Here is a 56,094-nt window from a genome sequence, read left to right as displayed (position 1 = left end):
CACGAGGTAGAACCCGGCCTGGCTGGCGGCGAGGTAGGCGGTGAAGAACTCCACCCCGTTGGGCAGGACGACGGCGAACGCGTCGCCGCGGCGCAGTCCGGCGGCGCGCAGGCCGTGCACGAGACGGTTGCAGGCGGCATGCAGGCGGCCCGCCGTCCACTCCTCGCCGTCCGGTGCGACGAGCACGGTGCGGTCCGGCGCCGCGGTGGCCTGGGCCCAGAAGCCGCTGGGGGCCGGTGTCCCGGGTTGCGGCTCTCGTGTCGTGGTGTCGCCCTTCATGTGCAGCCCTCCTCAACGGCCGGCGATGCGGTTGATGCGGTCGATGGCGCGTTCGAACCCGCGGGTGAGGTCGTCGAAGACGGCCTGCACGCTGCGGGTGCTGTTCATCTGTCCGACGATCTGGCCGACCGGGGTGCCGAGCAGCGCCTCCGTCTCGTACTTCTGGATGCGCGTGAGCGCGTCGGCGACCAGCAGGCCCTGCAGCGGCATGGGCAGCGGGCCGGGGCCCGTCGGATCGTCCCAGGCATCGGTCCACTCCGTACGCAGCTGCCGTGCGGGCTTCCCCGTGAGGGCGCGCGAGCGGACGGTGTCTCCGGGGCCGGCGGCGAGCAGCTTCCGAGTGAGCAGCGGCGAGTGCAGTTCGGCCTCCTCGGTGGTCAGCCAGACCGAGCCGAGCCAGACACCCTGCGCCCCGAGGGCGAGGCCCGCCGCGACCTGTTCGCCGGTGCCGATGCCGCCGGCGGCCAGCACGGGGAGCGGGTCGACGGCGCGTACGACTTCGGGGGTCAGCACCATCGTGGCGATCTCGCCGGTGTGCCCGCCCGCCTCGTAGCCCTGCGCGACGATGACGTCGATGCCGGCTTCCTGGTGGTGCCGGGCGTGCCGGGGGCTGCCCGCCAGTGCGGCCACGAGGACGCCGTGGTCGTGGGCGCGGCGGACGACATCGGGCGGCGGCGAGCCGAGCGCGTTGGCGAGCAGCTTGATCGGGTAGTCGAAGGCGACGTCCAGCTGGGAGCGGGCCACCTGCTCCAGCCATCCGGTGATCCGCCACCCGGACGCCTCGCCCTCGGGAAGCGGCGGCACGCCGTGTGCGGCGAGCGTCTCCTCGACGTACGCGCGGTGGGCCTCGGGGATCATCGCTTCGATGTCGGCCTCGGTGACGCCCTCGACCTTCTTCGCGGGCATCACCACGTCCAGGCCGTACGGCAGGCCTTCGGTGTGCTCCTGCATCCAGTCCAGGTCGCGCGCGAGGTCGTCGGCGGCGCCGTACCGTACCGCGCCGAGCACCCCGAATCCGCCCGCGCGGCTGATCGCCGCGGCCACGGCGGGAAACGGCGTGAACCCGAAGACGGCGTGCTCGGCCCCCAGTGTGCTGCTCAACTCCGTCTGCATGGGCGCAGGATGCCGCAGCACGCCACACGAGGGAAGAGTTTTTCTGACGCAACGTCAGTTTGCGGCTGTCGGTTGTGCCTGACGGCCCCAGGACCGCCGACAGGCTCCGCCCCGGCCGGGGAAGGCCGGGGCGGGCCGGCGGAGGCCGAGGGGGCGGTGGAGGCCGGGGTGGGGTGGTGGAGGCCGGGGTGGGGCGGTCAGGTCGTCAGGACGGCCATTGCCGCGTTGTGGCCGGGGATGCCGCTGACGCCGCCGCCGCGCGGTGCGCCCGCGCCGCAGAGCAGGACGTTGGGGTGGCCGGTGGCGACGCCCCAGCGGGCGGCGGGGGTGTCGTCCACGTGGTCCTCCGCGTACGGGAAGGACAGGTCGCCGTGGAAGATGTTGCCGCCGGGAAGGCGGAGGTCGCGTTCCAGGTCCAGCGGGCTCTTCGCCTCGATGCAGGGGCGGCCGTCGGCGTCGTGGGCCAGGCAGTCGGCCAGCGGCTCCGCGAGGTGCGCGTCCAGTTGCTCGACGGTGGCCCGCAGCAGGCTCTCCCGTTGTGCGTCGTTGTCGCCGGCGAAGAGGCGCGCCGGGGTGTGCAGCCCGAAGAGCGTGAGGGTCTGGTAGCCCTGGCGTACGAGGTCGGGGGCGAGGATGGACGGGTCGGTCAGGGAGTGGCAGTAGATCTCGCTGGGCGGTGCCGTGGGGAGCGCACCGGCCGCGGCCTGTTGGTAGGCCGTCTCCAGCTGTTCGTACCCCTCCGCGATGTGGAAGGTGCCGGAGAACGCCTCTCGGGGGTCGACGCCGCCGTCCCGTAGGCGCGGCAGTCGCGTCAGCAACATGTTGACCTTGAGCTGGGCACCTTCGGCCGGCTCCGGCGGCTGCTCCCCGAGGAGCCCGGCCAGCGCCTCGGGGGAGGCGTTCACCAGCACGTGGCGGGCGCCGAACGTGCCTTGCTCACAGGTGACTTCGGCTGCCGTGCCGTCCGTGGCGAGCCGGGTCACCTCATGGCCGGTGGCGATCTCGGCGCCGGCCTGCCGTGCGGCCCGGGCCAGCGCGTCCGTGAGCGCCCCCATGCCGCCGAGCGGCACGTCCCAGTCGCCGGTGCCGCCGCCGATGACGTGGTACAGGAAGCAGCGGTTCTGCCGCAGCGTCTCGTCGTGCGCGGCGGCGAAGGTGCCGATCAGGCCGTCGGTGAGGACGACGCCGCGTACGAGGTCGTCGGCGAAGGTCTTCTCGATGGTCTCGCCGATCGGCCGCTCGAAGAGGGCCTGCCAGGCGTCCTCGTCGTCGATGCGGGCGCGGAGCTCCGCACGAGTGGGCAGCGGTTCGGTGAGGGTCGGGAAGACGCGCGCGGCGACCCGCGCCGTCGTCCCGTAGAAGCGTTCCCAGGCCTCGTACTCGCGGTCCGAGCCGGTCAGCGCTTCGAACGCGGCACGAGTGCGGGCCGGACCGCCGCCCACGAGGAGCCCGGTGGGCCGGCCGTCGCGGTCGGTGGGGGTGTACGAGGAGACGGTGCGCTTCCGAACGGCGAAGCGCAGCCCGAGATCCTGGACGATCTTCGGCGGCAGCAGGCTGACAAGGTAGGAGTAGCGCGAGAGCCGGGCGTCGATCCCGGCGAAGGCCCTGGTGGAGACGGCCGCGCCACCGGTGTGGTCGAGCCGTTCCAGTACGAGCACGCTGCGCCCGGCGCGGGCGAGGTACGCGGCGGCGACGAGACCGTTGTGCCCGCCGCCGACAATGATCACGTCATAGGACGTCCGTTCCGGCATGTCTCTTGGTAGCACGGGGCGATCACAACCGGCCAGAGGTCGGCCTCCCTCCGGTAGGGCAGCGCTCCGAAACGTTCCCACCCGACCACGACCGGACACCTGGGCGGCGCCCGCACGTCACTCGGCCGACGCCCGCAGCGGCCGCACGGCCCCGGTACGCCTCAGCCTCCCTGCGTCCCCCGGTGCTGCCGGAGGGCCGCCACCCGGCGGTACAGGCCGACCGCCTCGGCCTCGCGGCCGAGCTGCTCCAGGCAGTGCGCCTCGTCGGTGCGGCTGGCGAGCGCGTCCGAATGATCGGGCCCGAGCACCCGCTCGCGGGCCTCGGCGACCTGCCGGTAGACCGACAGGGCCTCGTCCCAACGTTTCAGCCAGCCCAGCCCGACGGCGACCTCCCGGCGGCTGACGAGCGTGTCCGGATGGTCCGGACCGAGCGCCTTCTCGCGCAGCGCACACACCTCGCGGGCCTCGGCCAGCGCCTCCTCCCAGCGCCCGAGCCGCCCGAGGTTGACACCCAGACCGTGCCGCGCGCGCAGCGTCTCCGGGTCCTCCGGGCCCTGCGCCTCGGTGCGGGCCGCCACCAGGCCCCGGTAGAGCTCCAGCGCCTCCGCGCTGCGGCCCAGCCGCCCGAGGCTTATCCCGACCTCGTACGTCGCGGCGAGCGTATCGGGATGGTCCGGGCCGAGCGCCTGGGAGCGCGCCGCGGCCACCTCCCGGTACGTGCGCAGCGCTTCGGGCCAGCGTCCCAACCGGCCCAGGGTGTACGCGACCTCGTGGCGCGTGACCAGGGTCTCGGGGTGGCGCTCGCCGAGCACCCGGGCGCGCGCGGCGGCGACCTCGCGCGCCATCTCGTAGGAGTCCTCCAGGCGTCCGAGGCGGCTGAGGTTGTAGGCGAGGTTGTGGCGGCAGCGCAAGGTGTCGGGGTGGTCGGCGCCCATCGTGCGGTCACGGGCCGCGAGCACCGAGGTGTAGACCTGGTGCGCTTCGAAGTGGCGGCCGAGGCGGCCGAGTACGTATGCGGTCTCCTGGCGGGCGGCGAGCGTGTCGGCGTGCTCGGCGCCGAGCGTCCGCTCGCGGCCGGCCGCGACCGTCTCGTACTCGCGCAGCGCGTCGGCGAACCGGCCCGAGCGCGCCAGGGTGAAGGCCACCTCGAAGCGGCTGGCGAGGGTGTCGGCGTGGTCGGGCCCCAGCACGTGCTCCCGCTCGGCGGCGACCGCGCGGTGCGCCTCGCCCGCCTCCTCCCAGCGGCCCAGCCGGCCCAGGCTCAACCCGGCGTTGTGCCGCCCGGCGAGCGCGGCGAGCACCGCCGGTGAGGGCGTGGGACGCCCGCGGGCGGGCGGGACGCTGTCGGGGCCGCGCAGGTCGAAGCCGACGGTCCAGGAGCCCGTCAGTTCGCCGACGGCGCCGCGGGGCGGCGTGCGGAGCGTATGGACCGGCCGGGCCCCCGCGCCGATCCGCATGCCGGCCGTCCAGGCGGGCAGCCCCGCGGCGGTCTGCTGCGGGGCGCGCGCCGTGGCGATGCGCTTGCCCAGTTCGGCGGCGTCGCGCGGGCGGTCGTCGGGGTCCTTGGCGAGCAGGTCGAGGACGATGCGCTCGTAGGCCTCGGGCAGGTCGGGACGGCGCTTGCGGAGCGGTTCGGGCGCCGTGTCGCGGTGGCCCACGAGCACCGCCCAGGCGTCGTCGAATTCGAACGGCGGTGCCCCCGTTGCCAGTTCGTACAGTACGCAGCCCAGGGAGTACAGGTCGCTGCGGTGGTCGATGGTGCCGCCCGCGATCTGCTCCGGCGACATGTAATGCGGCGTGCCCATCGCGACGCCGGTACCGGTGAGGCGGGCGGTGAAGCCGATGTCGTGGCCGAGCCGGGCGATGCCGAAGTCGCAGATCTTCACCGTCCCGTCCGCTATCCGGACGATGTTGGCGGGCTTCAGGTCCCGGTGCACGACCGCCTGCTCGTGCGTGTACGCGAGCGCTGCCGACACCTGGTCGGCGATGTCGGCGAAGTCCGGCACGGGCAGCGGATTCCGGCGGTTGTCCTCCAGAAGCTGGCTGAGATTGCGCCCGTCCAGCAGCTCCATGACGATGTACAGAATGCCGTCGTCCTCGCCGAAGTCGTGCACGACGGTGATGCCGCGGTGCTGCAGCCCGGCGGCCACTCGCGCCTCGCGGCGGAACCGCTCCCGCAGCACCCGCATGAACGACGCGTCCTGCTGCTGCCCCAGCGGCTTGAGACACTTGACCGCGACCCGGCGGCCCAGGGACTCGTCCCGGGCCCGCCACACCTCGCCCATCCCCCCGCGCCCGATCAGATCGATCAACCGGTAACGGCCGTGGATCAGCCTGCTCTCCCCCATCGCCTGCCGCCGCCCCCGTCCCCGTAATCAGCCTCGTGGCTCCCCCTGAGCACCGTGAGACCTCAGTATGGCGGCCGGGCGGCACAGCTTGTAGGCCGACGGGCGCGTGCCGGGTCCGAGTCTGGCCACCGCGCGGAGGATGTGTTTCGGGGGCAGTTGCCAGCGCACGGTCGCGGGGACCGACCGCAGCACCCGTCCTGCGACGCGCAGCTTCCGGTCCACCGTGTCCGGAGGCGGTGCCGGTCTGCCGTACAGCTCGTGCGCATACGGGGGGAGCGCTTCGTACGCCAAGGAAGCCACCTGGCGCCAGAGCAGCGCGCGGACGGGGAGCAGCGGAAGGGGGGCGGGCGGCCGCCGCAAGAAGTCGTCGACGGCCGCCGCTTCGGGGGTCGCGGCCAGTTCGGACCTCACCTCTTCGAAGTACGCGGCGAGCTGCGCCCGGTCCCCTGGAACGGTGGCGGGGTCGAGCCCTACGAGTCGGGCGGCGGTGCGGTTCTCCCGTATGTACGCGTCGCCGGCGGCCCCGTGAAGGGCGGCGCTCGCGGCGTATCCGGAGCGGCGGACGACCTCCAGGTAGGAGTCGATCTCGGCGCAGTGCACCCACAGGAGCAGCCCCGGCTCGTCGATGGGGTAACGCTCGCCGGTGGCGGGGTCGGCGGCGGTCAGCCCGCGGTGGATCCGGCGGACCGCGGCCCCGGCCCGCTCGGCGGCCTCCGTGGTGCCGAAGGTGGTGGTGCCGACGAACCCGGCGGTGCGCATCAGCCGCCCCCAGGCGTCCCGCCGGAAGTCGGAGTTCTGCATGACGCCCCGAACGGCGCGCGGATGCAGCGCCTGGAGGTAGAGCGCGCGGACGCCCGCTATCCACATCATCGGGTCGCCGTGCAGCTGCCAGGTCACGGAGTCCGGCCCGTAGAGCCCGGGGTCCGCCTTCGAGGGCCGGCCCCCGCTCGCCTTCGGGGCCCGCCGTCCGGCCCTCCCGAGGTCTTCGTCCGCCACCGCCGTACCCCCTTCGCCCGTACGGGATCACCTGCGTACGCGGGGCATCCCGAGGCCGATCCAGGAGATGATCTCCCGTTGGATCTCGTTGTTGCCGCCGCCGAACGTGAAGATGACGGCGGACCGGTAGCCACGCTCCAGCTCGCCATGGAGCACCGCGCCCGCCGAGCCCTCCTTCAAGGGTCCCGCGGCGCCGACGACCTCCATCAGCCAGGCGTAGGCGTCGCGCCGCGCCTCCGAGCCGTAGACCTTGACGGCGGAGGCGTCCTGGGGGGTGAGGGTGGCGCGCTGGAGCGCGTCGACCATGCGCCAGTTCAGCAGCCGCAGCGCCTCCAGCTCGGTGTGCGTGCGGGCCAGCCGGGCGCGTACCCAGCCCAGGTCGATGACGCGCCGGCCGTCCGCGAGCTTGGTCTCCATAGCCCAGCGTTGGACGTCGTGCAGGGCGCGGATCGCCATCGTGCCGTGTGCGGCGAGCGTGACGCGCTCGTGGTTGAGCTGGTTGGTGATGATCCGCCAGCCCTCGTTCTCCGCGCCGACCCGGTGGCTCACGGGGACGCGAACGTCCTCGTAGTAGCTGGCGGTGGTGTCGTGGGAGGCGAGGGTGTTGATGAGGGTGCAGCTGTAGCCGGGGTCGTCGGTGGGCACGAGGAGCATGGTGATGCCCTTGTGGGGCGGCGCCTCGGGGTCGGTGCGGACGGCCAGCCACACCCAGTCGGCGGTGTCCCCGTTGGTGGTCCAGATCTTCTGCCCGTTGACGACGTAATGGTCGCCGTCCCGTACGGCGCGGGTCTTCAGGGCCGCGAGGTCGGTGCCAGCGTCCGGTTCGCTGTACCCGATGGCGAAGTCCAGCTCGCCTGAGAGGATCTTCGGCAGGAAGTACGCCTTCTGCTCCTCGGTGCCGTACTTCATGATCGTCGGACCGACGGTGTTCAGCGCCATCAGGGGCAGCGGAACGCCCGCCTGGGCCGCCTCGTCGAAGAAGACGAACTGCTCGACGGGGGTGAGGCCGCGGCCGCCGTACTCCTGCGGCCAGCCGACGCCGAGCCAGCGGTCGGCGCCCAGCCGGCGGATCGTCTCCCGGTAGAAGCGTTTCTGATCGGCCGGCGCCGCGTAGCGCGCGTACGCGTTGTCCGGCACCAACTCGGCGAAGTAGGTCCTCAGCTCGGCGCGTAGCCGCTGTTGTTCGGGCGTGTATTCGAGGTGCACGGCCCCTCCCTGTCCCGGTCCCGCGGTCCGTAGGGTCGCCCGCACGGTAGAACGCGTTCCAGTAATACGGAAGGGGCAGGGACCGTCGGAAGCCCCGCAGGGCGTGTGTCCGCCCCGGCCGCCCTACGGACGGGCCAGGCCGGACTTCCTCCGCGCGCAGGCCGCCGGGTGTTCTGAGAGGGTCGAGCCATGCTGCGTACCGTCCGGGCGGTCGCCGGCCACTGGACCACCGCCCTTCCCGTCCTCTCCGTCGTCCTCCTCGCGCTCTCCTGGGGCCGTTCGCTGCCCGGCCCGGTCGTGGCCCTCGTGGCGTGCTTCCTGGCCGGCGCCGTCCTGGCGGCGGTGCACCACGCGGAGGTGGTCGCCCACCGGGTGGGCGAGCCTTTCGGGTCCCTCGTGCTCGCGGTGGCGGTGACCATCATCGAGGTGGCGCTGATCGTCACCCTGATGACCGACGGCGGGGACAAGGCCGCCTCCCTCGCCCGGGACACCGTCTTCGCCGCCGTGATGATCACCTGCAACGGCATCGTCGGACTGTCCCTGCTGATCAGCGCGGTGCGGCGACGGGTCGCCGTCTTCAACGCCGAGGGCACCTCGGCGGCGTTCGGGACGGTGGCCACGCTCGCCGGGCTGAGCCTTGTGCTGCCCACGTTCACCACGAGCAAGCCGGGACCGGAGTTCGCCCCGGCCCAGTTGGGGTTCGCGGCGCTCGCCGCCATCGTGCTCTACGGGCTCTTCGTGACCACCCAGACCAGGCGCCACCGCGACTACTTCCTGCCCGTCACCTCGTCCGGCCAGGTCGTCGACGAGGACGACCACGCCGACCCGCCCAGCCGCCGGGTGGCCCTGGCCAGCCTGGGGCTGCTGGCCCTGGCGCTGGTCGGGGTGGTGGGGCTCGCCAAAGGGGTCTCCCCCACCATCGAGGCCGGCGTGGCGGCCGCCGGTCTGCCGGCCGCGGTGGTCGGCATCGTGATCGCACTGCTGGTGCTGCTGCCGGAAACCATCGCCGCGGTGCGCGCGGCCACCCGCGACCGGGTGCAGACCAGCCTCAACCTCGGCCTCGGCTCCGCCATGGCCAGCATCGGCCTCACCATCCCCGCGGTGGCCGCGGCGTCCATCTGGCTGGCCGGCCCGCTCGTCCTCGGCCTCGGCGCGACCCACATGGTGCTGCTCGCCCTCACGATGATCGTCGGCACCCTGACGGTCATTCCCGGCCGCGCCACGCTCCTCCAGGGCGCCCTCCACCTCGCCCTGCTCGCGGCGTACCTGGAGCTGGCCGTGACGCCCTGAGAGCCCCGGTGGAGCGCCGCCGTGGCGCACCCGGTGCCCGGCCCCGGGCAGGTCAGCTGCGGGCGCGCTGGGTCGCCGCGATGCAACCGAGGACGATCAGGGCCGCGACGGGCGCCGGCGGAGAGGGCTCTTCGCCCATCAGCAGGACCGACCACACGAGGGTGAGCAGAGGCTGCGCGAGCTGGATCCGACTCGCCCTGGGCACCCCGATGGCGGCCGTCCCGCGGTACCACATGACGAAGCCGCCGAACTGGGAGACGGCGGCGATGTAGGCCATGCCGAGGACCGCCTGGTCCGTGAGGTGCACCGGCTCCGTGGGCAGGGCGAAGGCGGTGACCAGGGCGGACACCGGCAGCGCCGCGACGACGCCCCAGGCGATGACCTGCCAGCCGGGCATGTGGGACGCGAGCCGGCCGCCCTGCGCGTACCCCCGCGGCGCACACCAACAGGGCGGCGAAGAGGTACGCGTCCCCGAGGGTCGGCAGGCCGTGACTCTGCTGGAGGGTGAACCCGGCCACGGTGAGCGCACCGAATCCGGCGGCCGCCCAGAAGAGGCGCGAGGGGCGCCGGCCGGTCAGGACGGTCGAGACGACCGCGGTGGCCAGCGGCAGCATGCCGATGACGACGGCCGAGTGCGCCGTGATGGAGGTCTGCAGGGCCAACGTGGTCAGCAGGGGGAAGCCGATGACGCAGCCGGCGGCCACCGTGAGCAGACCGGGCCAGTGCCGTCGTGCCGGTACCGGCACCCGCGCCGCACACAGGCAGACCGCGGTGAGCAGGCCCGCCAGCAGGCCGCGGCCGCCGAAGCGCCCGCCCCGCACCTGCGGCTGAGCTACGTCAGCGCACCGGGCACCGCGCAACTGGAGGACGGCGTGCACCGCCTCCACCGGGCCCTCGTCGAGACCTCCGCGCTCCCGGCGGACCAGCCGCCCCCGGGGGCCGAGTCCTCGCCGGGTCCCCGTTGCCACTGATACGGAGGCCGACGGACACCGCCGTGCACCCGTCACAGCGACGGGGGTTCGTCCTTCGTGTCCGTACGGTCCTGCACGCGCGCGGGTTCCTGTGCGTTCGTGCGGCCCGAACGGCGCCGCAGGTGCAGGTGGGGTCCGTGCGGCAAGTGCGGCGTGTGCTCGCCGCGTTCGGGGCGGGACCGCGCCACGGTCTCCGCCTTCAGGGCCCGTTCGGCAAGCCCCGTCGGCACCGCGTGCACCCGCCCGCTGTCGCAGTGCGGGCAGACGGGTGAGGTGAGCGGGGAGCGCACCTTGCGCCCCTCGATGCGGTACGCCTGGGAGCGACGGCCCTCGGCATCGGTGACGATCACGATGTCGTAGGTCTGCTTCCAGGCATGCCCGCATCCGGTGCAGCTGAATGCGTACGTCTGCCGCAGGTCACCGGGTTCGGTCATCGCTCGCTCCCTTGTGACCGACGCGCCGCGTCCGGCGCCGTCGCTCCAGGCAGCCATCATCACGCGCCCGGAGGCGTCCCGCAACGCTCGCGGTGACCGGGCGGGGCCGCCCGGAGGCACGCCCGGAGCGGCGCCGTCCGCCGTCGGGCCGCTTCGGCGCCCGGCGGACGGCTCCGCTGCGCCCGGCTCAGCACATCTTGTAGTCGGACCGCGTGGAGTTGTACGAGCAGGTGTCCTGGACGCGACCGGCGGACGTGCGCAGCGTCGCGGTGTCCCTGTCGTTGTTCCAGACGTAGGCGGCCCGGCCCTGATAGCGGGTGGCCTGGGTGTTGCTGCCCTTGCCGGTGCGCACGGTCACGGTCTTGCCGGAGCCGAGGGAGTACGTACCGAAGGTGTACTTGTGGCGCGAGGCGTCCACCAGCGTCCAGCCCTTCAAGCTCACGCTCCGGCCGGTGGTGTTGCGTATCTGCACGTACTCGGCGTTCAGGCTGGAGTTGGAGCGGGTGTCCTTGCCCGGGCTGTCGTAGTAGATCTTGTACAGATGGACCGAGCCGGCCGCCTCGGCCTGGGCGGGCAGGGCAAGGATCCCGGCGCACGCGGCGGCGGTCACCGCGGTGGCGAGCGTACGTGTACGAAGCAACGCGCATCCTCAGATGTCGGGCCGAGCCCCGGAAGGACTCAGCAGGACACCAGAATATCGAACTAGTCGAACATTCAGCGGTTTTTCTGTGAAATGTGTGAAGGTGATGAACTCGGCTCCTTTGGCCAATACTTTCTGCACGACCGAAGGAGACGAGGACACACGATGCGTTATGCCGACGGCCCGAAGGCCGAGTGCGAGATACGGATCGCGGCCGCGGCGCCGCGGGTCTGGGGGCTGGTCAGCGACATCGGCCTGCCCGCCCGGTTGAGCCCCGAACTGCAGCGGGTGGAGTGGCTGGACGGCGCCACCGCGCCCGCTGTCGGCGCACGCTTCGCCGGACACAACCGGCACCCGAAGATCGGCGAGTGGCGGACCGTCTCGCAACTGGTCACCGTTGCCGCCGGGCACGAGTTCGGTTGGGCGGTCCTGGACACCGCCGGCCGGTTCGGCGCACCCGTCACGGACCCTGCGCAGGCGCTCGCCACCTGGCGCTTCACCCTGACGCCCGCCTTTGGGGGCGTCCTGCTGCGGCACTCCGTACGCATCGGGCCCGGCGCCTCCGGGCTCAGCACGGTCATCGCCCGGATGCCCGACCGCGAGGAGCACCTCATAGAGGCTCGCCTCGCGGAGCTCCGTACGGGCATGACGGCCACTTTGGAGGGCGTCAAGGCGCTCGCGGAGGCATAGGCCGTACGCGCCCCGCCCCGCCCCCGCTCGCCACGCCTTCCCGCACTTCCGCGCGTTGCCGGTGCGACATCCGTGCGCCATCCAGGTATTTGCAGCGGTTTGCAGCGAATGCCACCGGGTACTCGATGATCGCTCCGGCACCCGTGCCGGACGAGACGACCGGCAAGACCGGGAGGCGCACATGCGCGACGCAGACCCGAGGTACGAACCGACGCCCTCGCAGGCCGAGGGCGAGCGCCAGGAGCCGGAGCGCGGACGACCGGAAGGCTCCGGGCGCAGCCGCGACATGCCCCGCACCACGCCGTCACAGGCGGAGGGCGACGACACGGACCGGGACACGGAGCGGCACCGCGACCGGTGATCCGGCCGGGACCGGCACGGAACCGTACCGGTCGCCCCAGAGGCCCGCTGCCTACCGAAGGCCGGACACCTTGAAGACCAGGCGCGCCGTCTCACTGTCGACCTGCCGCGTCAGTTGCCGCAGCACGGTCGCACCGCAGAGCAGGAGCCCGCGCTCGGCCGCCCTCCGGGTGCCCGCCTCGACGAGCCGCCAGAGCGCGGGGTCCCCCGTCAGCACCGCCGGATCGATCTCGACCCGGCCCCCGCACACGTCACGCAGCACCAGCCGCTGCGCGACCCCGTCCGTCCTGCGGACCGAGACCAGCAGGTCGGTACGGACCCGCCGCTCCCGCAGCAGCCCCCGTACGGCCAGCCGGCCGGGGCCCGCGGTGACGCGGGGCGGCAGCAGCACGGCGAACAGCAGCACCGCAAGCACCCCCCACAGTGCGGCCCGCAGGGGCGTCAGCCGCCCCGACGCGCTGTCGAGCAGGAGCAGAAGCCCCAGGAACGCCGCGGCGTACCGGCAGGCGTCCCGTAGTCCGGCGGCCCACCGGCGGTCCCGGACGGACGCTTCAGGCGGCTGCGGACACTCGTGGCGGCTGCACTCCATGCGTCGACGGTAAGGACGCCGCCGGCCGCCGCACTCCCCCTTGATGCCGTACTGACACCGCAACGGGCCTGCTTTGACGGCCCCTTGACGCCCCACCACTGAGGTGGTGATACCCCGCGCACACGGTGACGCCCCGACCGGTCGCCGACGGTCCGGCATTCGTCAGAACGCGTCAGCATTCCGTCAGGAGCGTCCCGCTCACCGTCAGCGTCCCGTCATGGACCACCGGGCCGGCCGTCGTCCCGGACATACCGTCTGCAGCGGCCCCGGCTCGCCCTCACCGCGTCGGGGCCGCTGCCACCCACCTCGTACCACCTGGAGAACGCCATGGCGGAGAGCCTGTTCACCGAAGACCCGGAGCCCCTCGAACACGTCCCGGCCGGGCCGCTGTACGTGCCCGTCCGGCCGGGACCCATGGGCTACGCGGCCCGCCTGTGCCGTACGCCGCTCGGCTGCCGCACGGCCGTCGGCTTCACCTCGGAGCACCGGCTCGTGGGGGCGCTCGGCCCCGGCGTGGCGTGGATCCGGCTGGCCGAGCCGGCGCTGCGCGCCCTCGTCGCCCCGCTGGGCGTCACCCGCATCACCGTCGACCCCCGCTTCGCCGCACCGAACCCGCACGCCGCCAGGCCCCACCGCACCGACGTCCCCGACCGCACCGCCGCGCCGGCCGCCCCCTTCCTCCTTCGGGGGCGCGCCGCATGACCACCGTAGGACTGCCGCCCGCCGCACCCGTGGCGGGCGATCCCGCCGGGCCGGCCGAACTGTCCGTCTGGCCCTCCTCCACCGTTCCGCTGTCCACCGGGGACCTGGCCGTGGGCGGCGTGCCGCTCGCCGAGGCCGCCGAGCGCTTCGGTACGCCGCTCTACCTGCTCGACGAGGACGAGGTACGGACCCGCTGTCGTACGTACGTGCACGCCTTCCCCGATGCCGACATCCGGTACGCGGCCAAGGCCTTCCTGTGCCGGGCCATGGCGCGCTGGGTGGCCGAGGAAGGGCTCGGGCTGGATGTCTGCTCGGCGGGCGAGCTGGAGCTGGCGGTCGCGGCGGGCGTGCCGCCCGAGCGCATCCTGCTGCACGGCAACGCCAAGAGCCCGTACGACCTGGAGACCGCGCTCCGGCTCGGCGTGGGTCGCATCGTCATCGACAGCCCCTCGGAGATCGCCCGCCTCGCGGCCGCGGCCGGCGCCGCGCGGACCCGCGTGAAGGTCATGGTCCGAGTGGTGCCCGGGATCACCGCCGGGGCGCACGAGAAGATCCGTACCGGCACGGGCGACCAGAAGTTCGGCCTGTCGGTCGCGGACGGCAGTGCGCAGCACGCCGTCGCCCGGGTCCTCACCCAACCCGGCCTCGAACTGGCCGGACTCCACTGCCACTTGGGGTCACAGATCACGAGCACCAAGCCCTATCTCGCCGCGGTGCGCCGGATGGTGGGGCTGATGGCCCGCGTCCGCGACACCCATGGCGTGGTGCCGCCCGAGCTGGATCTCGGTGGCGGGCACGGCATCGCCTACCGGCCGGGCGAGCCCGCGCTGGACGTCCCGGCGCTCGCCAGGAAGGTACGCGCCGAGCTCATCGAGAGCTGCGCGACGGCCGGCCTCACCGTGCCCCGGCTCGTCATCGAACCGGGACGGGCCATCGCGGGCCCCTCGGGCGTCGCGCTGTACCGGGTGCTCGCCGTCAAGCGCACCGAGGCGCACACCTTCGTGGCCGTGGACGGCGGGATGAGCGACAACCCGAGGCCTGCGCTCTACGGGGTGCGCTACGCGCCGCGCCTCGTAGGACGGCACTCGTACGCCGAGCCCGCCCCGGTGACCGTGGTCGGCCGGCACTGCGAGGCCGGTGACGTGCTCGCGGCCGGTGTGCCGCTGCCCGGCGACGTCCGGCCCGGCGACCTGCTCGCCGTGCCGGCTGCCGGCGCGTACCACCTGTCCATGGCCTCCGCCTACAACCTCGTCGGCCGCCCGCCGGTGGCCGCCGTGCGGGACGGTGCGGTGCGCCTCCTCGTACGCCGCGAGACGCTGGAGGATCTGCGCAGCCGCGACATCGGCAGCTAGCCCTCCTCTCCGGCGAAGAGCTGACGAGGCAAGCGAGGCCGGGTGGCGCCATCATGGCACCACCCGGCCTCACGCCGTCACCCGACGACCGTCGCAACATGACGAAAGGACAGCCAAGGACAGCCAACCGCCGTACGTCGGCACACCGAACGGCGGCGGCGCCTTCACACCTTGCCATGGCGCCATCATGGTGCCATATTGGCGCCATGGACCTCACGCCCTACGTCGACACCCTCCGGCGGGAGCTCGCAGTGGCCGCCGACGCAGGCGGAGAGGCCGCACGCAAGCTGGCCGAGCGGCTCACCGCTCCCCTGGAGCGGGCCGTCCGGCTCACCCTGCTGAACGCGCTGTCCGACGCCATGGACGAGGTCACTCGCGACCTGGCCCCGGGCTCGGTGGACGTGCGGCTCCGCGGGCTCGACCCCGAGTTCGTGGTGAGCTCGCCGCGGACACTCCTGCCACCCGGCCCGGCGGACGGCAAAGACGGCGGCACGGCCCGCATCAACTTCCGTCTGCCGGCCCACCTCAAGACCCGGGTCGAGGAGGCCGCCACGGCCGAAGGGCTGTCGGTCAACGTCTGGCTGGTACGGGCCGTCACCACGGCCCTGGAGCCGCCGGCGCGCGACCGGTGACCCGCTCGACTTCTCTGCTTCTCCACTCCTGATGGAGGCCATACACCATGACCGACGCCACCTCTGACGCCCTGCCCGACGCCAGGCCCGCAGCGCTTTCGCCGCTGTCCGGGCTGCCGGCCTCGCGTCCGGCGGGCTGCCCTTTCGACCCGCCCGATGCGCTGGGGCGGCTGCGCGCGGAACGGCCGTTGCGCCGGATGCGTTACCCGGACGGGCACCTGGGCTGGCTGGCCACCGGCCACTCGGTGATCCGCGCGATAGCCGGCGACCCGCGCTTCAGCTCCCGGTACGAGTTGCTGCACCACCCGATGCCGTACGAGGGCACGCCGGAGATCGGGCCGGCCCCGGTCGGCGACATGACCGGGATCGACCCGCCTCACCACACCCGCTACCGGCGGCTGCTGATGGGCAAGTTCACGGTCCGCCGGATGCGGGCGCTCACCGAGCGCGTGGCACAGGTAGTCGCCGAGCACCTGGATGCGATGGAGCGTCAGGGGCCGGCGGTGGAGCTGGTGACGGCGTACGCGTATCCCGTACCCGCCCTCATGATCTGCGAGCTGCTGGGAGTGCCCGTCGCCGACCGCGACCGCTTCCAGCGCCAGGCCGCCGCCGTGTTCCGTACCGATGCCCCGGTGGCGGAGCAGTTCGCGGCCCTGTCCGCGCTGCAGGAGCTGATCGGTGAGCTGGTGGTGGCCAAGCGTGCCCGGCCGACCGACGACCTGCTCAGCGACCTGACCACCACGAACCTGACCGACGAGGAGCTGGCCGGCCTGGGCGGGTTCCTGCTGGCCGCCGGGCTCGACACCACCGCCAACATGCTGGCGCTCGGCACCTTCGCACTGCTGGAACATCCCGAGCAGGCGGCCGCCCTGCGCGCCGACCCCGGCCTCGCCGACCAGGCCGTCGAGGAGCTGATGCGGTACCTGACCATCGCCCACACCGGGGCACGGGCAGCGCTGGAGGACGTCGAGCTGGACGGTCAGTTGATCAGGGCCGGGGAGACGGTCACGCTGTCGTTGCAGGCCGCCAACCGGGACCCGCAGCGGTTCCCCGACCCCGACACCCTCGACCTGCAGCGCAAGGCCATCGGGCACCTCGCGTTCGGCCACGGCATCCACCAGTGCCTGGGGCAGCAACTGGCCCGTGTCGAGATGCGGGTCGCCTTCCCCGCCCTCTTCACCCGCTTCCCCACGCTCCGCCTCGCCGTTCCGCGGGAGGAGGTACCCCTGCGCACCGACTCCGACATCCACGGAATCGAGAGCCTGCCCGTCACCTGGGACACGGAGTAACCCTGACCAGCCGAGCGCATCGGGATTCAGCCGAGGGCGTCGAGCGCGGCCAGGATGTCGGCCGGCTCGGCGCGGGTGGTGTAGTCGGTGTCCGCGAAGGCCCATCGGATGGTGCCGGACCGGTCGATGACGTAGGTGGCGGGCAGCGGCAGGGTGCGGGCGTGACCGCCGTTGACGTGCTGCAGGTCGAAGCCGAGCCGGTCGTAGACGGCCGCGAGGTCGTCGGGCAGGTCGAAGGCGAGGCCGTAGGTCTTGGCGACGGCGGAGCCGATGTCGCTCAGCACGTCGAAGGCGAGTGCGTGCTTCTCGGCGAGCGAGAGCGACTCGTCGGGGATCTGCGGGGAGACGGCGAGGAGGCGGGCGCCGCGTTCGGTGAGGGCGTCGTGGTGCTGCTGGAGGGAGCGCAGCGCGATGTTGCAGTACGGGCACCAGGCGCCGCGGTAGAAGGTGAGGACGACGGGCCCCTGGGCGAGCAGCTCGCCGAGCGTCCTGGTGTCGCCGGTGGCGGTGGGCAGGGTGAAGTCGGGGGCCTGGGCGCCGGCGGCGAGGGCGCGGTCGGCCTGGCCGGAGGCGGCGAGTTCGGCGCCGGCCCGCTGCATGATCTCTCGCACCTCGGCGGGGATCTGCTGCTGGCGGGCTTCGTAGAAGGTGCGCAGTTCTGCGTTGAGGGACATGGGTGTGACCTTCCGTGGGCGCTGGGTGCGTGGCCCCGGCCGGGAGGAGCCGGGGCCACCCAAAACTTGGAATGACTGTTTCAAGATAAGGGCAAGCGGCGCCTCCTGCCAACACAACGTTCTTCAGCGGGATTTACGGAGTGACGGCTTTACAGCGTGGTGAACGGACGGTGGTCGGCCAGGGCAAGCGCGCGCAGGAAGGCCGCGGTCTTGACTGCCCGGCGAGCCAGGAAGCGACGCGCCGACGAGCCGTGCGAGCCGTATGCCGCCGTCCACAGTGGGGGTATGCGGTTCATGCGCTCAGGGTGGAAGCGACGGCGGGCCGTGCGCCGGGATCCTGGACGAACCTGGACGGGCGCCTTCCCGCGGCCCTGTACCTGCAGGCCGCACGGAGTTATCTTGGAACCCCTGTTTCAAGTTGGTGAGGTGGGCCATGCCGGACGTCAAACACTTCGACCCGGACGCGGCGCTGGAGACCGCGCTGCTGTTGTTCTGGCAGCAGGGCGTCGCCTCGACCGGGATCCAGGACGTCGTGGCGGCGACCGGACTGAATCGCTCCAGCCTGTACGCCACCTTCGGCGGCAAGCAGGAGCTGTACCTGGCCGCGCTGCGCCGCTACCTCGAACACCGCTCGCAGCCGATGTTCCGCCGGCTCGCCGAGGACGAGCGGGGCCTGCCCGCCATCGAGGAGTTCTTCGGCGGCCTGATCAGGGCGCGCTGCTCGGGCGCCTACGCACGGTGGGGCTGCATGGTCTCCAACGCGCACGCGGGCACGGAGAACGGGGACGCGGAGGTCGCCCGCATCCTGGACCGGCACCATCGCGGGCTGCGCGACGCTCTGCACGCCGCCCTGGTGACAGCTCAGGCGCGCGGACAGCTGACGGACGGTGCCGATCCGGCAGCGGCGGCCGACGTGCTGGCTCTGGTCGCCTACGGGGTGAACCTGCGCTCCCGTGCCGGGGCGAGCGCCCGCTCCCTCAAGCGCAGCGTGACCACCGCGCTGCAATCGATCGGGGCGCCCGCACCGGCGGCGGCGTAACTCCCACGCACGACGTGAGCGGGGCGGACGGGAGACCGTCATCCCGTCCGCCCCGCTCACGCGCGCCTCATCAAGGGGCGGATCCCGCCACGGGCTGCGGCAGTTCGGCCCGGACGCCCTCGTCACCGGCGTCGGCCGTGTAGTCCGACGGCGACGTCTCATCGACGCCCTCGGGAGCCTTCAGCGCCTTGAGGACGCAGGTGAGGGCCACGGTCACGACCGCGTTCAGCACGAACGCCGTCAAGCCGATGTAGCCGATCTCGCCGATGCCCGGGATCTCCTCTGCGGAGCCGCCGAAGTGTTTCTGGGCCGGGGAGGCGACGCCGTACGCGGCGAGGGTGCCGTACGCCATGCCGGCCGCCCAGCCGGCGAGCAGCGCCCACCGGTGGAACCAGCGCGTGAACAGGCCGCCGACCAGGGCCGGGAAGGTCTGCAGGATCCAGATGCCGCCGAGCAGCTGGAAGTTGATGGCGACGGTCTTGTCCATGGTGAGGACGAAGGCGAGCGCACCGACCTTCACCAGGAGCGAGACCAGCTTGGAGACCTTGGTCTCCTGCTCGGCCGTCGCGTGCGGCTTGAGGAGGTCCTTGTAGACGTTGCGCGTGAACAGGTTCGCCGCGGCGATGGACATGATGGCCGCGGGGACCAGCGCGCCGATGCCGATCGCCGCGAACGCGACGCCCGTGAACCAGTCCGGGAACATGTCCTCGAACAGCTGGGGGATCGCCAGCTGACCGTTGTCGACCTCGACCCCGGCCGCGATCGCCATGAACCCGAGCAGCGCCAGCAGTCCCAGCATCAGCGTGTACAGGGGCATCACGGTGGTGCTGCGGCGGATCACATTGCGGTTCTTCGACGACAGGGTCGCCGTGATCGAATGCGGGTACATGAACATCGCCATCGCGGAGCCGAGCGCGAGCGTCGCGTACGTCCACTGGGCCTCGGACCCGCTGACGAGCGCGCCGCGCGGGGCGCCGGTGGCCGGGTTGGTCTGCGCGAAGGCGCGGTGGGCGGCGGCGAAGATGTCGTCGAAACCGCCGAGTTTGATCGGGATGTAGACGATGGCGACGGTGATGACGAGGTAGATCAGCGTGTCCTTGACGAACGCGATCATGGCGGGGGCGCGCAGCCCGGCCGAGTAGGTGTAGGCGGCGAGCACGGCGAAGGCGATGAGCAGCGGCAGGTCCTTCATGAACCAGTTGGTGTGTTCACCGCCGCCGACGCCCAGCACGTCCAACACGGCCTGGATGCCGACCAGTTGGAGGGCGATGTAGGGCATCAGGGCGAGGATGCCGGTGAAGGCGACCGCGAGCGAGAGACTCTTGGAGCCGAAGCGGCCCCGCACGAAGTCCGCGGTGGTGACGTAGCCGTGGCGGTGCGAGACCGACCACAGGCGCGGCAGGAACGTGAAGATCAGCGGGTAGACCAGGATCGTGTAGGGCACCGCGAAGAAGCCGGCGGCGCCCGCGGCGTAGATCGCGGCCGGTACGGCGACGAAGGTGTAGGCGGTGTAGACGTCGCCGCCGAGCAGGAACCAGGTGATCCAGGTACCGAAGGAGCGGCCGCCCAGCCCCCATTCGTCCAGCGACGCCGCGTCATCGGGCTTGCGCCAGCGCGTGGCCAGGAAACCCATGACCGTGACGACCAGGAAGAAGAAGAGGAACACGGCGAGCGCGACGCCGTTGACGCCGTCCTTCATGTGACCTCACTTCCGTTGTGGGACGAGGCAGTTGCGGACACGGGAGCTCCGATCGTGTGGTGCGGCGGGGTCGCGGGGGGGGCGGGCCTGACTACGGGCGGGCGGGGACCGGCGCGTCGTGCAGCAGGCTGTCGAGTTCGGCGTCGAGCGGGGTCTTGTCGGTGGCTTCCCGCGCGGCCTGGGGGTTGCTGCCGCGGGCCAGTACGGCTACGCCTGCGGCAGCCATCGGAAGGGCGACGAAGACCGCGGCGGTGCGCATGCCGCCGGGGGCGGAGAGCACGAGAGCGATCAGAGGCGGGCCGAAGGCGCCGCCGGACTTGCCCACGGCCGCCACCCAGCCGCCGGCGGTGCCGCGGATCGCGGTGGGGAAGATCTCGGCCGTGTACGGGCCCAGCAGGGCGATGACACCGGCGGTGCCGGCGAACAGCAGCATGACAGCCGCCAGGGTGAGGGGGCCGCTGTCGTCGAGGCCGAGGACGGCCAGGGCGACGAGGGACGCGACGGTCAGGCCGGCGTAGAGGACCATGGTGTTCCTGGCCGACCAGCGGGTGTAGAGCCAGGCGGCCAGGGCGCAGGTGGGGATGGCCAGCAGGGAGGAGAGGAACAGCAAGGTGGCAGCGGACATGCCGTGGCTGTGCGAGGCCTCCAGCTGGCTGGGCAGGAAGGTGATGAAGCCCCAGTAGACCAGTCCCCAGGCCAGGCCGTAGGCGGTGACGATCAGGGTTTTGGTGGTCTGCGGGCGGCGGAAGAGGGTGGCGGCCGGTACGCGGGTGGCGCGCTCCTTGCCCGCGCTGAAGGCTGCGGACTCCGGGATCCACCGATTCAGGGCGATCAGCAGCAGAACCGGGGGGAGTTGGGCGAACCACAGCATGCGCCAGCCGCTGAGCGGCAGCAGCAGCGCGGCGAGCCCGGAGGCGGCCATGTAGCCGCCGGTGGTGGTCAGTCCGGCCTGCAGCACCATGATCGCGGCGCGGCGCCCGGGAGGAAGGCTCTCGGTCATCAGCGCGTAGACGACGGGCAGCATGCCGCCGGCGGCCATGCCCATCATGGCGCACATGATGAGGTTGCCGCTGAAGCTGGGCATCGCGCCGCACACCGTCGTCCCCAGGAAGAGCAGGGAAGCGATGAGGATGGTGGCGCGTCGGCCGATCCGGTCGGCGGCCCGCCCCCAGATGAGCGAGCCGAGTACGGTGCCGGTCAAGGCGACGGTGGGCAGCCAGGCCACGTCGGCGGCGCTGAGGTGGTACTCCTGGCGCATGCCGGGGGACACGAAGGCGAGGGTGGCGGGCTTCATCTGGTCCACGATGAGCGCGAAGCTCAGGATGGCGATGAGCCGACGACGGCCGGCCGTGGTCGTTTCGGCGCCCGGTGCCGGGGCGGAGCGGGCGCCGGCGGGCTGCCGCAGCGCCAGGGCGGACAGCACGACGCCGACCACGATGGCCACCATCGCCGCCCACATGGCGGGGGTCATGGTCATCATCGACATGTCGAAGTCCATGGGGGCGCACTCCAGGAACATCCACAGGTGCTCGATGACGCCGGCGGACGTCAGGGCGACGCCGCTCCAGAACAGGACGGGGCGGGGTATCAGGGAGGCGGGCGGCGGGGCGGTGGTCATCGTCAACTCCTGTACCGGTCAGACGTGTTGAGGCGACTGAGGAAGGGTGGCGCCCGGGGTGGGCGGCTGCTCGGCGCGCGGCGCCGGCGGGTCGGTCCGTTCCTTGAGGCCCAGCACCACCGGCCAGCGGGCGTCGTCGGGAGCGACCACGAGGAAGCGGGCGTAGTAGCTGTCGAAGAACGACAGGACGAACATCGGCAGCAGCGTCCAGATCGCCACCTGTTCGAGATGGGTGTTGCCGGTCAGCGCCGCGATGATGACGACGACGAAGACGTTCGGGTACGTCATGGCGGTGTAGTCGTCCAGGCTCTGGACGTGGCCGCGCCGCTTGCACACCGCGGCGACCAGCCGCAGCCCCACCGCGACTCCCACCGCTGTGGGCGCGTACGCGGTGCAGCCGCCCAGGTCGAGCTTCAGGGTGACCAGCACGATGAACGCGGTGAGGATCAGCACGGCGACATAGCCGTAGCGTTCGCCGAACTTGGCGGTGCGGATCGGTGCGCGGCGCCGCAACCGGCCGACCAGGACGAAGGCGGCGGCGACCACCCCGGTGGAGGCGGCCGCGCTGATGGCGACGGCCTCCCCCACCCCCTCGCGCAAGGTCAGCGCGAGCACGGCGGAGAAGGAGCCGGCGGCGGCCAGCGAGGAGAGCAGCACCTGGGCGAACGTCGGCATGATCATCCCGCCGAGGCAGCGGCTGACCGTCATCGCGACCACCGAACCGGGCGTCGCCAGGAAGATCGCCGCGGTGACCGCCGTACTGGTCGGACCCGCGTCCCACCAGCGCAGCGCGAGCGCGAGCGCGACGGGCAGGGCGAGGTAGCGCACCGCGACCGAGCGCACGATGCCCCGGTCGGTGACGAACTCGCGGGCCCGCTCCAGTTCGACCCGGCACATGGTGATCACACTCGCCACCACCAGCAGCGCAAGCAGTACGAGGGGCGAGGTGGTCACGTGCAGCCCGGCCCAGTTGCCCAGCAGGCCGGCGGCCAGACCGGCGCAGAAGACCTTGGGGTGGTTGACGACGATCCAGTCGTAGACCATGTTCATGGTCTCGTTCTCGTTCTTGACGTAGGACGGGATCCGGTCGCCCTGGAGCATCTGCGAGTTGGGCAGCCGCAGGTCGTAGGACTCCTCGGCGGGGCGGTCGAGGATGAACCGGCAGATCAGCTCGACGACGTACTTGTGCGACACCACGCACACCGTCTCGCCGCGCCGCAGCGCGGGCAGCAGTTCCTGCTCGTAGAAGGCGCGCACCCGCCCCGTGAACTGCGCGAAGCTCTCCCCGCCCTGCTGGGTGGGGCTGTCGGCGTTCATGGCGCGCTCGTACTCGGCGATGCCGTGGCGGCGCTGGAGGATCGACTTGCTCTCCAGGGTGTAGCTGCCGAAGTCGCGCTCCATCAGCCGGGCGTCCACCGTGTGCGCGGGGCCGGCGCCGTCCTCCTCGCCGAAGATGATCCCGGCGGTCTCGTAGGCGCGGGTGAGCGGGGAGACGAAGACGCGGTCGAAGTGCCGGCCCCGGTGGCGGCGGGCGACCTGCTCGGCCTGGATACGGCCCAGGAACGTCAGCGGGGCGTCGCGCTGGCCGGCGATGCGGTGCACGGAATTGCAGGTCGACTCGCCGTGCCGGACCATGCACAGCCGGCTGAGCATCTCCTGGTCGGGCGGGGTCTGCGGCGTGGTGGCGGACACGGTCAGGACTCCCTCTTCGGCGCGTGCTTGACCTGCTCGGCGTACGGGGAGTCCCAGCGCGCCAGCTGCGTGATGTCGCACAGGTTGTGCACCGCGTGCTTCTCCACCAGCGTCGTCAGCAGCGACACGAGACGGCGGGCCTGCTCGTCGGTGAGGGAGAACTCGCGGGCGACGGCGACGGTGAAGTCGGCCAGTTCGTCCGCGCGGACGCTGCGGTACTTGTCCCGGCTGGTGCGGTCCACGGCGTGCAGGTAGTCGAGGGTGGCCGGGTAGGCGCGTTCGCGGGCGTGGGCGAGCAGGCGCTCGCGGAGCCGGGCGGCGTCGCGGTCCGGCAGCGGCGGGACGAGGTCGGCGACGATCCAGTCGGTGGAGCGCACCAGGCAGTGGTGGACGTCCTCGGGGATGCGCACCTCGTGCGGGGTGTTCTCGTCCATCCGCCGCAACACCTCCATGGCCGTGTCGAAGCACTGGTTGCGCAGCGTGCCGATGCTGAAGACGAACGCGCCGAGCCGGCCGCGTCGGGTGGTCTCGTCGCCCTGGCGCATCGGCCCGACGCAGAACAGGCCGTCGGTCACCGCGCCGTCGGCGCCGATGAGCTGCCCGTGCGCGCCGACCTCGATGCCGCGGTGCGTCGTGGTCTGGGGCCGGGCGTACCGGTGCTGCCGGACCAGGCCGGTCCACAGGGGGTTCCCGGTGTGCTCGTAGTCGGTGTTGTTGCCCAGGCAGTTGACGACCCGGTCGACGACCGCGTCCGGCCGGTCGGCGAAGACCACGCGGATCTTCGTGCCGTCCTCGGCGGGGCGCATGTCCTGGATGGCGGCCGAGATGGTGTGCACGGTCTGCGGGGCGCCGTTGAAGCCGCGCATCCGGTCGCGCACCACGCCGCCGATCTCGCGCACCGTGCTGGTGCGGTGGGTGACGATCAGGCTCTTGTACCTGTCCAGCAGCGCCCGCACGTCGCCGGCGTCCATCCGGGAGATCAGCTCGATGACGTAGGGCTCCCAGGCCTTCATCACCCGCTCCGCGAAGATCGCGTCCGGCACGCCCTCGCCGTGCTCGGCCCGCAGATGTGCGAACTCGGCCGTCACCCCCTCGACCACGACGTCCGGGGTGAGCTCGGCCGCGTCGAGGAACGGGGGCCGGCGGGCCTGCCAGATGTCGTGCTCGTGGTCGACCGGGTAGGTGTCGTGCATGTGGCCGCCACGGGAGCAGATGAGGATCTGCCCCCGGTGGCCGGAGTGCACGAGCGAGACGACGGTGTCGAACGCGGACAGCGCCGAACCGGTGACCAGCACGGTCTCCTCGGCGCCCACCTCCTTGAACCGCTGCTGCGCGTCGGGCGCGTACGGGTCGGCGATGAACCGCTGGTGGCCGCGGATGCGGTGGTAGAAGGGCGCCTGTACGGGGGCGAGGTGTCCGGTGGCCAGGATCAACTGGTCCGCTGCCAGCTCGTGCACGCCGGCGGATTCGCACGTCGTGTCGGCGTACTTGACGACGTAGCCGCCGTGCCCGGTGGCCCGCACGTCGATCGTCTCGCCGCTCAGCTCGCGCAGGGTGACGTCGGCGCGTGCGTCGGCGACGGCGCCGCGCAGCCGCTCGGCCAGGTACTGGGAGAAGATGCGCCGCGGCACCACGCAGGCGACCCCGAAGGTGTGGTACTGCCACTTCAGCGGCCACGCGGAGCGGTCCGCTTCGGCGTTCGCCCACTCCAGGAAGTCTTCGGGGCGCTCGCGCCGCAGGGTGATCCGCCCGGCCTGGATGTTGAGCATGTGCTCCCAGTTGGTGGCCGCGCGGCCGAAGGCCAGGCCTCCGTAGCGGTAGCCCTCTTCGCGTTCCAGCAGGCAGATCTCCAGCGGTCCGGTGGCGAACTGGAGCAGCCGGATCGCGGTGAGGGTGCCGGAGAATCCGGCACCGACGAGGACGACGCGCCGCATCCGGGCCGCCGTCGCGGTCGGGTCGGACTCCGTGCCCATGGTCGTCGTGTGCATGGTCCTGTCTCCTCGGGTGTGGGGGTCGGTCAGAGCCATTGCTGCGTGAAGCGGACGGTGATCGCCTCGCGCACGGACTGGTGGACGATGCAGCCGCGCTCGGCCTTCAGCAGCGGCTTGTCGAACAGATCCCGGCGAGCGGCGGGCGCGCCGACCGCCACGGTGATCTCGGTGAACCGGGTCGGGGCCGGGGTGAGGGTGCCGGTGACCGTCACCGCGAGATCCGTGGCCTCGGCCTCGGCGTCCTCGGCCCGCAGGGCGGCGAGGAAGGTGCTCAAGTAGCAGCCGCCGAGGGCGAGCAGCAGGTACTCGCCGCCCATGGGGCCGCTGTCGCTGCCGCCCTTGTCGGCGGGGCGGTCGACGGTGACGGAGTGGGTACGGGCGTGCCCGGCGACGGCGCTGCCACCGGTGGGACGCAGGGATACGGCGATATCAGGCATGGCGGGGCCACGGCTCCTGTCTCGGTGCGGGGCGTGCGCTGTGCGGCGGTCGCGCCGCGGTGCGCTGGTCGGGGACGGACCACAGCATCAGCAGCCGCGGGCCGGGGGCACTCGGATCGTGGACGATCCTGGACGCGAACGGATTACCGCCCCGGCGGCCAACCCTTGATATGTACTTGACAGTTGAACGCGCACTCGGCCTAACTTGGAACAGTCGTTCCGAGATGTTGAGGCGAGTTTCCCTGGGGGAGGGTGTTCGTGTCGCAGGTACTACAGCCCGGCAAGGCCCACACGATGGACGAGTTCATCGCGGAGCTGAGACTGCTCAAGGCGTGGGCGGGAAACCCGTCGATCACCGAGATCACGCGCCGCGTCCACGCCGCCTGGCAGCGCGCCGGGCGCCCGCGCAGCGAATGGCCCGCCCGGTCCACCGTCGGGAACTGCTTCCAGCTCGGGCGCCGCCGCCCCAACTCCGACCTCCTGCTCGCGGTGGTACACGCCCTCGTCGGCGGCGACGCGGCCTCCTTCGCCGCCTGGCGACTGGCCCTGCACACCGTCCTCGGGGAGGCCGAGGCATCCTCCCGCGCGACCGCCGCCGACCGCCTCCCCGACCTCCCGGCCCACCACGTCACCCGCCGCCCGCTGCTCAAGGAGGCCGCACGGCTGCTCGACGGTAGCGCCCACCCGACACTGGTCCTGCACGGCATGGCCGGCACCGGGAAGACCGTGCTCGCCCTCGCCCTCGGCCACCAACTGCGCACCGCCACACCGCAGCCGGGCCCCATCCTCTACGCCGACCTGCACGGCCGCGACAACGAGGCACCCGCCACCGACCCCGCCGCCGTCCTGGACACCTTCCTCCGCCTGCTCGGGGTCACCGGAGACCGCGTCCCGCGCGGCCTGGCACCCCGAGCGGCCCTCTTCCACCAACTCCTGGACCGAAGACGCGCCCTGGTGGTCCTCGACGACGCGGCCGACGAGGAGCAGCTCCGGCCGCTGCTGCCCCACGACTCCACCTGCCGCACCCTGGTCACCAGCCGACACGACCTGCGAGGCATCGACGACGTGCACCGGCTGCACGTCCCGGCCTTCACCCCTCAAGAGGCCGCGGACCTCCTGCACCGGACCGCCGGCCCCGACCGGCTGCACGCCCACCCCGACGACGTCCGGCGCATCACCCGGACCCTGGGCTGTCACCCGCTCGCGCTGACCGTCATCGGACGCCACCTGCGCGACCACCCCGCCTGGGCACCCGCCGACTACCTCAAGGAACCGCTGACCATGCTGGCCATGGAAGGCGGCCTGCGCGCCGCCCTGGCCCGCTCGACCGCCCGGCTCGATGCCAGCGCCCATCACCTGCTGCGCCTGCTCGTGCTGCACCCGTGCCGTGACATCGATGTACCCACCACTGCCGCGCTGCTCGGCACCACCGCCGACACGGCGACACAGCACTTGGCGGCCCTGGCTGCCGAGCACCTGATGGAGGCGTCGGCCCCCGGACGGTTCCGCATGCCCGCCCTGGTCCGCGCGTACGCGGAACAGCGTCTGGGCATCGACGAGCCGGCCAGCGCGATCAGCCGCGCCGCCCAGCGCCTCGAGTTCCACCTGACGGCCGAGAGCCTGTCCCTGATCGGGCCGGCGGGACCCGCCGAGACGGCCGTCCCCCGGAACGCCGGCCGGATGCCCACCTCCGCGCGCCGCCCCCGCACCGTGCGACGGGCCGAACCGTGGCAGCGCGACCTCCCCGTGCGCGCTGCCGCGCCCAGTCCCCAGCCGGCCTGACGCTCCCTCGACGGACGGCATCTCCACGCCACGCGTACGACAACCGGACCGCCGTCCGGCATGATCCGTGACGGCCGGGAACAGCCAGTACGCTCATCCGTCACTCGGAGGCGGTATGTCCCCGGCCTCGCGCCAGTGTGACGAAACGCCGGCTTCTGCCTTGTCCGGCGGACCACCCCGCGGTGGCCCGGCCGCCCTTCCACCAGGCACAGTAGCCCGCATGTCGGGCCTGGTGAGCATGCGAGGGGGCACTCATGAAGTGGCTGGTCACGATGGCTGGTGCGGCAGTCGTATTGATCATTCTGCGCGACGTGTTCCACACTCTGTGGCACCCCACTCGCCATGGAGGTCTGAGCCGGATCATCATGACGGGGCTGTGGCGGCTCTCCTCACGTCTCAGCACCGGATGGCGGGCAGCCGGCCTCGCCGGTCCGCTCGGCATGGTGACGGTGGTGGTGATATGGGCCGGCTCCGTGGCCCTGGGGTGGGCCCTGATCTACTGGCCGCACATGCCGCAGGGGTTCACCTTCTCCAGCGCTTTGGAACCGGCCGGTCACTCCGGCCCGGTGGACGCCTTCTACGTCTCGTTGGTCATCCTCGCCACGCTCGGCCTGGGCGACATCGCGCCGGCCGACAGCTGGCTCCGGATCGTCGCGCCCGTCGAAGCCCTGGTCGGCTTCGCCCTCCTGACCGCCACCGTCTCCTGGATTCTCGGCATCTACCCGGCTCTCGCGCGACGGCGAACTCTTGCGCTCCGGATCGCACACCTCCGACGCGCCAGTCCGGTCGCGGGCCGGCTGAACAGCCCTGCGGGGGCGGCCGTTCTGGACGGTCTGGCCGCGGACGTCGCGCGCACCTGTGTGGATTTCCTCCAGTACGCCGAGTCCTACTACTTCCACGACGGCCACGACGACACCTCGCTGGCCCTCAACATCGCCTACGCCTGGGAGGTGGCCGACCGGGCACGGCGAGCCCCGCACACCGACGCCGCAGTACCCGCTGCCGCACTCACCGCCGCCCTCGAAGATCTCGCCGACATCCTCGACCAGCGCTTTCTTCACACGGCCGGCACCACCCTGCAGATATTCCGCGCCTACGCCCAGGACCACGGACGCGCCTGACGCACAACCTGACCCGTGAACGCACATCTCCAGTGCCCCGCAGCCGTTCAGGCCGTTGCTGTCATCACGGACACGAACCACGCTCCGCACGCCGCCGCGACGGCACCGTGACGACTCGCCGTGCGACCACAAGGCGCCCGACAGCCACCGGCCCCGCCCGCCTCTTCGCCCCTGGCCCACAAGCGGCTCACCCATCACCGCAGTACCGAAAACGCGGTCACGCGCGACGATGAGCCGCCGCAACCGCTGACCGCCGCCGACGCCTGGCTGGAGGAATCGCCCCGGTACAGGGACAGGAGCCCCACGACCAGCGCTGCTCACCTCTGACGCTGCCCTCGTGTGCGCACTGTCAACAACCTGTCGGCCGGCAACAGCTCAGGTCGCGATGTCGCTCGTCGGCATCAGGACGTGTGAGGTCGCTGGAGTCCCTGGAGGAGGAGAGCGATCAGGCGTCGGGGGTCGTAGCGGGGGTCGTTGTCGCGTCCGACGCAGAGGTTGCCGATGCCGCGCATCAGCTCGTACGGCTGCGTGCCGGGCCTGATGTCACCTGCCTCGACCGCGGCGTCGAGCAACTGGGCGCAGACGGGCAGCAGGCGGTCGAGGAAGTGGGCGTGCAGCGCGGCGAAGCGGTCGCTGTCGGACTGCAGGGCGTCGGCGAGTCCGTGCTTGGTGACGAGGAAGTCGACGAAGAGGTCGATCCACTGGCGCAGCGCGTCGAACGGGGAGGCGGCACCGGCCAGCAGGCGCGGGCCGGCTTCGGCACAGGCCTCGATCTGGTGCCGGTACACGGCGGTGACCAGGTCCGCCCTGGTCGGGAAGTGGCGGTAGATGGTGGCCATCCCGACGCCCGCCTGGGCCGCGATCCGGCGGATCGGCGCATCGACGCCGGAGGTGACGAACACCTCGGCCGCGGCAGTCAGCACCGTCTCCCGGTTGCGCTGAGCGTCGGCCCGCTTGCTTCGGGACGGCGAACCCCCTGCCGGACCTTCGGCGGCCATCACATACTCCTTCGACACCGATTGACAAAACGGAGCAGCGCTCCAGATACTAAATGGAGCAGCGTTCCGTTTCAGTGTAGCCGAAACGGAACGCCCCTGACCGCCTTGCCCGCCCGCCGGCCGCAGGAGGCCGGCGGGCGGCAGGCGCCACCGAAAGGGAACACACACCATGAGCACAACCACCACCGACGCCTTGGGCGCGCCCGCGCCGGTCCTCTCCTTCAGCCCCGTTGTCCTGTCCGTGCCCGGACGCCCCGTGGACCTCCAAGTGCGCGTCTCCGCACCTGCAACCGGAACCGGCCTCCCGGTCATCCTCCTCTCCCATGGCCACGGCCCCTCGAACAACCTCTCCTCGCTCAACGGCTACGCGCCGCTCGCCAACTTCTGGGCTGCCCACGGATTCGTCGTCGTCCAGCCCACCCACCTCACCTCCCGCACACTGAGCCACCTGGTCGCCGACGCACCCGGCGCGCCCGACTTCTGGCGCTCCCGCGCCGAGGACATGACCCACATCCTCGACCGGCTCGACGCGATCGAGACCGCCGTGCCGCAGCTTGCCGGACGGATCGATCCCACCAAGGTCGCCCTCGCCGGACACTCGCTCGGCGGCTTCACCGCCGCCCTCCTGCTCGGCGCGGGGCTCAACGACCCCGACACCGGGAACGTGGTGCACCTCGTCGAGCCCCGGATCAAGGCGGGCGTACTGCTCGCCGCGCCCGGCAGAGGTGGCGAGGTCTTCAACGGACCCATGGCCGAACAGTGGCCGATCATCGGGGCCGTCGACTTCTCCACCATGACCGCGCCCGCGCTGGTCGTCGCCGGCGACAAGGACGACTCCCGGCACTTCACAGACCTGGGGCCGGAGTGGCACACCGACCCCTACACCCTCGCCCCCGGCCCCAAAACCCTGCTCACCCTGTTCAACGCGGAGCACGGACTTGGCGGGATCGCCGGATACGACGCCGCCGAGACCACGGACGAGAACCCCGAGCGAGTCGCCGCCCTCGCCCGACTCACCGCGGCCTATCTCCATACCCGGCTTCACCCCGGCGCCCCCACATGGCAGACCGCGTGCGAGGCACTGACCACCGGCCCCGACCCGGTGGGACGGGTCGAATCCAAGTAAGCCCCCCGCCTTCACAGGCACCCTCCTGCCGGGCGGAGCGGAAGGGGCGCACAGGACAGTACGGTGGCCGCACATGCCACGGCGTGGTCAAGGTTGGTCGTCGCACCGAACGCACTGCTGCCCGCGCCGGCCGTGCGTACCGTCTTGCGTCTGTCCGTCGGTCGCGGTCACCCATGCGTCATGAGATGCACCGCCAAGGACATAACCGTTACTCGCCAGACAATACCCGTCACTACGCGCCGTGATCAATCGTGCACTGGTAGAACTCTTCTCTGCCCGTTGGCTGCTCGCACCCCGGCCAGAGCACGTCTCCGAGTACGCGGGACGGGCACGGACGGCACTCCTGGCGAAGGAGGTGACGAAATGGCATGGCCCAGGGCGGTAGCAGCAACGTCGATCCGCCGTCACGGCCCGGGGTACCAGTGGCTCCCGAGCGCGCGGAGGCGCATCACACGATGTGTCCCGTGCACGGCGACGAGTGTGGACGCATCGGAGTGTGACGGAGGCTCGACGGGGCTGCATCCGGCTGGCCTGCGGGCTCCTCCGTCCACAGGCCGCCGGCAGTCGGCAGCTGCCTCATGGCGGAGGACGTAGTGAGGAGCGAGGAGGCGGCCGCCGCGGATCACAGCGAGGACCGCATGGCGAAGGGCCGCGACATCCGCGCGGAGACGAGTGACGCGCGCAGTCCGGTGCACTTGGCACAGCTGTTGTACGACCGTGTCGGGCCGTGGGGCGCCGCGACGGTACTGCTGGCGATCATCGACGGTGAGGGCGGGCTTCGGATGAGCGGCGTTGCCGGTGCCTCGACACAAGCTGTCAGCGACTGGTCGCGGGTACCGCTGCGATGCCTGTTCCCCCTCACTCGGCTGGCTCCGAAGGAACAGCTGCTGTGGCTGGACGACGAGAGCGGAGACCGGATCCTGACCTGGGTGACGGCCTGGAACGAGTCGGTCGGCGTGGCCACTTCGGGCGGCGTTCGGACCGCCGGGGCCGCGGAAGAGAGGTTTCTCTGCGTGGTGAGCGTGACCTGGCCGAAGGGACCACCCCTGGAGCAGACGGTCACCGAACGTGCGGAGACGCTCACCGGCGACGTGGGGCGCGCGCTGTGCGGCCTGGCCGAACTGGGCCTTCCGGAGGACGAGTTCGCGGCGCCGTGGCTGGCCGCGGTCCTGAATGCGATCCCCATACCCGCGGCGCTGCTCTTCCCCGTCCGGGACAGGCAGTGCCGGGTCGTGGAGTTTCGCATCGAGCGGTGCAACGGGCACGCCACGGACGTGCTCGGGCGGACCCCCGATCACATCGCCGGCAGCGGGCTGCTGAAGGCGTTTCCCGGACTCGCCCCGGCCGGGATCTTCGACGCGTACGTCAAGGTCCTGGAGACCGGTGTTCCGTTGGAACAGGGTCCTTTTTTCTACGAGGAGCCACTGCGCGGGGTCAGGTATCCCGCCGTGATGAGTGTGCGGGCCCAGCGCGTGGGCGGCGGGCTGCTGGTCAGCTGGCAGTTCCACGACCAGCAGGCTCGAATGGCGGCCCGTATCCACGACGCGGAGAGGCTGGTCAACCTGGGGTGGGCGGAGTGGAATCTCGTCACCGGCGAGATCACCTGGTCGCGCGGTGTCCACGACATCTTCGCGACCGATCCGGCGAGGGGTCCGCTGCCGCTCGACGTGCTCCCTCAGTACGTGCACGAGAACGACCTCCCGGCTGTCACAGCAGCGGTGGAGACCTTGTGCGAAGGGGACGAGCCCGTGACGTTCGAGGCACGTATCACGAACACCGGAGAGACGCGCCACGTCAGCGTGACCGCCGAACTGGTCCGCGACAGCCTCGGCAACATGATCGCCCTGCACGGAGTCGTGCAGGACGTCTCCGCCACCCGCCGGATCGAAGCCGCACTCGAGGCCTCTCGGCAGGAGGCCGAGCGCCACCGGCTCCGCAGGGCCGAGGAACTGCAAGTGGCGCTGCTGCCCAGGCCGTCGGCGCGGCTGCCCGGGTTGCGGATCGCCCTGCGCTACCGGCCCGCGGAGGACAGCGCACGCGTGGGCGGCGACTGGTTCGAGGCGGTTCCGCTGCCGGACGGACGAGTGCTCATCGCCATCGGGGACGTCAGCGGGCACGGCCTGCACGCGGCGGCGTCCATGGCCCAGTTGCGCAACGCGCTGCTCGGTATCGCCCACACCGGAGCCGACTCGGCCAGGATCCTCCACTGCCTCAATCTCGTCACCCTGCACAGCCAGGAGGAAGCCGTGATGGCGACCGCGGTGGTGGGCCACTTCGACCCGGACGACCGCACCCTGACCTGGGCCCGGGGCGGCCACCCTCCTCCCGTGCTCGTTCGTGCGGGGCACGCCCGGGAGTTGCGCAACGCCGAAGGGGTCTCGCTGGGCGCCGTCATGGACCCCGGCTACCGCGTGGTGACCGAACGGCTGCACCCCGGTGACCGCGTGATCCTCTACACCGACGGTCTGGTGGAGCGCCGCGACGACCACAGCGACGAACGCCTGGCCCTTCTCCTGGACGCCGCGCGGCGGGGCGCACAGGGCGATCCCGGGCAGCACCTGAGCACACTGCTGTCCGCCTTGGACACCAACCCGGAGGACGACACCTGCGTCATCGTCCTCCACGTGGAGGGGTGAGCGAAGTGGCCCAGGCCAAAGGCCCGGACAACGGACCCATGGGCCCGGACACAGGCCCGCGCCGGACCGACGGGGCGGCCGTCCGGCGCGCGTTCGACCGTCGGGAGCCCGCCGTTCACGGCATCGCGGAACAAGCCGGCCGGCTGAGCGAGGTCTGCCGGGACATGGCGGCGAGGTTCCAGCGCGGCGGCCGGCTTTTCACGTTCGGCAACGGCGCCTCGGCCACGGACGCGAGCCATCTTGCGGTCGAGTTCATGCACCCGGCCATCGTCGGCAAGCGCGCCCTGCCGGCCGTGGCCCTCGGCAACGACTCGGCGACCCTCAGCGGGATCGGGACGCAGGAGGGGTTCGCGGAGGTCTTCGAGCACCAACTGCGCGCGTTCTCCACGACGGGGGACATCGCACTGGGCATCTCGCCGGACGGCCGCTGCCCGAACGTGCACCACGCTGTGGCGGCGGCCCGGGAACTCGGCCTGCTCACCGTCGTCCTGAGCGGCGGCGCCCCCGGGGACGCCCCTGCCGCCGATCACCTGCTGGTGGTGCGGTCCGCCGACCCACTGGTCGTCAAGGAGAGCCATATGACCCTCTACCACCTGCTGTGGGAAATGGCGCAGGTCTTCCTCGAACGGTACGGGACGGAGCTGATCGCATGAGCGGACGAAGCGGCGAGGAGGAGCGGAGCTGTTCCGGCGAAGCCTGTACGACCTGCTCGGACGAGGCGGTCGCGATGCGGCTCGTGCAGCTGCTGCCCGGCGATCTGGCCCTGGCCGACGCCGGGGGGACGCTCCAGGAGATCAGCGTAGCGCTCGTCCCGGCGGCGGTGGGCGCCACCGTCCTCGTCCACGCCGGGGAGGCCATCGCCCGGGTACCCCGGACGCCCGCACTGCCGGGCGCCGCGGACGGCGAGGTGGCGCATGAGTGATGTACCGCGGACGAGTGATGTCCCCAGCGGCGTGCAGGAGTTGTATCCGTTCCTGTATCAGCGGCCGGCGGAGCCCGATGCCGTGCCGGCCGAAGTGGCGCGCGCCGCACGGGACAAGGCGGCCGAGATCACCGCGCTGCGGCGCGCTGTCGTGGCGGGCTGTGCGGGGGAGATCGCCGCATGCGCCGAGGCCATGGCGGAGCGGTTCGCCGCCGGGGGGCGCCTGTTCGCCTTCGGCAACGGCGGGAGCAGTACGGACGCCCAGGGGCTGGCCACCACGTTCCTGCATCCGCCCCCGAGTGCCCGGGCGCTGCCCGCGCTGTCGCTGACCAGCGATGCGGCCGTCGTCACCGCGCTGTCCAACGACGTCGGGTTCGAGTCCGTCTTCGCGCGCCAGCTGGCGGCCTTGGGGAGGCGTGGCGACATCGCCGTCGGGCTGACCACAAGTGGCGGTTCGGCGAACGTCGTACGGGCTTTCGAAGAGGCGGCACGGCACGGGCTGCTGACCGTCGCGCTGGCGGGCCACGACGGCGGCCGGCTGGCCGGACTCGCCGTCCTCGACCACCTGTTCGTCATCCCGTCGGCCTCCGTCCACCGCATCCAGGAAGCACAGGCGACCGTGTGCCACACGCTGTGGGAGCTCACTCAGCATGCACTGGGCGGCTCATCGCACACGGCCCGGGGTGACGTGCGGTGACCGCGCACGCCACGAGCGCCGAGGACCGACTGGTCCATGTGCTGTGGATCAACGCCGGGCTCAGCTGCGACGGCGACTCGGTCGCACTGACCGCGGCCACCCAGCCGAGCATCGAGGAGATCGCGACGAGTGCGCTGCCGGGGCTTCCCCCGGTGGCGCTGCACTGGCCGCTGCTCGACTACGAGTGCGGCCCGCAGGGCGGGGCCGAGGACTTCATCGAATGGTTCCGCCGGGCGGCCCGCGGCGAGCTGGATCCGTTCATCCTGATCGTCGAAGGCTCCGTCCCGAACGAGGCGGTGAAACAGGAGGGGTACTGGACCGGCTTCGGGAACGACCCCGTGACGGGCCAGCCCATCACCGTCTGCGAGTGGCTCGACCGGCTGGCGCCCGGGGCCACCGCGGTCGTCGCCGCGGGCACGTGCGCCGCATACGGAGGCGTCCACGCCATGGCCGGCAACCCGACCGGTGCCATGGGGGTGCCCGACTACCTCGGGTGGCGGTGGCGGTCGAAGGCGGACGTCCCGATCGTGTGCGTGCCGGGTTGCCCGGTCCAGCCGGACAGCTTCGCGGAGACGCTGGTCCACCTGCTGTACCAGATCACAGGCCGGGCCCCCATGATCGAACTGGACGAGAACCTCCGCCCCGCCTGGCTGTTCGGCCGGAGCGTGCACGAGAGCTGCGATCTCGCCGGTTACTACGAACAGGGCGACCTCGCCACCGGGTACGGGCAGGACCGGTGCCTGGTGAAGATCGGCTGCTGGGGTCCTGCCGTGAAATGCAACGTGCCCCGGCGTGGCTGGATCAACGGAGTGGGTGGCTGCCCCAACGTCGGGGGGCTCTGCATCGCGTGCACCATGCCGGGTTTTCCCGACAATTTCATGCCTTTCATGGATGAGCCTCCCGGTATGTCGACGTCGCCACCCACACAGGGCCTGTACACGACACTCGTCCGCACTCTGCACACCATCGCCGTACACGAGGCCGAGAAGGAACCGGAGTGGCGCCGCCGCGGCGACACGCTCACCACGGGCTATCTGGCCCCCTGGGCAGGAGATGACGGACATGGGTGACGACGGTCTGGTCGAGATGGCATGGGACCCCATTACCCGCATCGTGGGGAGCCTCGGCATCCACACGAAGATCGACTTCGGTCGGGGACGGGTGGCCGAGTGCCACAGCACCTCGTCGATCTTCCGGGGCTACAGCGTCTTCATGCAGGGCAAGGACCCGCGGGACGCGCACTTCATCAGCAGCCGCATCTGCGGCATCTGCGGAGACAACCACGCCACGTGCTCTGTGTACGCGCAGCACATGGCCTATGGCATCCGGCCCCCGGAGCTGGCGGAATGGATCCTGAATCTCGGCGAATCCGCCGAGTACATGTTCGATCACAATCTCTTCCAGGAGAACCTGGTCGGCGTGGACTACTGCGAGCGCATGGTCCGCGAGACCAACCCCGGCGTGCTGGAGCTCGCCGAGCGCACCGAGGCGCCCCACGCGGCCGGGCACGGATACCGGACGATCGCCGCCATCATGCGGTCGCTCAACCCGATGGAGGGTGAGTTCTACCGGGAGGCGCTGCAGATCAGCCGCTCCACACGCGAGATGTTCTGCCTGATGGAGGGCCGGCACGTGCATCCCTCGACCGTGTACCCGGGGGGCGTCGGCACGATCGCCTCGGTCCAGTTGTTCACCGATTACCTCACCCGGCTGATGCGCTACATCGAGTTCATGAAGAAGGTCGTCCCCATGCACGACGATCTGTTCGACTTCATCTACCGGGCCATGCCGGGGTACGAGGAGGTCGGCCGGCGGCGCGTGCTGCTCGCCTGCTGGGGCGGGATGAACGACCCGGCGCACTGCGACTTCCGCTACGGGACGATGGGCGAGTGGGGCCGCCGGATGTTCGTGACCCCCGGCGTGGTGGTGGACGGCAGGCTGGTGACCAACGACCTGGTGGACATCAACCTCGGCATCCGCATCCTGCTGGGCAGCTCGTTCTACGACGACTGGGACGACCGGGACCCCTTCGTGACCCACGATCCGCTGGGCAACCCGGTGGACCGACGGCACCCCTGGAACCAGCACACCGTGCCGCGCCCCCAGAAGCGTGATTTCGGCGGCAACTACACCTGGGTGATGTCACCTCGTTGGTTCGACGGGACCGAGCACCTGGCCCTCGACACCGGGGGCGGCCCGCTGGCCAGGCTGTGGTCCACGGCCCTGGCGGGGCTCGTCGACATCGGCTACGTCGAGGCCACCGGGCACAGTGTGCTCATCAACCTGCCGCGCACCGCCAACAGGCCCGAGGCCACCTTCGAGTGGCGGATCCCGGAGCACCGCGGCGAGCCGCTCAGCAATGCCATCGAGCGCAACCGGGCCCGCACCTACTTCCAGGCGTACGCCGCGGCCATGGCCCTGCACTTCGCGGAGCGGGCACTCGCCGAGGTACGAGCCGGACGCACCGCCACCTGGACCCCTTTCGAGGTGCCCGACGACGCCGTCGGCTGCGGGTTCAGCGAGGCGGTCAGAGGCGCACTGTCCCACCACATGGTGATCAGGGACGGCCGTATCGCGAACTACCACCCGTACCCGCCGACGCCGTGGAACGCCAGCGGCCGCGACGTCCACGGCACCCCCGGACCGTTCGAGGACGCGGTGCAGAACACCCCGATCTTCGAGGAGAACCCGCCGGAGACGTTCAAGGGCATCGACATCATGCGGACCGTGCGCAGCTTCGACCCGTGCCTGCCCTGCGGCGTCCACCTCTACCTGGGCAAGGGCCGCGTGCTGAAGAAGCTGCACTCCCCCACCGCGTACACCGGCGGGGGCTGAGCCATGGACGAACTGCGTGCCGTCGAAGCCCGGGTGGCGGAGCTCGTCACCCGCCTCTCCTCCTCGCCGCAGATCGGCGACCAGGCCGAGGAACTCGTGCGGCTGCTGATGCGGCTGTACGGGACCGGGCTCGCCCGTATCACCGCTCTGCTGACCCCCGAGGACGTGGCCCGGCTGGCCGCCGACGACCTCGTGGGCAGCCTCCTCATCCTCCACGACCTGCATCCGCGCCCCACCGCTGTCCGGGTCGAGGAAGCGCTGGCGGCGGCCAGGTCGCGGGTGGGCACCGACACGGGCGGCATCGTGCTGCTCGACGTGGACGACCGCGGCGTGGCCAGGGTCCGCCTGGGCGGCACCCTCGGCACGTGCCCCTCCGCCACCGCCGCCGTACGGCAGGTCGTCGAGCAAGCCGTTCTGGCGGCGGCTCCGGAAGTGACCGAGGTCCGGGTGGAGCAACCGCCGCGCGAGCCCGAGCTCCTGCAGATCCTGCCCGGACCGCCGCGGTCCGCCACCTCCCCGAGGGGGCGACGGTGACCGTCCTTCCCGGCCTGCGCCGGTTCCTCGACGCGCCGGCCGGGGCGAGGCAGCCGGCCGCGGCGTGCTGCGAGCTGTGCGGCGCCCCCCTCGGCTCCGGTCACGCTCATGCCGTGGACCTCGACGCCCGCCGTCTGCTGTGTGTCTGCCCGGCGTGCCGACTGCTCCTCACCGGCCGTGGCGTTGCTCGGGGCCGCTACCGGACCGTGCCCGACCGCTACCGCTACATCCCGGACTTGGCGCTGACCCGCGCCCAGTGGGAGGAGCTGCGGATTCCCGTCCGATTCTGCTTCGTCTTCCGCAACTCCCGACTTGGCCGGTACGTGGCCCTGTACCCGAGCCCCGCGGGAGCCACGGAGGCACTCCTGCCCACCGCGGTCTGGCAGCAGGTGCTGACGGCGAACGCCCGCGTCGCGGATGCGGCGGACGACGTCGAGGCGCTGCTGCTGCGCCGCCGGGAGAACGACCTCATCGAGTGCCATCTGGTACCCGTCGACGCCTGCTATCGGCTGGTCGCGCGGGTGCGTGTGCACTGGCAGGGGTTCGACGGAGGCGACCGGGTGCGCGCGGAGACGGAGGCGTTCTTCGAGAGCCTGAGGGCGCGCGAGTACGGCGAAGGAGGCGTCCGGTGAACGGTGATGCTCCCGGCGGACAGCCGACGGGGTTCGGGCCCGCCCGGGCAGTGGCCGACGCGGTCCTCTTCGAGGGATACGTCCTCTACCCCTACCGCGCCGATGCGCCCAAGAACCGGCTCCGCTGGCAGTTCGGAGTGCTGGCGCCGCCCGGGGCGGACCCCTCGGAAACCTCGTCGGCGCAGACCGAGTGTCTCGCCGTACCGTGCGGTGCCATGCCGTCCCTCGCCGTCAGGATCAGATTCCTGCAGGCCGAGCGGCGACCGGCGCGCGGCCCCGGAGAGCCGCCGTGGGACGAGGGTGTGGTACGCGAAGTCGACGCGCGGGTGGCCCTCGTCACCGGCGCCGCCCTCACCTTCCCCTTCCATGCGGCAGGGCAGGAGAGCCAGGAGCGCGCCCGTCGGCCGTTGTCCGGCGTCCTACGGATCGAAACCGGCCGCCCGCCCGGCACGGACGGGCTGCTCAAGGTGCGGGTACGGGTCGAGAACCACACGGCCGGACCCGTCACGCCCCGGTCGGAGATGCTGCTCGGCTCCCTCATCGGGACGCACACCCTGATCGCGGCCGACCACGCCCGGCTCCTGTCGCTGGCGGACCCGCCGGCATGGGCCGCACAGGCCGCCGCCGGATGCGACAACCGGCACACATGGCCGGCCCTCATCGACGACACGACGGTGCTCTCCAGCCCGATCATCCTGGCGGACCGCCCGCGGATCGCGCCGGAGAGCCCGGCCGACCTGTACGACGCCACCGAGATCGACGAGTTGCTGACCCTGCGCACGCTGACCCTCACCGACGAGGAGAAACGCGCGGCACGGGCCACCGACGCCCGAGCGGCGGCGATCGTCGACCACGCCGAGGCGATGACGGGTCCGGCACTGGAGCGGCTGCACGGCACACTGCGGCGCCCCGGCACCACGGACACCCGTGACCGCCCGCAGGACACCGGTGCCGGCACGGCCGCGCCCGCACCGGAGGAGGAGCAGGGCGTGGCGGTGCCCGGCGGACGGGCCGTCCCGGGCGTCCGGGTGCGGCTGCGCCCCGGCAGCCGTCGCGCCGACGCCCAGGACATGTTCCTGCGCGGCCGCACCGCGCGCGTTGCGGCGGTGCGCCGCGACGTCGACGGCGCAACGCACCTGGCCGTGACCCTCGACGACGATCCGGCGGCGGACCTGCACGCCGCGGTCGGCCGGCATTGGTATTTCGCACCCGATGAGGTGGAGCTGCTGTGAAGGTACTGGTCGCGGGCGTGGGCAACGTGTTCCTGCGCGACGACGGGTTCGGTGTGGAGGTCGTCCGGCGCCTCGCCCCCGTCCCGCTGCCCGAGGGAACACGGGTGGCCGACTTCGGCATCCGCGGCGTGCACCTCGCGTACGAGCTGATGGACGGCTACGAGGGCCTGGTCCTCGTCGACGCGCTGCGGTGCGGGCAGCCGCCGGGCACCGTCTGCGTCCTGGCCCCGGAGCTCTCCGCCGACGAGGGGCGGGCCTCGGCCATGGAGCCGCCGATGGACGCGCACGACATGGGCCCCGAAGCGGTCCTCTCCCTGCTGCAACACCTCGGCGTACGGGTGCCATGGGCGCGCGTGGTGGGCTGCGAACCCGCCGAGCTCGGTGAGGGGATGGGGCTCACTCCCGCCGTGTCCGGGGCGGTCGACGAGGCCGTGCGGCTCGTGCGGCAGCTGCTCGCCGATCGCCCCCGCGCCGGTGACGGCATGCCGGGAGACGTACCGGAAGACATCCAGGACGCAGAGAAGGAGGCGAAGGACCGTGCATGAGACCGGACTGTGCGAGGCGATTCTCCACGCCGTGGAACGCAGGGCGAGAGGGCGCCGGGTCACGGGGGTCACGGTGCGGATCGGTCGCCTGCACGCGGTGTCCGGCCCCGCCCTGACCCAGTCGTTCGAGCTGGTATCGGCGGGCAGCGTCGCGGACGGCGCGGAGATCGATCTGGTCACGGTGGACGGTGACGTCTTCGTTCTTGAGTCCATCCGGCTCGCGGAGGGGACGGACGATGTGCCTCGGCATCCCGGGTGAGGTGGTCGAGATCCTCGCCGACCAGCCGGACCTGGCCCTGGTCGACGTCAGCGGCGTGCGCCGGGCCGTCAACATCGCGCTGCTGGAGGACGGAGGAGTGGTCCCGGGCGACTGGATCCTCCTCCACGTCGGGTTCGCGCTGTCCAGGATCGACGAAGACGAGGCACGGGCCGCCATGGAGTTCCTCGAAGGGCTGGGACAGGCCTACGAGGACGAGATGGCCGCACTGCGGGATTCGGGAGGCGACTGATGCGTTACGTCGACGAGTACCGGGACGCCGGCAAGGCCCGGGCGCTGGCAGCGGAAATCGCCGCACTGTGCGAGCCGGACCGCACGTACACGTTCATGGAGGTGTGCGGCGGGCACACGCACACGATCTACAAGCACGGGATCGAGGACCATCTGCCGGACACCGTCCACCTCGTCCACGGGCCTGGCTGTCCCGTCTGCGTGATCCCGATGGGCCGGATCGACGACGCCGTCCACATCGCCCTGCGGCCCGACGTCATCATGACGACGTTCGGGGACATGATGCGCGTGCCCGGCGGCGACGCCTCCTTCCTCGACGCCAAGGCCGCCGGTGCCGACATCCGCATGGTCTACTCGCCGCTCGACGCGCTCAGGATCGCCCGCGCCAACCCGGACAGGCGGGTGGTCTTCATGGCCATCGGCTTCGAGACGACCGCCCCGTCGACCGCCGTGACGGTGCTGCGCGCGGCCGCCGAAGGCCTCGACAACTTCTCGGTGTTCTGCAACCACGTCACGATCATCCCGGCGATCAAGGCGATCCTGGACTCCCCCGATCAGCGCCTGGACGGGTTCCTGGGCCCCGGACACGTCTCCACGGTCATCGGCTGCCGACCGTACGAGTTCATCGCCGCTCTCCACGGCAAGCCGCTGGTCGTCGCGGGGTTCGAGCCGCTGGACATTCTGCAGTCGGTACATCTGCTGCTGCGACAGCTCGCCGAGCGGCGTGCGGCTGTCGAGAACCAGTACGGCCGGGTCGTGCCCTGGGACGGAAATCCCAAGGCGCTGGGGGCACTGAGCCGGGTGATGGAGCTGCGGCCCCACTTCGAGTGGCGCGGCCTGGGGTTCATCTCGCATTCCGCGCTGCGCCTGAAGGACGAGTACGCCGCCTACGACGCGGAACGGCTCTTCGAGGTGCCCGGCATCCGGGTCGCCGACCCGAAGGCCTGCCAGTGCGGAGAAGTCCTCAAGGGGGTGCTCAAACCCTGGCAGTGCAAGGTCTTCGGCACCGCCTGCACACCCGAGACCCCGATCGGCACCTGCATGGTCTCCTCCGAGGGGGCCTGCGCCGCGTACTACAACTTCGGCAGGTTCACCCGCGCCGCAGTACGGGAGGCAACCCGGTCATGACCGCGGACCAGGAACAGCGGGAACAAGAGGTGCTGCGGCGCATCGAGCGCACCCGCGGCCGCCCGGCCCGGCTGCGGGACGAGCGCATCACCATGGCCCACGGCGCCGGCGGCAAGGCCACGCAGACACTCGTCGAGGCGGTCTTCCTGACGGCATTTCACAATCCGGTGCTGGCGCGGCTGGAGGACCAGGCGGTGTGCGAGGCGGGTGGCGCGCGGCTGGCCTTCACCACCGACGCGTACGTCGTGTCCCCCCTCTTCTTCCCCGGCGGCGACATCGGGGATCTCGCCGTCAACGGGACGGTCAACGACCTGGCCATGGCCGGGGCACGCCCGCTGCACCTCTCGGCGGGCTTCATCCTGGAAGAAGGCTTCCCCGTCGCGGACCTGACGCGGATCGCCGCCTCGATGGCGAAGGCCGCCGCCGTGGCCGGCGTGCAGGTCGTCACGGGCGACACCAAGGTCGTGGAGCGGGGCAAGGCCGACGGCTGCTACCTCACCACGGCCGGAGTGGGTGTCGTGGAGCACCGGTTCGAGCTGGGCGCCGCACGGGCCCGCCCGGGCGACGCGGTCCTGGTGTCCGGGCCGATCGGCGAGCACGGTACGACGGTGCTGCTGGCCCGGGGCGAGCTGGGCATCGAAAGCGACCTGGAATCGGACACCGCTCCGCTCGCCGGACCGGTGGCGGCGCTGCTCGGGGCCTGCGGCGAGGGCGTGCGGTGTCTGCGCGACGCGACACGCGGCGGCGTGGCCACCGTGCTCAACGAGATCGCGCGTGCCTCCGGCGTCGCGGTCGTCCTCGACGAGGGTGCGGTGCCGGTCCGGGCGCAGGTGCGTGGCGCCGCGGAGATCCTCGGCATCGATCCGCTCTACATCGCCTGCGAGGGCCGTATGGTCGTGGTCGTGGACGCGGCCCGCGCCGAGGCGGCGCTCGACGCGTTGCACGCCCACCCCCTGGGGCGGGAGGCCGCGCTCATCGGGCATGTCGTGGCCGATCCGGCGCCGCTGGTGCTGTGCAGGACCGAGTTCGGCGGCACCCGGATCGTGGACGTCCTCGTCGGTGACCCGCTGCCACGCATCTGCTGAGGACGGACCCGCGGCCGCCCACGCGGACGGATCAGGTTCCGGAGCGCGAACGGCCCGCCCCGCCGGCCTCCCGTGACCACGCGTCGGCGTCGCGTGCGGCGGCGACGGCGGCCTGTCCCAGACTGATCCCGCCGTCGTTCGGCGGGACCCGGCGGTGCGTGAGCACCCGGAAACCGTGCCGTCGCAGCGCGGTCGCGGTGCGGTCGAGAAGAAAGGCGTTCTGGAACACACCTCCCGAGAGCGCGACGAGAGCGAGGCCCGTGGTCTCCCGCAGGGATCGGCAGACATCGAGGACCACACGTGCGACACCGTTGTGGAACCGGGCCGCGACGACCTCATGGGCGCTGCCCGCACGCAGGTCGGCGACGACCTCACGGACCAGGTCGGCGCCGTGGACCCGGCCGTCGTCGAGCACGCGGGCGACATATGCCTCGCTGACCGCCGGATCGGCGCACTGCTCCAGATCGACGGCGGCCTGCCCCTCGTAGGAGACCGCGTCGCGCAGGCCCAGGAGCGCGGCGACCGCGTCGAAGAGCCGCCCCACGCTGGAGGTGAGAGGGGCGTGTACTCCGGTGCGGGCGACAGCGCGTACCTGCTCCCAGCGGTCGGAGTTGCGCCGGCGGACGGCGAGGCCGTCGCCGCGTCGGTCCCGCTCGTCCCCGCAGGCGTCCAGGTACGCGACGGCCATCCGCCACGGCTCCCTGACCGCTGCCGCACCGCCGGGCAGCGGAACCGGCGTGAAGTGCCCTGCGCGACGGAAACCGCCCAGGTCGGCGATCAGGAACTCGCCGCCCCACAGGGTGCCGTCGGACCCGTACCCCAGGCCGTCGAAGGCCACGCCGATGACCGGACCGCACACCGCGTTGTCGACCAGGCAGGAGGCGATGTGCGCATGGTGGTGCTGCACACCGACCAGCTCCGCTCCGGTCGCGTCGGCGAGGTCGTGCGCGTACTTCGTGGACAGGTACTCGGGGTGCAGATCATGGGCGATCAGCGTCGGATCGATGCCGAACAGCCGCCGGTGGTGGGCGATGCCCTCGGTGAAGGACAGCAGCGTGTCGGGGTGTTCCAGGTCGCCCAGATGCGGGGAGACGACGGCGCGCCGCCCCCGGACCAGGCAGAAGGTGCTCTTCAGCTCGGCGCCGCAGGCCAGCACGGGGCGCGGGGCGGGCGAGGGGAGCGGCAGCGGCTCGGGGGCGTGGCCGCGCGCACGGCGCACCGGGAGAGGGCTGCCCGCGACGACGCGTACCACCGAGTCGTCGGCGCGCGTGTGAATCGGCCGGTCATGGGTCAGGAACGCGTCGGCGACACCCGCGAGCCGGTGGAAGGCCTCGTCGTCGCGGTGGGCGATGGGCTCGTCGGACAGGTTGCCGCTGGTGAGCACGTACGGCCGGGCCATCTGCGCGCACAGCAGGTGGTGCAGGGGGGTGTACGGGAGCACCAGGCCCAGATCGCGGCGGCCGGGAGCGACCGATGCCGCCAGTTCCGCGTCCGTGCGGCGCGGCATCAGCACGATGGGACGGCGGACCGAGCCGAGCAGTCCGCGCTCCGCCTCGTGCACCTCGCACAGCCGCTCCGCCGCCGCCGGATCGGGCACCATCACGGCGAAGGGCTTCTCCGCACGGTGCTTACGGGAACGCAGTGTCCGTACCGCCCGGTCGTTCAGGGCGTCCACCGCGAGGTGATATCCGCCGAGCCCCTTCACAGCGACGATCCGGCCGTCGCGCAACAGCCCGGCGGCCTGGACCAGGGGGTCTCCTGCGACGGCGTTGCCCGTACCGGCATCCACGAGCCGGAGTACGGGGCCGCATTCCGGACAGCACAACGGCTGCGCATGGAACCGCCGGTCGGCCGGATCGTGGTATTCCCGCGCGCAGGCGGCGCACATCGGGAAGCCCGCCATCGTCGTGCGGGGGCGGTCGTACGGCACGGACCGGACCACGGTGAAACGCGGGCCACAGTTGGTGCAGTTGATGAAGGGGTGATGGTAGCGGCGGTCGGCAGGGTCGAAGAGCTCGCGCAGACAGTCTGCGCAGGTGGCGATGTCCGGTGGGATCAGGGCACCGGCAGGGCCGGGCCTCGCGCGCGTCGCACGGTCATGAGCGGTGGCGCCCGTCGTCGTGCCGCCGCGGCTGGCCGCGATGACGAACCCGCTGTCACGATGTCCGCCCAGGTACACCGGTTCGGCGCTGCGCACGCTGATCCGCTCGATCACGGCCAGGGGCGGTGCCTCCTGCTCCAGGGCCTGCTGGAACCGCGCTACGGAGTCCGTGGTCCCCGCCACCTCGATGAGGACTCCGTCGAGATCGTTGGCGACCAGCCCGGAGAGGCCGTGGCGGACGGCGATCGTGTGCACGAAGGGCCGGAAACCGACGCCTTGCACGACCCCTTCCACACGGAGACGGACGCGTACGTGCGGGGAGTTCACCCGGCCATCGTCATGCCCGGCGCGCCGCCGTACAGGCCATGTGCGAATATCGCCGGGACCCGTCAGCAGCCCTGCCCGTTTCCGCACGCTCCGCGCATGGACCACCCCCGGTTCGGACCGAACTCGCCCATCTGGCCGACCGCTCGACAGTGAGGCTCAGCGCAGCCACCGGCTCAATGCCCTCAAGGCAGGAGCAGCAGTCGGCGTCCGACGGGGGGAGGTCCCCGAGAGAGGGGAACAAGTCGCTCCCGCCCCGGAACGGCCGCTTTCCGTGATTCTTCCACAATCGCGCATCATCGCGACCAACTCCGGTCCTGCACGGCACCTTTCAGCGTCGTGCGAGACACTTGCGGACAGTTTTTCTCCCCTGACCGGAACCGTCGGTGCTCCTGCCACGCTGTGCGCAGAACAGCAGTCTTCCGAAGGCTCCCTCGCCCTTGCTCGCCCTTGCCTCCCGCCAGTCGAGCACAGTGCGCCCCGGCGTCGGAAGCCTCGGGGAATGGAGCACCACCGCGATGGCAGCCAGCCAGTCGGCTTCCCTCACCCTGCCCAGCGCTTGCCCATCCGTCGGTGAGGCGCGCCGGTTCGCGGCGCAGACACTCTCCAAGTGGGGCCTGCCCGAGGACTCGGAGACCAACCACACCGTACAGTTGATCGTCTCCGAGCTCGCGACCAACGCCGTGCTCCACACACGCGGCCAGTCGCCGACCTTCACCGTCTGCATGCTCCTGGACCAGGAAAAGGCACTGCACGTCGGCGTCACCGACAGCCATCCGAACTGGCCGCGACGGCTGCCCGCGGCCGTGCAGGAGGACAACGGCCGGGGCATGCGCATCGTTCGCTCCCTGACAGCCGCATCCGGCGGCCGGCTCAGCGTGTTCCCGACCGAGGAGGGCGGCAAGACGGTGCGGGCCTTCCTTCCCTGGCCCGGCCCGGGGCCGGGCGGGCAAGAGTGAACCGCTCCGGACCGGATGGCGGCTCAGGCCTGTTCCGGGTTGCGCGGACGCCGCGGGCTCCACGGATGCTCGCGCTCATCCTCGACGGACTGCGCACCCCACCGCAGCGCCAGAGGCCGCAAGCCAGGACTCTGCCGACGTTTCGCATCCGGACGAGCACACGGAGAGCCCCGCGGTGTCGTCCGGCCCGCTGCTCAGCGGGCGTGTGCGAGGAGTTCCTGCGACAGGGCCCACAGGCGTCGGGCGTTGTCCGGGTCGACGGCGTACCGGGCGACGCCGTGCAGGGTGCCGGAGCGACGGTCGACGACCTCGGTCTCGTTGCAGTCGACGAAGTAGCGGCCGCCGACGCCTTCAAGGAGGGGTGAGGTGGCGAGGAGGACGGAGGTGGCCGCGCCCTGTTCGACGGTCTTGACGAGGTGAGCGGGAACCCTGCCGCTGCCGCGCCCGCCAGTGTGACGCTGCAGGTTCGTGTAGATCGCGCCGGGCATGAGGGCGTTTGCAGTGATGTTGTCATCGGCCCAGCGGCGGGTGGCTTCGACCGCGAAGAGGACGTTCGCGGTCTTGGACTGACCGTAGGCGAGCCACGGGTCGTAGGGGCGGAAGGCGAAGTTGACGTCGTCCCACACGATGGGCGACCGTTGATGGCCCGTTGAACTCACCACGACGATGCGCGCGTTGCCGTCGACGGCCAGAGCATCGTGGAGGCCGGTGGCGAGGGCGAAGTGGCCGAGGTGGTTGGTGGCGAACTGCCATTCCCAACCCTGTTCGGTGTACTGCTCGGGGCAGGCCATGACGCCCGCGTTGTTCACCAGGACGTGCAGCGGGCCCCGCCAGGCGGCGGTGAAGGCGGTGACCGACGCGGGATCGGCCAGGTCGAGGTGCGCGACGTGCACCTCCTGATTGCCGGTCGACTCGGTGATGTCCTCGGCGACGCGTTTCCCCGCCGTGACATCCCGGACGGCGAGGGTGACAGCCGCGCCCGCGGCGGCCAGGGCCCGGGCCGTCTCGGCTCCGAGGCCGGAGGAGGCGCCGGTGACCACCGCACGACGGCCGGTCAGATCGATGCCTTCCGAGACTTCCGCTGCGGTGCTGGAGAAACCGAAGGGGGTGGTGATGGAACCCATGAATGAACTCCTACGGTGTGCTGCGAAGCGAGTGAACGGCTTGTCAGGGGGTGAGCATCCGGTCCTGTTCGACCGGGGGCGTGCCGCCGCGCCAGAGCAGGGCCTTGCCGAAACGGACCAACTCGCCGTACAAGGCGGGGTCGACGCCGTCGGTGAGGATGAGGTCGAACAGGGCCTCGGCGGCTTGGGCCGGTGCCTGGGCCTGGCTGTATTCGCTGAACCAGGGGCGCGAGGTGGCGGTGTCGACCATGCCGGGGCACACGGCCGCGATCAAAGTGCCGGTGGTGAGGTCGTGCTCGCGGCGCTCGGCGGCGACGGCGCGGACGGCGGCGACCTGCGCCACCTTCGAGGGCACGTTCAGCCAGCGGGGCCAGCCGGCCTCCTGCGCCGTTCCGTTGTGAAGGGCGCTGCGCCAGGACTCCACGGCGTACTGGACCTGGTCGAGGCTCGCGCCGTCGAACAGATGGTGCAGGCGCGGGCTGAGGTGGCCGAGGGTGCCCAGGTTGCTGGCCACGACGAGCAGCCGGCCCCCTGGCCGCAGGACCGGGCCGAAGGAGCGCAGGACCGCGTGGGTGGCGACGTTGGAGACGTCGATGAACTCATCTGCCCGCTCCGCCTGCGGCTCGTCGGGCAACAGGCGGGCGACCGCGTTGGAGACAACGACGTCGGCCCCTCCGGACCGAGCCCGGACCTCTTCGGCGAGACGGGCGATGGCATCGGTGTCGGTGACGTCCAGGGTCCTGCCCTCGACGCGGGCACGCGTGCCGGGCAGTCCCGTGACCTCGCGTGCGGCGTGCGCCACCCGCTGGGGGTTCCGGCCGGTGAGCAGGACGAGGTCGTTCGGGTTCATGCGGGCCGCCAGTCCTTCGACGAGGGCGCGGCCGAGCCCCTGGTTCGCGCCGGTGACCAGGGCGATACGTGAAGCATTCATGCGGGCCACGCTAGGAACCCGGCGCTCCATGAGTCCAACGAAAGTTTGGCACGTCTGGTATGCGTTAACGTCATGGATTTCACGGATGTGTCGTTGACCGCCCTGCGGGTCTTCCGCGCCGTGGCCGAGCAGGGGACCTTCACCTCGGCCGCCGCCTCGCTGGGTTACACGCAGTCGGCGGTGTCCCGGCAGATCGCGGCGATCGAACGGGCGGCAGGTGCCGAATTGCTGGAGCGGCGGCGTGAGGGAGTACGGCTCACCGCAGCCGGCCGCGTCGTCATGCGCCGCGCCACGATCGTGCTCGACCAGATCGAAGCGACCGCACGGGAACTGTCCGGCCTGCCCGGTCAGGCCGGGACGGTCCGCCTGGGATGGTTCCCCAGTGCCGGCGCGGTGCTGGTGCCGCGGGCCCTTGCCGCCCTTCGCCGGACAGACCCCGGCCTGCAGGTTGTCGGCCGGGAGGGAAGCACGCCGGCGCTGGTGCGCGCTCTGCGGGCCGGCAGTCTCGATCTGGCCCTGCTCGGCTCCGCGCCGCCGTTCAGAGCGCCGGATACGGAGACGCCTCCGCTCACCCTGCGGACCCTCGCCGAACGGGCCCTGCGCCTGGCGGTGCCCGCCACCCACCCGCTCGCCCGCGGCGACTTCGTCGACGTGGCCGACCTGCGCGGGCAGCGCTGGATCGCAGGCTCCTCGTCGGGAGAAGACCGGCTGATGGGCGTGTGGCCGGGCCTGGACGAGCGGCCCGACATCGCGCACACCGCACGTGACTGGCTCACCAAGCTCCACCTCGTGGCGGCCGGCTTGGGACTGACCACCGTGCCTTCCACCCTTGCCCCGGCAGCACCACCGGGCGTCCGCATCCTCCCCGTCCGAGGCGGCCCTCAGGAACAACGACGGCTGCTCCTGGCCCGCCTCCCCCAGCCACCCACAGACTCCGCCACCCGCGTGGCAGCCGCCCTCCGCACCGCAGCCCTCGACACGGACACCACCGCCTCACCCTGACAACGCCGAAGTAGGGGCGGTATGCCGGAGTCGGCGGAAGTAAGCCGTAGCTGCTGTCCGGTTGAGTGAACTCCGAGGTCAGGTAGTGGCTCCCCGCGGGAGCGGGGATGGTCCTCCGATGCGCGGGCAGCTCGCCGACGCCCAGGCAGACACCGGGTCGGCCGTCGACGCCGTGCGCGCCGTCGCCAAGGCCATCATCGGCGGCATCCGGTCCCAGGGTTCCGGGGGTGCGCATTCCTCAACGCAGTCGCCGAGTACCCCGACCCGACCCACCCCGTCCACCAGGCCGTTCTGCGCACCGGGAGTGGTTTCTCGACACCGTCACAAACCTGTTGGGGCGGGCATCGGCGACACTCCCGCGGACGCCGACGCGCGCCACCTGGTCATGCTGAGGGACAGCGCCATGGCGGCGGGCTGCCTCTTCGACCCGGCACTGATCTCCGACATCTCCCTGCGAGGAGTCGAAGGCATCGTGCAGAGTCGCATGCAGGCACCGACGCCGGTCGGCTGATCTCCCCAGTACGTCGGTTGGCGAGGCGGCTCGAAGAGCCCTCTCCGACTTTCGAGCCAGGGGCAATCGTGGCAGTGGGTTTCGGCTACCGGCTTTGTTCACGTGCTGTGGCTCCGGGCTGGCGTTCGTCAGCGGCTGGGGCTTTCCGCCTCCATCGGGGCGGTGCTGAGACACAATCGGAGATTTTCGGAGTCCGGCGGTCTGAGGATGTCGAGAAGGTGCCGCCGGCTCCGTCCCAGGGACATGGGCGGCCACCGCCGGCCGTACGAGGAAGAGGAGAGACCAGCATGGCGATTCAGCGGATGGACAACGTCGGCATCGTCGTCGAGGACTTGGATGCCGCCATCGCGTTCTTCGTGGAACTCGGTATGGAGCTGGAGGGCAGGGCGGAGGTCCAAGGTCCCGTCGCCGACCAGTGCACCGGACTCGACGGCGTCCGCTGTGCCATCGCGATGCTCCGGACCCCGGACGGGCACAGCCGGCTCGAGCTGGCGAAGTACCTCAGCCCCGCGGTAATCAGCGCCGGGCCGCGCAACCGGCCCCACAACATCCTGGGCACGCACCGCGTCATGTTCGCCGTCGACGACATCGAGGACACCGTTGCCCGCCTGCGCCCTCACGGCGCCGTGCTCGTCGGCGAGATCGCCCGGTTCGAGGACAGCTATCTGCTCTGCTACCTCCGCGGCCCGGAGGGCATCATCGTTGGGCTGGCCGAGCAATTGGGCTGAGAGAGCGGGGCGTCAGAAACCGTGCGGCTTCCCGGTGCCCCCATGCCACTGCCGGGATCGCCGCAGGCCGTCGGCCCGAGGCCGGCACGACGTCGGCGGCGCAGTTGTCGAATCCGGGCGACGGCGCTCCACACGCCCACGCGTCCACCGCCAACCCGTCCAAGGCCGCCCCCGACTGAGGGCGCAAGCGGCGGCTGAGCTGTTCGGCCTCCTAGGAGCGCCCTACTTTGAAGTTCGGGAGGAACGTCATCCGTCATGAGAGGGGTTGTCCCTTACCACAGAGAGCGCAGACCAGAGATTGCAAGCGCCCAGCGACGAGGAGTCAGCGAGCCATCGACAGGCACGTCCGTCTTGCGTCAGGCCGTGGCCGTCTGCCGAGGGCAGGCAATGCCGCCGTGCCACGGACACAGCGGCTTGATGAGGCGGCGGCGAAGGCTTTCGCGGGCCGCAAGAGGCGATGCAGAGCGACGCACAGTCCAAAAATACTGATGCCTGTGGAAACACTCGCAGGCCAGACACCTGCCGACCCAGATCACTAGCCCCCGGGTCGCCTGCTTGGTGGCACGAAGCGGGTCCTGATTTCCTGCCCCCGCGGGCCGCGTCCAGGCGCCCCTTCTGGCTCATCCTGACACGGAGAACCACCTCCGCTGCGTATCAGCCCCCAGCAGAGGGCCGCTCTCCTCAAAACGGCGAGGTCAACCGCACTCACCCCCACAGCCCGCGCAGATCAAACACGATCTCCAGGCCCGGTTCGATGAAGCGGGGCGAAGGCTGCCGGGACGCCTTCCAGCGTGATCCGTGACCTCGAACGCCATGGGGCCGATACTGGGCTGAACGGCTCAGGGAGGCGGCGATGCGGGGACTCGATCAACCCTGACACCCCATCAGGAAAGTCAGCATCGGGTCAGCATCAGACCCGCCGGGAGCCGCTTCCGGAGCGACATGGACCGCCAAGATCGAGAGCTGGGCATACGTACCGCGACCAGCGGAAACACTGTCCAGAGGCCAGGCTGCTAGTCTCACCAGGAGGTACCCGTGAAGATGCTGATGAATGTGCCGGAGAGCGTGGTCGGGGACGCGTTGCGGGGGATGGCGGCGGCGCATCCGGACCTGGTCGTGGACGTGGAGGGGCGCGTCGTGGTCCGGCGGGACGCGCCGGTGGCCGGGAAGGTCGCGCTGGTGTCGGGTGGCGGCAGTGGGCACGAGCCGCTGCACGGGGGGTTCGTCGGGCCCGGGATGCTGGATGCGGCGTGTCCGGGTGAGGTGTTCACCTCGCCGGTGCCGGATCAGATGGTGCGCGCCGCTGCCGCCGTGGACAGCGGCCAAGGCGTGCTCTTCCTCGTGAAGAACTACACCGGTGACGTACTGAACTTCCAGATGGCGGCCGAGCTGGCGGAGGACGAGGGCGTACAGGTCGCCAGCGTGCTCGTGAACGACGACGTGGCGGTGGTGGACTCCACCTTCACGGCGGGGCGGCGCGGGACCGGGGCGACGCTCTTCGTGGAGAAGCTGGCCGGCGCCGCGGCCGAGGAGGGGCAGCCGCTGGACCGGGTCGAGGCGCTCGCCCGCCAGGTCGTGGAGAACTCGCGCAGCTTCGGGGTGGCGCTCAGCGCCTGCACGACACCGTCGAAGGGGACCCCCTCCTTCGACCTGCCCGCCGGGGAGCTGGAATTCGGTGTGGGCATCCACGGCGAGCCGGGTCGGGAACGGCGGCCGATGATGACCTCGCGCGAGATCGCCGACGCCTCGGTGGGCGCGATCCTCGACGACTGGCAGCCGCGGGGACCGGTGCTCGCGCTGGTCAATGGAATGGGCGCGACGCCGCTGCTGGAGCTGTACGGGTTCAACGCGGAGGTGCAGCGGGTGCTCGCCGAGCGCGGTGTGCCGGTGGCCCGTACGCTCGTCGGCAACTACGTCACCTCGCTGGACATGGCGGGCTGCTCGGTGACGCTGTGCCAGGCGGACGAGGAGACGCTCCGCCTGTGGGACGCGCCGGTGCAGACGCCCGGGCTACGGTGGGGGCGCTGACCTGCCAGGACCGACTGTTCGCCCGCGAGAGCACCGCTCCCCTGCCCGTACCGTCTCCGCACCCGTACCTGTCCTCCCCCCAGTTCGTCCCGTACCCGTATCCCTACGCGTACCGCAGATCTCAGGAGCAGCACGTGACCGAAACGGCCCTTGATGCCGCGCTCTTCATCCGCTGGATGCAGGCTGCCGCCGCCCTGGTGGACCGGGAGGCCGAGCGCCTCACCGAGCTGGACTCCCCCATCGGCGACGCCGACCACGGCAGCAACCTGCAGCGTGGCTTCACCTCCGTCGCCAAGGCGCTGGAGTCGGAACCGCCGGCGGCGCCCGGTGCCGTACTGACCACCGCGGGGCGGCAGTTGATCTCGACCGTGGGCGGCGCCTCGGGGCCGCTGTACGGGACGCTGCTGCGCCGTGCGGGCAAGGCGCTGGGCGACGCGCCGGGCGTGACCGCCGAGGAACTGCAGGCGGCGCTCCGCGGCGGGGTCGACGCGGTCGCGCAGCTGGGCGGCTCGGCCGTGGGCGACAAGACGATGCTGGACGCGCTGGCCCCGGCGGTCGAGGCGCTGGGCACCTCCTTCGCGGACGCCGCCGAGGCCGCGGAGAAGGGGGCGGTGGACACCACGCCGTTGCAGGCCCGCAAGGGCCGCGCCAGCTACCTGGGTGAGCGCAGCATCGGCCACCAGGACCCGGGGGCGACCTCGTCGGCCTTGTTGTTCGCGGCACTCGCGGAGGTGACGGCATGAGCGCGGAAACAGCGGCCGGGAAAGGGCCGGACGGCGGTCCCGAGGCGCTGGTGGGCATCGTGCTGGTCTCGCACGGCAAGGCCGTGGCCGAGTCGGTCGCGGAGCTGGCCGTGGGGCTCGCCGGCGGCAACGCGAAGGCGCCGGTCACGGCGGCGGGCGGCACGCCCGACGGCGGGCTCGGGACGAGCGCCGAGCTGATCACCAAGGCGGCCCGCACGGTCGACCGCGGCGCCGGCGTGGCCGTCCTGGTGGACCTGGGCAGTGCCGTCCTCACGGTGAAGGCGCTGCTCGCCGAGGGCGACGAACTGCCGGAGGGGACCCGGCTGGTGGACGCGCCGTTCCTGGAGGGCGCGGTGGCCGCCGTGGTCACGGCCTCGGCCGGCGCGGACCTGGACGCGGTGGCCTCGGCCGCCGCGGAGGCGTACTCCTACCGCAAGGAGTGAGCGGGCGTCGAGCTGCCGACATCGGGCCGGCGCGGTGCCTCGGGGCGCTGCGCCGGCCCGTCGCCCCTACCCCTACGCTCCCACCGCGCCCAGGGCCGTCATCATGCCGAGGCCGTCGGAGACGACCCAGTACTCGGTGAACCGGCCGTCGGCGGCCCGGAAGAGGTCCTGGCCGGCGAAGGAGATCCGGGTGCCGGGCGGCGCGGTGGTGCCGGGGATGCCGCCGCGGTAGGCACCGTGGAAGGTCCAGCGCGCGGCCACCATGCCGTCGCCGACGACCGGGCCGGCGTCGAGCGTGACCTCGATGTCGTCGAAGTACGTGTACGAGCGGCGGATCTGCTCGGCCGTCTCGTGCGGCCCGTGCACGTCGAACGTGGGCCAGTGGCCGACGAAGTCGGGGGCAAGGATGTCCTCGGCCACGGCGAAGTCACCGTGCCAGAGGTCGAGGAGCCAGCGCCGGTAGAGCGTCTCCAGGGGGGGCCGCGGCCGTCTCGGTGTGGTCCATGGACCTATTTTGCGTACGCGTACGCTACAGGGTCAACCGTTACGCGGCGGGTCCCGGACGGCGGCCGCCGTCAACGCGTCCACCAGCGTCACGAGGTCGTCGGCGAAGCGGTCACGACGGTCCGGCGCGAGCCAGTAGGGGCGCAGCGCGGCGAGCGTGGGGTACGTCTCGGCATCGGCTCCCGCGGGGACGCTGACCTGGTACGGAGGGCGGTCACGCGGGGGGTCGGCGCGCGTGGCGAGGTCGCCGAGGAGGAAGTTCCAGACGATCCGGTTGGCGGTGGCGGCCCGGTCGAGGGGCAGCCCGCACGCCTGCCACGCGGCGTAGATCTCCTCCAGCAGCCACAGGATCGAGGGGGCCATCACGTCACCCCGCCGCAGGACCTGTGCGATCCAGGGCCGGGCCGCCAGTTCCTCGTGCTGCCACCGCAACAGGGCCAGCAGCCGGGCCCGGGGGTCGTCGGGCAGCGCGGGGCGCGGGAGTCCGTCGACGATCCGGTCCAGCATGAGGACGAGCAGCTCCTCCTTGTCGCGCACGTGCCGGTAGAGGCTCATCGGGGAGCAGCCGAGCGCGTCGGCGACCCGCCGCATGGACAGCGCCTCGCTGCCACCACGCGCCACGAGGTCCAGGGCCGCCGCGACGATCCGGTCGCGGGACAGCCGGGCCGGCCGCCCGGTGTCCGCCGTCCGTCCGTCGCTGCCCGCCGTACCTGCCTCGCTCACGGCCGACAGTCTGTCATCGCCCTGCCGTGCGCCCGGTGGTCGGCTCACAGCACCACCGGCAGCGCTGCCGGTCCCCGCATCAGCCGGGTGTGGCGGTGGCGCAGGTCGGCGGCGGGGACGGCGAGGCGGAGGCGGGGGAAGCGGGTCAGCAGGGTGGTCAGCACGGTCGCGGCCTCGACGCGGGCGAGCGGGGCCCCCAGGCAACGGTGGATGCCGTGGCCGAAGGCGAGGTGGCCGGCCGCGTCGCGGTCGAGGTCGAGCGCGTCGGGGTCGGGGTAGCGGGCCGGGTCGCGGTTGGCCGCGCCGGGTGAGACGAGTACCGGGGCTCCCGCGGGGATGTCCGTCCCGGCGAGCGTCAGCGGCTCGGTGGCGTACCGGAACGTCGCGACGGACACCGGGG

55 protein-coding genes and 2 pseudogenes (2 of these 57 cut by a window edge) are annotated in these 56,094 nt (G+C 71.8%); 33 read left to right on the top strand and 24 right to left on the bottom strand.

Annotated features, from left to right (window positions below):
* The 6 genes from IF20_RS24105 to IF20_RS24080 all read right to left on the bottom strand — a co-directional run.
* On the bottom strand, positions 1–279 hold the start of the coding sequence (locus IF20_RS24105; RefSeq protein WP_052867365.1) for an acyl-CoA synthetase. It extends 1,308 nt beyond the left edge of the window; 279 of the gene's 1,587 nt are visible here — the first part of the coding sequence; the start codon lies at positions 277–279; the stop codon falls past the left edge of the window.
* Between the two features lie 12 nt (positions 280–291).
* Positions 292–1,392 carry an NAD(P)H-dependent flavin oxidoreductase gene (locus IF20_RS24100; RefSeq protein ID WP_052867364.1) on the bottom strand — a complete coding sequence of 367 codons (1,101 nt, stop codon included), beginning with the start codon at positions 1,390–1,392 and terminating at the stop codon, positions 292–294.
* A 197-nt stretch (positions 1,393–1,589) separates the two neighbouring features.
* Entirely contained in the window at positions 1,590–3,143 is a 1,554-nt protein-coding gene (locus IF20_RS24095; RefSeq protein ID WP_052867363.1) for a phytoene desaturase family protein, read from the bottom strand.
* A gap of 161 nt (positions 3,144–3,304) precedes the next feature.
* Positions 3,305–5,491 carry a serine/threonine-protein kinase gene (locus IF20_RS24090; RefSeq protein ID WP_052867362.1) on the bottom strand — a complete coding sequence of 729 codons (2,187 nt, stop codon included), beginning with the start codon at positions 5,489–5,491 and terminating at the stop codon, positions 3,305–3,307.
* 27 nt (positions 5,492–5,518) lie between these two features.
* On the bottom strand, positions 5,519–6,388 hold the full coding sequence (locus tag IF20_RS24085; protein WP_052867414.1) for an oxygenase MpaB family protein: 870 nt from the start codon (positions 6,386–6,388) through the stop codon (positions 5,519–5,521).
* Between the two features lie 126 nt (positions 6,389–6,514).
* Positions 6,515–7,693 carry an acyl-CoA dehydrogenase family protein gene (locus IF20_RS24080; protein WP_052867361.1) on the bottom strand — a complete coding sequence of 393 codons (1,179 nt, stop codon included), beginning with the start codon at positions 7,691–7,693 and terminating at the stop codon, positions 6,515–6,517.
* Positions 7,694–7,882: 189 nt separating this feature from the next.
* On the opposite strand from IF20_RS24080, the gene IF20_RS24075 reads away from it, so the two are divergent.
* Complete coding sequence (locus tag IF20_RS24075) at positions 7,883–8,983, top strand: calcium:proton antiporter (RefSeq protein ID WP_052867360.1); 1,101 nt, start codon at positions 7,883–7,885, stop codon at positions 8,981–8,983.
* Between the two features lie 52 nt (positions 8,984–9,035).
* Here IF20_RS24075 and IF20_RS24070 read toward each other — a convergent pair.
* A pseudogene (locus tag IF20_RS24070) lies at positions 9,036–9,804 on the bottom strand (DMT family transporter).
* Here IF20_RS24070 and IF20_RS40065 point away from each other — a divergent pair.
* Entirely contained in the window at positions 9,706–9,954 is a 249-nt protein-coding gene (locus IF20_RS40065) for a hypothetical protein (RefSeq protein WP_234426799.1), read from the top strand. The pseudogene IF20_RS24070 and the gene IF20_RS40065 overlap by 99 nt on opposite strands.
* A gap of 32 nt (positions 9,955–9,986) precedes the next feature.
* Here IF20_RS40065 and IF20_RS24065 read toward each other — a convergent pair whose 3' ends face one another.
* Both IF20_RS24065 and IF20_RS24060 read right to left on the bottom strand, forming a co-directional pair.
* Entirely contained in the window at positions 9,987–10,388 is a 402-nt protein-coding gene (locus IF20_RS24065) for a hypothetical protein (protein ID WP_052867359.1), read from the bottom strand.
* Positions 10,389–10,575: 187 nt separating this feature from the next.
* Positions 10,576–11,028, bottom strand: a complete 453-nt coding sequence (locus IF20_RS24060; RefSeq protein WP_052867358.1) for a lamin tail domain-containing protein — start codon at positions 11,026–11,028, stop codon at positions 10,576–10,578.
* Positions 11,029–11,193: 165 nt separating this feature from the next.
* Here IF20_RS24060 and IF20_RS24055 point away from each other — a divergent pair, with 165 nt between their 5' ends.
* Positions 11,194–11,718 carry an SRPBCC family protein gene (locus IF20_RS24055; RefSeq protein ID WP_052867357.1) on the top strand — a complete coding sequence of 175 codons (525 nt, stop codon included), beginning with the start codon at positions 11,194–11,196 and terminating at the stop codon, positions 11,716–11,718.
* A 181-nt stretch (positions 11,719–11,899) separates the two neighbouring features.
* Entirely contained in the window at positions 11,900–12,079 is a 180-nt protein-coding gene (locus IF20_RS24050; RefSeq protein WP_052867356.1) for a hypothetical protein, read from the top strand.
* 51 nt (positions 12,080–12,130) lie between these two features.
* Here IF20_RS24050 and IF20_RS24045 read toward each other — a convergent pair whose 3' ends face one another.
* The gene (locus tag IF20_RS24045) at positions 12,131–12,667 is read right to left on the bottom strand and encodes a hypothetical protein (protein WP_052867355.1); all 537 of its coding nucleotides are present in this window, start codon (positions 12,665–12,667) and stop codon (positions 12,131–12,133) included.
* A gap of 327 nt (positions 12,668–12,994) precedes the next feature.
* Between IF20_RS24045 and IF20_RS24040 the strand changes: the two genes are divergently transcribed.
* The 4 genes from IF20_RS24040 (at position 12,995) to IF20_RS24025 (ending at position 16,642) form a co-directional block, all read left to right on the top strand.
* Positions 12,995–13,369: an SAV_915 family protein gene (locus IF20_RS24040; protein ID WP_234426794.1), complete on the top strand. Its 375-nt coding sequence runs from the start codon at positions 12,995–12,997 to the stop codon at positions 13,367–13,369.
* Positions 13,366–14,721: a diaminopimelate decarboxylase gene (lysA, locus tag IF20_RS24035; RefSeq protein ID WP_052867354.1), complete on the top strand. Its 1,356-nt coding sequence runs from the start codon at positions 13,366–13,368 to the stop codon at positions 14,719–14,721. Before IF20_RS24040 ends, lysA begins: the two co-directional genes overlap by 4 nt.
* Positions 14,722–14,927: 206 nt before the next feature.
* A complete protein-coding gene (locus tag IF20_RS24030) occupies positions 14,928–15,353 on the top strand; it encodes a hypothetical protein (RefSeq protein ID WP_052867353.1) in 426 nt (141 codons plus the stop codon).
* A gap of 47 nt (positions 15,354–15,400) precedes the next feature.
* Positions 15,401–16,642: a cytochrome P450 gene (locus IF20_RS24025; protein ID WP_110944477.1), complete on the top strand. Its 1,242-nt coding sequence runs from the start codon at positions 15,401–15,403 to the stop codon at positions 16,640–16,642.
* A 26-nt stretch (positions 16,643–16,668) separates the two neighbouring features.
* On the opposite strand, the gene IF20_RS24020 is transcribed toward IF20_RS24025, so the two are convergent.
* Together IF20_RS24020 and IF20_RS39315 are read right to left on the bottom strand one after the other, a co-directional pair.
* Complete coding sequence (locus tag IF20_RS24020; RefSeq protein WP_052867352.1) at positions 16,669–17,316, bottom strand: peroxiredoxin-like family protein; 648 nt, start codon at positions 17,314–17,316, stop codon at positions 16,669–16,671.
* Between the two features lie 149 nt (positions 17,317–17,465).
* On the bottom strand, positions 17,466–17,612 hold the full coding sequence (locus IF20_RS39315) for a hypothetical protein (protein ID WP_199896719.1): 147 nt from the start codon (positions 17,610–17,612) through the stop codon (positions 17,466–17,468).
* A 137-nt stretch (positions 17,613–17,749) separates the two neighbouring features.
* On the opposite strand from IF20_RS39315, the gene IF20_RS24015 reads away from it, so the two are divergent.
* Entirely contained in the window at positions 17,750–18,355 is a 606-nt protein-coding gene (locus IF20_RS24015) for a TetR/AcrR family transcriptional regulator (RefSeq protein ID WP_052867351.1), read from the top strand.
* A gap of 70 nt (positions 18,356–18,425) precedes the next feature.
* Here the strand turns inward: IF20_RS24015 and mctP are convergent, their stop codons facing one another.
* The 5 genes from mctP to IF20_RS23990 all read right to left on the bottom strand — a co-directional run bounded on the left by mctP (position 18,426) and on the right by IF20_RS23990 (position 25,792).
* Complete coding sequence (gene mctP, locus IF20_RS24010) at positions 18,426–20,054, bottom strand: monocarboxylate uptake permease MctP (RefSeq protein WP_052867350.1); 1,629 nt, start codon at positions 20,052–20,054, stop codon at positions 18,426–18,428.
* A 91-nt stretch (positions 20,055–20,145) separates the two neighbouring features.
* Entirely contained in the window at positions 20,146–21,672 is a 1,527-nt protein-coding gene (locus IF20_RS24005) for an MFS transporter (RefSeq protein WP_052867349.1), read from the bottom strand.
* A gap of 18 nt (positions 21,673–21,690) precedes the next feature.
* On the bottom strand, positions 21,691–23,364 hold the full coding sequence (locus tag IF20_RS24000) for a histidine phosphatase family protein (protein WP_052867348.1): 1,674 nt from the start codon (positions 23,362–23,364) through the stop codon (positions 21,691–21,693).
* A 2-nt stretch (positions 23,365–23,366) separates the two neighbouring features.
* Entirely contained in the window at positions 23,367–25,352 is a 1,986-nt protein-coding gene (locus IF20_RS23995; RefSeq protein WP_052867347.1) for an FAD/NAD(P)-binding protein, read from the bottom strand.
* A 29-nt stretch (positions 25,353–25,381) separates the two neighbouring features.
* The gene (locus tag IF20_RS23990) at positions 25,382–25,792 is read right to left on the bottom strand and encodes an OsmC family protein (RefSeq protein ID WP_052867346.1); all 411 of its coding nucleotides are present in this window, start codon (positions 25,790–25,792) and stop codon (positions 25,382–25,384) included.
* A 258-nt stretch (positions 25,793–26,050) separates the two neighbouring features.
* On the opposite strand from IF20_RS23990, the gene IF20_RS23985 reads away from it, so the two are divergent.
* Entirely contained in the window at positions 26,051–27,574 is a 1,524-nt protein-coding gene (locus IF20_RS23985; RefSeq protein WP_199896718.1) for an NB-ARC domain-containing protein, read from the top strand.
* A gap of 254 nt (positions 27,575–27,828) precedes the next feature.
* A complete protein-coding gene (locus IF20_RS23980) occupies positions 27,829–28,695 on the top strand; it encodes a potassium channel family protein (protein ID WP_052867344.1) in 867 nt (288 codons plus the stop codon).
* 401 nt (positions 28,696–29,096) lie between these two features.
* On the opposite strand, the gene IF20_RS23975 is transcribed toward IF20_RS23980, so the two are convergent.
* Positions 29,097–29,693 (bottom strand): TetR/AcrR family transcriptional regulator, encoded by a 597-nt coding sequence (locus IF20_RS23975; protein WP_052867343.1) that lies wholly within the window; start codon positions 29,691–29,693, stop codon positions 29,097–29,099.
* A 169-nt stretch (positions 29,694–29,862) separates the two neighbouring features.
* On the opposite strand from IF20_RS23975, the gene IF20_RS23970 reads away from it, so the two are divergent.
* The 15 genes from IF20_RS23970 (at position 29,863) to hypE (ending at position 43,573) form a co-directional block, all read left to right on the top strand.
* A complete protein-coding gene (locus tag IF20_RS23970; protein WP_052867342.1) occupies positions 29,863–30,819 on the top strand; it encodes an alpha/beta hydrolase family protein in 957 nt (318 codons plus the stop codon).
* A gap of 578 nt (positions 30,820–31,397) precedes the next feature.
* Positions 31,398–33,455, top strand: a complete 2,058-nt coding sequence (locus tag IF20_RS23965) for a PP2C family protein-serine/threonine phosphatase (protein ID WP_110944475.1) — start codon at positions 31,398–31,400, stop codon at positions 33,453–33,455.
* Positions 33,456–33,493: 38 nt separating this feature from the next.
* Positions 33,494–34,108: a D-sedoheptulose-7-phosphate isomerase gene (locus IF20_RS23960; RefSeq protein WP_052867412.1), complete on the top strand. Its 615-nt coding sequence runs from the start codon at positions 33,494–33,496 to the stop codon at positions 34,106–34,108.
* Positions 34,105–34,377 carry a HypC/HybG/HupF family hydrogenase formation chaperone gene (locus tag IF20_RS23955; protein ID WP_052867340.1) on the top strand — a complete coding sequence of 91 codons (273 nt, stop codon included), beginning with the start codon at positions 34,105–34,107 and terminating at the stop codon, positions 34,375–34,377. The genes IF20_RS23960 and IF20_RS23955 overlap by 4 nt, the downstream gene beginning before the upstream one ends.
* Entirely contained in the window at positions 34,370–35,074 is a 705-nt protein-coding gene (locus tag IF20_RS23950; protein ID WP_052867339.1) for a D-sedoheptulose-7-phosphate isomerase, read from the top strand. The genes IF20_RS23955 and IF20_RS23950 overlap by 8 nt, the downstream gene beginning before the upstream one ends.
* Entirely contained in the window at positions 35,071–36,144 is a 1,074-nt protein-coding gene (locus tag IF20_RS23945; protein WP_052867338.1) for an NADH-quinone oxidoreductase subunit B family protein, read from the top strand. Before IF20_RS23950 ends, IF20_RS23945 begins: the two co-directional genes overlap by 4 nt.
* Entirely contained in the window at positions 36,128–37,909 is a 1,782-nt protein-coding gene (locus tag IF20_RS23940; RefSeq protein WP_052867337.1) for a nickel-dependent hydrogenase large subunit, read from the top strand. The genes IF20_RS23945 and IF20_RS23940 overlap by 17 nt, the downstream gene beginning before the upstream one ends.
* 3 nt (positions 37,910–37,912) lie before the next feature.
* Positions 37,913–38,443: a NifU family protein gene (locus tag IF20_RS23935; RefSeq protein ID WP_052867336.1), complete on the top strand. Its 531-nt coding sequence runs from the start codon at positions 37,913–37,915 to the stop codon at positions 38,441–38,443.
* Positions 38,440–39,075 carry a DUF5947 family protein gene (locus tag IF20_RS23930; RefSeq protein WP_052867335.1) on the top strand — a complete coding sequence of 212 codons (636 nt, stop codon included), beginning with the start codon at positions 38,440–38,442 and terminating at the stop codon, positions 39,073–39,075. Before IF20_RS23935 ends, IF20_RS23930 begins: the two co-directional genes overlap by 4 nt.
* Positions 39,072–40,307, top strand: a complete 1,236-nt coding sequence (locus IF20_RS23925; protein ID WP_052867334.1) for a hypothetical protein — start codon at positions 39,072–39,074, stop codon at positions 40,305–40,307. Before IF20_RS23930 ends, IF20_RS23925 begins: the two co-directional genes overlap by 4 nt.
* Complete coding sequence (locus IF20_RS23920; protein WP_052867333.1) at positions 40,304–40,852, top strand: hydrogenase maturation protease; 549 nt, start codon at positions 40,304–40,306, stop codon at positions 40,850–40,852. The genes IF20_RS23925 and IF20_RS23920 overlap by 4 nt, the downstream gene beginning before the upstream one ends.
* Positions 40,845–41,111, top strand: a complete 267-nt coding sequence (locus IF20_RS23915) for a hydrogenase maturation nickel metallochaperone HypA (RefSeq protein WP_052867332.1) — start codon at positions 40,845–40,847, stop codon at positions 41,109–41,111. The genes IF20_RS23920 and IF20_RS23915 overlap by 8 nt, the downstream gene beginning before the upstream one ends.
* Positions 41,089–41,361 (top strand): HypC/HybG/HupF family hydrogenase formation chaperone, encoded by a 273-nt coding sequence (locus tag IF20_RS23910; RefSeq protein ID WP_052867331.1) that lies wholly within the window; start codon positions 41,089–41,091, stop codon positions 41,359–41,361. The genes IF20_RS23915 and IF20_RS23910 overlap by 23 nt, the downstream gene beginning before the upstream one ends.
* Positions 41,361–42,488, top strand: coding sequence for a hydrogenase formation protein HypD (gene hypD / locus IF20_RS23905; protein ID WP_052867330.1), 1,128 nt, complete (start codon positions 41,361–41,363; stop codon positions 42,486–42,488). The genes IF20_RS23910 and hypD overlap by 1 nt, the downstream gene beginning before the upstream one ends.
* A gap of 92 nt (positions 42,489–42,580) precedes the next feature.
* Entirely contained in the window at positions 42,581–43,573 is a 993-nt protein-coding gene (gene hypE / locus IF20_RS23900; RefSeq protein WP_234426797.1) for a hydrogenase expression/formation protein HypE, read from the top strand.
* 31 nt (positions 43,574–43,604) lie between these two features.
* Here hypE and hypF read toward each other — a convergent pair whose 3' ends face one another.
* Positions 43,605–45,968, bottom strand: a complete 2,364-nt coding sequence (gene hypF, locus IF20_RS23895; RefSeq protein ID WP_456113440.1) for a carbamoyltransferase HypF — start codon at positions 45,966–45,968, stop codon at positions 43,605–43,607.
* A 548-nt stretch (positions 45,969–46,516) separates the two neighbouring features.
* On the opposite strand from hypF, the gene IF20_RS23890 reads away from it, so the two are divergent.
* Positions 46,517–46,957 carry an ATP-binding protein gene (locus IF20_RS23890; RefSeq protein ID WP_052867327.1) on the top strand — a complete coding sequence of 147 codons (441 nt, stop codon included), beginning with the start codon at positions 46,517–46,519 and terminating at the stop codon, positions 46,955–46,957.
* 194 nt (positions 46,958–47,151) lie between these two features.
* On the opposite strand, the gene IF20_RS23885 is transcribed toward IF20_RS23890, so the two are convergent.
* Entirely contained in the window at positions 47,152–48,081 is a 930-nt protein-coding gene (locus IF20_RS23885) for an SDR family NAD(P)-dependent oxidoreductase (RefSeq protein ID WP_052867326.1), read from the bottom strand.
* 43 nt (positions 48,082–48,124) lie between these two features.
* Positions 48,125–49,012, bottom strand: coding sequence for an SDR family NAD(P)-dependent oxidoreductase (locus IF20_RS23880; RefSeq protein ID WP_052867325.1), 888 nt, complete (start codon positions 49,010–49,012; stop codon positions 48,125–48,127).
* Positions 49,013–49,084: 72 nt separating this feature from the next.
* Between IF20_RS23880 and IF20_RS23875 the strand changes: the two genes are divergently transcribed.
* The 6 genes and pseudogenes from IF20_RS23875 to IF20_RS23850 all read left to right on the top strand — a co-directional run bounded on the left by IF20_RS23875 (position 49,085) and on the right by IF20_RS23850 (position 54,467).
* Positions 49,085–50,014 carry a LysR family transcriptional regulator gene (locus IF20_RS23875; RefSeq protein WP_052867324.1) on the top strand — a complete coding sequence of 310 codons (930 nt, stop codon included), beginning with the start codon at positions 49,085–49,087 and terminating at the stop codon, positions 50,012–50,014.
* A 118-nt stretch (positions 50,015–50,132) separates the two neighbouring features.
* A pseudogene (locus tag IF20_RS23870) lies at positions 50,133–50,525 on the top strand (TetR family transcriptional regulator C-terminal domain-containing protein); the annotation flags it as partial.
* Positions 50,526–50,812: 287 nt separating this feature from the next.
* Positions 50,813–51,253, top strand: coding sequence for a VOC family protein (locus tag IF20_RS23865; protein WP_052867322.1), 441 nt, complete (start codon positions 50,813–50,815; stop codon positions 51,251–51,253).
* A 1,035-nt stretch (positions 51,254–52,288) separates the two neighbouring features.
* Positions 52,289–53,281, top strand: coding sequence for a dihydroxyacetone kinase subunit DhaK (dhaK, locus tag IF20_RS23860; RefSeq protein WP_052867321.1), 993 nt, complete (start codon positions 52,289–52,291; stop codon positions 53,279–53,281).
* 176 nt (positions 53,282–53,457) lie between these two features.
* Complete coding sequence (dhaL, locus tag IF20_RS23855) at positions 53,458–54,024, top strand: dihydroxyacetone kinase subunit DhaL (protein ID WP_052867411.1); 567 nt, start codon at positions 53,458–53,460, stop codon at positions 54,022–54,024.
* A complete protein-coding gene (locus tag IF20_RS23850) occupies positions 54,021–54,467 on the top strand; it encodes a PTS-dependent dihydroxyacetone kinase phosphotransferase subunit DhaM (protein ID WP_052867320.1) in 447 nt (148 codons plus the stop codon). The genes dhaL and IF20_RS23850 overlap by 4 nt, the downstream gene beginning before the upstream one ends.
* Positions 54,468–54,539: 72 nt before the next feature.
* Here the strand turns inward: IF20_RS23850 and IF20_RS23845 are convergent, their stop codons facing one another.
* The 3 genes from IF20_RS23845 to IF20_RS23835 form a co-directional block, all read right to left on the bottom strand.
* Complete coding sequence (locus tag IF20_RS23845; protein WP_052867319.1) at positions 54,540–54,941, bottom strand: ester cyclase; 402 nt, start codon at positions 54,939–54,941, stop codon at positions 54,540–54,542.
* Between the two features lie 63 nt (positions 54,942–55,004).
* Positions 55,005–55,694 (bottom strand): TetR/AcrR family transcriptional regulator, encoded by a 690-nt coding sequence (locus tag IF20_RS23840; protein WP_110944474.1) that lies wholly within the window; start codon positions 55,692–55,694, stop codon positions 55,005–55,007.
* Positions 55,695–55,738: 44 nt separating this feature from the next.
* Positions 55,739–56,094 carry the 3' end of a cytochrome P450 family protein gene (locus IF20_RS23835; RefSeq protein ID WP_052867318.1) on the bottom strand. 823 nt of this gene lie beyond the right edge of the window, so only the last 356 of its 1,179 coding nucleotides appear in the window; its start codon lies off the right edge, out of view — the gene reads right to left on this strand; its stop codon occupies positions 55,739–55,741.

The organism is Streptomyces niger (assembly GCF_000718305.1).
GTDB lineage: Bacteria > Actinomycetota > Actinomycetes > Streptomycetales > Streptomycetaceae > Streptomyces > Streptomyces niger.
The sequence above is the reverse complement of the archived record's forward strand: the minus strand, read 5'-3'. Positions and strand labels throughout refer to the sequence as shown.

What these genes read in the sequence shown, in the direction of transcription:
- IF20_RS24100 (WP_052867364.1), bottom strand. Translation starts at nt 1,392, where the DNA reads ATGCAGACGGAGTTGAGCAGCACACTGGGGGCCGAGCACGCCGTCTTC.
- IF20_RS24095 (WP_052867363.1), bottom strand. Translation starts at nt 3,143, where the DNA reads ATGCCGGAACGGACGTCCTATGACGTGATCATTGTCGGCGGCGGGCAC.
- IF20_RS24090 (WP_052867362.1), bottom strand. Translation starts at nt 5,491, where the DNA reads ATGGGGGAGAGCAGGCTGATCCACGGCCGTTACCGGTTGATCGATCTG.
- IF20_RS24075 (WP_052867360.1), top strand. Translation starts at nt 7,883, where the DNA reads ATGCTGCGTACCGTCCGGGCGGTCGCCGGCCACTGGACCACCGCCCTT.
- IF20_RS24065 (WP_052867359.1), bottom strand. Translation starts at nt 10,388, where the DNA reads ATGACCGAACCCGGTGACCTGCGGCAGACGTACGCATTCAGCTGCACC.
- IF20_RS24055 (WP_052867357.1), top strand. Translation starts at nt 11,194, where the DNA reads ATGCGTTATGCCGACGGCCCGAAGGCCGAGTGCGAGATACGGATCGCG.
- IF20_RS24050 (WP_052867356.1), top strand. Translation starts at nt 11,900, where the DNA reads ATGCGCGACGCAGACCCGAGGTACGAACCGACGCCCTCGCAGGCCGAG.
- IF20_RS24045 (WP_052867355.1), bottom strand. Translation starts at nt 12,667, where the DNA reads ATGGAGTGCAGCCGCCACGAGTGTCCGCAGCCGCCTGAAGCGTCCGTC.
- IF20_RS24040 (WP_234426794.1), top strand. Translation starts at nt 12,995, where the DNA reads ATGGCGGAGAGCCTGTTCACCGAAGACCCGGAGCCCCTCGAACACGTC.
- lysA (WP_052867354.1), top strand. Translation starts at nt 13,366, where the DNA reads ATGACCACCGTAGGACTGCCGCCCGCCGCACCCGTGGCGGGCGATCCC.
- IF20_RS24030 (WP_052867353.1), top strand. Translation starts at nt 14,928, where the DNA reads ATGGACCTCACGCCCTACGTCGACACCCTCCGGCGGGAGCTCGCAGTG.
- IF20_RS24025 (WP_110944477.1), top strand. Translation starts at nt 15,401, where the DNA reads ATGACCGACGCCACCTCTGACGCCCTGCCCGACGCCAGGCCCGCAGCG.
- IF20_RS24020 (WP_052867352.1), bottom strand. Translation starts at nt 17,316, where the DNA reads ATGTCCCTCAACGCAGAACTGCGCACCTTCTACGAAGCCCGCCAGCAG.
- IF20_RS39315 (WP_199896719.1), bottom strand. Translation starts at nt 17,612, where the DNA reads ATGAACCGCATACCCCCACTGTGGACGGCGGCATACGGCTCGCACGGC.
- IF20_RS24015 (WP_052867351.1), top strand. Translation starts at nt 17,750, where the DNA reads ATGCCGGACGTCAAACACTTCGACCCGGACGCGGCGCTGGAGACCGCG.
- mctP (WP_052867350.1), bottom strand. Translation starts at nt 20,054, where the DNA reads ATGAAGGACGGCGTCAACGGCGTCGCGCTCGCCGTGTTCCTCTTCTTC.
- IF20_RS24005 (WP_052867349.1), bottom strand. Translation starts at nt 21,672, where the DNA reads ATGACCACCGCCCCGCCGCCCGCCTCCCTGATACCCCGCCCCGTCCTG.
- IF20_RS23995 (WP_052867347.1), bottom strand. Translation starts at nt 25,352, where the DNA reads ATGCACACGACGACCATGGGCACGGAGTCCGACCCGACCGCGACGGCG.
- IF20_RS23990 (WP_052867346.1), bottom strand. Translation starts at nt 25,792, where the DNA reads ATGCCTGATATCGCCGTATCCCTGCGTCCCACCGGTGGCAGCGCCGTC.
- IF20_RS23980 (WP_052867344.1), top strand. Translation starts at nt 27,829, where the DNA reads ATGAAGTGGCTGGTCACGATGGCTGGTGCGGCAGTCGTATTGATCATT.
- IF20_RS23975 (WP_052867343.1), bottom strand. Translation starts at nt 29,693, where the DNA reads ATGGCCGCCGAAGGTCCGGCAGGGGGTTCGCCGTCCCGAAGCAAGCGG.
- IF20_RS23970 (WP_052867342.1), top strand. Translation starts at nt 29,863, where the DNA reads ATGAGCACAACCACCACCGACGCCTTGGGCGCGCCCGCGCCGGTCCTC.
- IF20_RS23965 (WP_110944475.1), top strand. Translation starts at nt 31,398, where the DNA reads ATGGCGGAGGACGTAGTGAGGAGCGAGGAGGCGGCCGCCGCGGATCAC.
- IF20_RS23960 (WP_052867412.1), top strand. Translation starts at nt 33,494, where the DNA reads ATGGGCCCGGACACAGGCCCGCGCCGGACCGACGGGGCGGCCGTCCGG.
- IF20_RS23955 (WP_052867340.1), top strand. Translation starts at nt 34,105, where the DNA reads ATGAGCGGACGAAGCGGCGAGGAGGAGCGGAGCTGTTCCGGCGAAGCC.
- IF20_RS23950 (WP_052867339.1), top strand. Translation starts at nt 34,370, where the DNA reads ATGAGTGATGTACCGCGGACGAGTGATGTCCCCAGCGGCGTGCAGGAG.
- IF20_RS23940 (WP_052867337.1), top strand. Translation starts at nt 36,128, where the DNA reads ATGACGGACATGGGTGACGACGGTCTGGTCGAGATGGCATGGGACCCC.
- IF20_RS23935 (WP_052867336.1), top strand. Translation starts at nt 37,913, where the DNA reads ATGGACGAACTGCGTGCCGTCGAAGCCCGGGTGGCGGAGCTCGTCACC.
- IF20_RS23910 (WP_052867331.1), top strand. Translation starts at nt 41,089, where the DNA reads ATGTGCCTCGGCATCCCGGGTGAGGTGGTCGAGATCCTCGCCGACCAG.
- hypD (WP_052867330.1), top strand. Translation starts at nt 41,361, where the DNA reads ATGCGTTACGTCGACGAGTACCGGGACGCCGGCAAGGCCCGGGCGCTG.
- hypE (WP_234426797.1), top strand. Translation starts at nt 42,581, where the DNA reads ATGGCCCACGGCGCCGGCGGCAAGGCCACGCAGACACTCGTCGAGGCG.
- IF20_RS23890 (WP_052867327.1), top strand. Translation starts at nt 46,517, where the DNA reads ATGGCAGCCAGCCAGTCGGCTTCCCTCACCCTGCCCAGCGCTTGCCCA.
- IF20_RS23885 (WP_052867326.1), bottom strand. Translation starts at nt 48,081, where the DNA reads ATGGGTTCCATCACCACCCCCTTCGGTTTCTCCAGCACCGCAGCGGAA.
- IF20_RS23880 (WP_052867325.1), bottom strand. Translation starts at nt 49,012, where the DNA reads ATGAATGCTTCACGTATCGCCCTGGTCACCGGCGCGAACCAGGGGCTC.
- IF20_RS23875 (WP_052867324.1), top strand. Translation starts at nt 49,085, where the DNA reads ATGGATTTCACGGATGTGTCGTTGACCGCCCTGCGGGTCTTCCGCGCC.
- IF20_RS23865 (WP_052867322.1), top strand. Translation starts at nt 50,813, where the DNA reads ATGGCGATTCAGCGGATGGACAACGTCGGCATCGTCGTCGAGGACTTG.
- dhaL (WP_052867411.1), top strand. Translation starts at nt 53,458, where the DNA reads ATGCAGGCTGCCGCCGCCCTGGTGGACCGGGAGGCCGAGCGCCTCACC.
- IF20_RS23850 (WP_052867320.1), top strand. Translation starts at nt 54,021, where the DNA reads ATGAGCGCGGAAACAGCGGCCGGGAAAGGGCCGGACGGCGGTCCCGAG.